The sequence below is a fragment of the Staphylococcus sp. EG-SA-10 genome, from assembly GCF_017151945.1.
GTDB classification, from domain to species: domain Bacteria; phylum Bacillota; class Bacilli; order Staphylococcales; family Staphylococcaceae; genus Staphylococcus; species Staphylococcus aureus.
In genome coordinates this window covers 1-40,416 of record NZ_JACVZJ010000020.1, presented here as the reverse complement: position 1 = coordinate 40,416, position 40,416 = coordinate 1, and the positions used below count along the sequence as shown (strand labels likewise).

Sequence of the window (40,416 nt, the reverse complement as noted above, 5' to 3'; positions counted from 1 at the left end):
CGCCTTTTTCATATTCTTGAAACATATATAGCAGTACATCTATGTCTACTTTAGGTTTTATTGACATAAATAAAGCTCCCTTCAAAGTTTTCATTTTTTCAATGTCTACTTTGAAGGGAGCATTTCATGGGGCTCCTCTAATTTATATTTAATTATTTATTTTGTATTGCATTTAACATTTCATTAACTGCTAATTTTCCTAACTCATTTGAAGCTAAAGGACTGTCACCTGTTAATAATTTGCGATCTTTTAACGTTCTTCCTGTCATATCGTCGTTGACTACTTTTAATCCTTGTTTAGTTAATAAATCAGCAACTAACCATTTCAAGCGTCCAGGTAAATAACCTATTTCAATATTTGCACCTTCATCTAATGAGTCAGGGAAGACACAAACAGAGTATCCTTCTAATGGAGATTTTTCTCTGTTAAGCCCTGCTGAAAGTAGTGCTGCTGGTCCATGACATAATGTAACTATAAATCGGTCATTTTCTAATGCCCAATCTAATGTTTGTTGAACGTCTTCGCTTTCAGAAATACCAACAACTGCAGCATGTCCACCTGGGATAAAGACAGATAAATAGTCTGAATCAGGTCCTAATTCATTTTTAATCACATCTGCTAATTTTTTTGGCTGTTTTAATTTTTCTTTCAATTTATTATAAGTGCTTATAACTGCCTCGTCTTCAGTTGGCATAGCCCATAATTCTAATTTAGCTGGATAACCAGATAATGTCGCAACATCAACGTCAAAACCTGCTTCCATTAAATGATGTAAAGGTAATAACATTTCAACAGGATGATTACCCGTAGAGAACATTTTTCCATTTTCCAATAATACATATCTCTCTTCAGCAGCAATCATCAATACTTTCCATTTACCATCTTTATAGGCACCTTTGTGTTCAACACCATCAAAATCTGTTTTAGGTGCTGTATATTGACTAAGGGAATATGGTGATGGGAAAAATGCGTTATCTTCTGCTTTATCTGGCGTTGGTTGCTTACTTAATTCATTTACATCTTGTGACATAGTTTATTCCTACTTTCTCTATATAGTTACTACTAGTATAGACATATACTACACACTATAAACATGTATTACTATTAAAATGCTCATTATCAAAAATAATCAAAATGAATTTCTTTGTAAAAATACAACTAAATTCTACAAGATGCTTTTAAAATTCAAACTTTAATGGTTGATAACACTAAACATTGTTATAAGAACTTACTGTTAATAAACTAAACATTGTTATAAGAACTTACTGTTAATAAACTAAACATTTAAAAAAAGCCCACGACAATATTTGCCGTGGGAATAAATATTAAATCAACTTCATTTCTTTTCCTACTTTTTCATAAGCCGCAATTGCTTCATCTAACATGTCTTTTGTATGTGCAGCTGTAGGCATATTTCTTACACGTCCTGTACCTCTTGGTACTGTTGGGAAAACGATAGATTTCACATAGACACCTTCGTCTTTTAAACGCTTACTAAATTCTTGAGTTGTTTTTTCATCACCAATAATTACTGGTGTAATTGGAGTTTCTGACTCACCTGTATCATATCCTAATTTTGACAATCCGTTTTTTAAATATTGTGCATTGTCCCATAATTTATCATGTAATTCAGTTGAAGCCATTAACTTTTTAACTGCTTCAGTTATTGCTTTAGTATCCCCAGGTGCTAATGATGTAGAGAATAAGAATGGTCGTGATTGTGCTTTTAACCAATCTATTAACTCTTTTGTACCTGCTACATAACCGCCAACGACACCAATTGCTTTAGAAAGCGTACCTATTTGGAAATCGATTTTATCTTGTAAACCAAAATGTTTAACCGTACCAGCGCCTTTACCCATAACACCTGAACCATGAGCGTCGTCAACATAAGTTAATAAACCAAATTCTTCTGCAATTTCTACAATTTCAGGTAATTTAGCCACATCACCATCCATACTAAAAACGCCATCAGTGATATACATCACTTTATTGTATTGACCTGATTCAACTGCTTCTTTTGCTTTCGCACGTAAATCATCCATGTCTGAATGGTTAACTCGAATAATTTTAGCTTTAGATAAGCGACATCCATCAATAATTGATGCATGATTAAGCTCATCTGATAAAATAGCATCATTTTTATTCATAACAGCCGAAATAGCAGCCATATTACAATTAAATCCTGATTGATAAGCTATTGCAGCTTCTGTTCCTTTAAATTTTGCTAGTGTTTGTTCTAATTCGTCGTGTAAATCTAATGTACCATTGATTGTACGAACAGCGCCTGCACCTACACCATGTGTATCAATAGCTGCTTTTGCAGCTGATTTCAAATCTTCATTTGTTGCTAGTCCTAAATAATTATTTGAAGATAAGTTAATGTATGATTTCCCATTGATTTTGATTTCTGGTCCGTTTGCACCTTCAATTGTATCTATTTCATTATACAAACCATTTTCTTTTAGATAATTTATATTTTCCTCTAAAAACTCATGTAATGATTGAACCACAGTATATAATCCCCCTTAAGTATTGTTTGGTAATACCTTTATCATACAGTAATTCTACATAACTTGAAAGCCTTATCATTCATAGATAAAATATCTCAAAGCAATCATTTAGTACGATAATTTCATAAAATGTTATACTATAAACATTATTTTAGAAAGTAGTGATAAGGGTGTTAGATTGGTTCCAACTAGCAAATAATAAAGAAAATAAAACAATTCAACTCAGACGTTATTTACACCAATATCCTGAGTTATCTTTTGAAGAATTTCAAACACATGATTATATTGTTAACCAATTAAGCCAGTTATCTTGTGATATTGAAACACCTATCGGCCGCAATGGTATCAAAGCCACATTTAAAGGCTTGGGCACAGGACCTACCATTGCATTAAGAGCTGACTTTGATGCGTTACCTGTCGAGGAATTAAACGATGTGCCTTATAAGTCTAAAAATCCAGGATGTATGCATGCGTGTGGGCATGATGGTCATACAGCAATTTTACTTACTGTAGCAGAGATTTTAGATGAACATAAACATTTATTAGAAGGTAATGTTGTATTAATATTCCAGTACGGTGAAGAAATCATGCCAGGTGGTTCTCAAGAAATGATAGATGCTGGATGTCTGGAAAATGTAGATAGAATTTACGGTACACATTTATGGAGTGGTTATCCTACTGGAACTATTCATTCACGTGCTGGGGCAATCATGGCCTCTCCAGATGAATTCAGTGTCACAATTAAAGGTCGTGGCGGTCATGGTGCCAAACCTCATGAAACCATTGACCCAATAGTGATCATGGCAGAGTTCATTTTAAGCGCACAAAAAATAATTTCACGTACAATCGATCCAGTTAAACAAGCTGTACTTTCATTTGGAATGATTCAAGCAGGCACCACAGATAGCGTTATTCCTGATCAAGCATTTTGTAAAGGTACAGTTAGAACTTTCGATTCAGATATACAGAATCATGTAATGGACAAAATGGATAAGCTACTACAAGGTTTAGCAATAGCAAATGATATTAACTACGATTTGAATTATATTAAAGGGTATTTGCCTGTCCATAACAACGAGAAAGCATATCAAGTTATTAAAGAAGCAACAAATGACATACATGTACGCTTTAATGAATCAGATTTAATGATGATTGGAGAAGATTTTTCACATTATTTGAAAGTACGACCAGGTGCATTCTTTCTGACTGGTTGTGGTAATGAAAGTAAAGGTATTACAGCGCCACACCATAATCCCAAATTTGATATTGATGAAAAATCATTAAAATACGCTGTAGCTGTATTTTTAAAAATCATTGAATTAGAGCAAGTATTTAAAACAAATTAAGCATTTAAATTAATTGAAAGACATGAATCTGAGACATAAACTAATGAAATGCTCCCTTCAAAGTAGACATTGAAAAATGAAAACTTTGAAGGGAGCATTTTACAATGTTCAAGACTCTACAATTTTATTTAAACAGTATTATCAGCTATAAGTTTTATTAGTCAGTCTTTCATCAATTATTGTTCTTCTAAATCGAATAGCCATTACAAAATTTACACATTAAAAAAAGACCCCTCGATTGAGGGATCTTCTTTTTATATAAAATCTAAGAAATTAGAAATTATTTAATGATTTCAGTAACAACGCCTGATCCTACAGTACGTCCACCTTCACGGATTGAGAAACGAGTACCGTCTTCAATCGCGATTGGAGCGATTAATTCTACTGTCATTTCAACGTTATCACCAGGCATTACCATTTCAGTACCTTCTGGTAAGTGAACAACACCAGTTACGTCAGTAGTACGGAAATAGAATTGTGGACGATAGTTTGAGAAGAATGGAGTGTGACGTCCACCTTCGTCTTTTGATAATACGTATACTTCTGCTTTGAATTCAGTATGTGGTGTAATTGAACCAGGAGCAGCTAATACTTGACCACGTTGTACGTCTTCACGAGCAACACCACGTAATAATGCACCAATGTTGTCACCAGCTTCAGCGTAGTCTAATAATTTACGGAACATTTCAACACCTGTAACAGTTGTTTTAGATGTGTCATGTAAACCGATGATTTCAACTTCTTCACCAACTTTGATTTGACCACGTTCAACACGGCCTGTAGCAACAGTACCACGACCAGTGATTGAGAATACGTCCTCAACTGGCATCATGAATGGTTTGTCAGAATCACGTTCTGGAGTTGGAATGTAAGTATCTACAGCTTCCATTAATTCTAAGATTTTTTCTTCGTATTGAGCATCGCCTTCTAAAGCTTTTAATGCTGAACCAGCGATTACAGGTACATCGTCACCTGGGAAGTCATATTCGCTTAATAAGTCACGAACTTCCATTTCTACTAATTCTAATAATTCTTCATCGTCAACCATGTCAACTTTGTTTAAGAATACTACTAATGCTGGTACACCAACGTTACGTGATAAAAGAATGTGTTCACGAGTTTGTGGCATTGGACCGTCAGCAGCAGATACTACTAAGATACCGCCGTCCATTTGAGCAGCACCAGTGATCATGTTTTTAACGTAGTCAGCGTGTCCTGGGCAGTCAACGTGAGCGTAGTGACGTTTGTCAGTTTGGTACTCAATGTGAGAAGTATTGATTGTGATACCACGTTCTTTTTCTTCTGGAGCGTTGTCAATCATGTCATATGATTGTGCAACTGAGTCACCATTTTTTGCTAATACAGTAGCGATTGCTGCTGTTAATGTTGTTTTACCATGGTCAACGTGACCGATAGTACCGATATTGGCATGTTCTTTAGAACGATCAAATTTTTCTTTTGCCATTATAAAATCTCTCCTATTCTAATTAAAAATAATATTTAAATTTATCTCTCATGATAGTTTCTCACCATCATGAGAAATTATTTATAGCGATGCAAAAAGAATTTTACAATTCTTTTATAATGCATTCACCCCAAAAAATCAAACTATAAAGATGATAGCTTACATTTAAGCTCACCTTGTATTTTAACCTAGGCTAGCTAGTCAAAACAAGTTATATTATTCACCTTTATTTTTCTTGATAATATCTTCAGCGATTGATTTTGGAACTTCAGCATAGTGATCGAAGTACATAGTGTAAGTACCGCGACCTTGAGTGTTTGAACGTAATGATGTTGCATAACCGAACATTTCTGAAAGTGGTACATAAGCATTAACAACTTGTGCATTACCACGAGGTTCCATACCATCAACACGTCCACGACGAGATGTTACGTCACCCATGATATCACCCATGTACTCTTCAGGCATTTCAATAGTTACTTTCATCATTGGTTCTAAGATTACAGGATCACATTTTTTAGCAGCTTCTTTAAGTGCTAATGATGCAGCGATTTTGAAGGCCATTTCAGATGAATCGACATCATGGTATGAACCATCATATAATTTAGCTTTAACATCAATTAATGGATAACCTGCTAAGACACCATTTTCCATAGCATCTTTAAGACCAGCTTCTACTGATGGAATGTATTCACGAGGAACTACACCACCAACGATAGCGTTTTCGAATTCGAAACCTGCGCCTGTTTCGTTTGGTGTGAATTCAATGTGAACATCACCGTATTGACCACGACCACCAGATTGACGAGAGAATTTACCTTGAACTTGTGCAGATGATTTAAATGTTTCACGATATGAAACCATTGGAGCACCTACGTTACATTCAACGTTGAATTCTTTCTTCATACGGTCTACTAAGATGTCTAAGTGAAGCTCACCCATACCACCGATGATAACTTGTCCAGTTTCTTCGTCAGTGTGTGCATGGAATGTTGGGTCTTCTTCTTGTAATTTAACTAAAGCTTGAGTCATTTTATCTTGGTCAGCTTTAGATTTTGGCTCTACTGATAAGTGAATAACTGGCTCTGGGAATTCCATTGATTCCAAGATAATGTCATTTTTCTCACCACATAAAGTATCACCAGTACCTGTATCTTTAAGACCTACCGCAGCAGCGATATCTCCAGAGTATACAGTATCGATTTCTTGACGTGAGTTAGCGTGCATTTGTAATAAACGACCTACACGTTCACGTTTACCTTTAGTAGAGTTCTTAACGTATGAACCAGATGTCATTGTACCTGAGTACACACGGAAGAATGTTAATTTACCAACATAAGGGTCAGTCATAACTTTGAACGCTAATGCAGCGAATTCAGCTGAATCGTCTGCTTTCGCGATTACTTCTTCTTCAGGGTTGCTAGCACGGTGACCAATAATTGGTTTAACGTCTAGTGGTGAAGGTAAGTAATCAATTACAGCGTCAAGCATTAATTGAACACCTTTGTTTTTGAAAGCTGTACCACAAAGTACTGGGTAGAATTCTACGTTAGTAGTAGCTTGGCGGATAGCTTCTTTTAATTCAGAAACTGAAATTTCTTCGTCACCAAGATATTTTTCCATTAATTCGTCGCTAGTTTCTGCAACTGCTTCGATTAAGCTAGCACGAGCTTCCTCAGCTCTATCTAAGTGGTCTTCAGGAATTTCAATTTCTTCAATTTCAGTACCTAAATCATTTGTATATTTGAAACATTTCATTTCAACTAAGTCAATGATTGCTTCGAATTCGTCTTCCGCACCAATTGGTAATTGGATTGGAGCAGCGTTAGCTTGTAAACGATCATGTAATGTACTTACAGAGTATTCGAAGTTAGCACCTAATTTGTCCATTTTGTTTACAAATACGATACGTGGAACACCATAAGTTGTAGCCTGACGCCAAACTGTTTCAGTTTGAGGTTCAACACCTGATTGTGCATCAAGTACTGTAACTGCTCCGTCAAGTACACGTAATGAACGTTCAACTTCTACAGTGAAGTCTACGTGTCCAGGTGTATCGATAATGTTTACACGATGACCTTCCCAAGCTGCTGTTGTTGCAGCAGATGTGATAGTAATACCACGGTCTTGTTCTTGCTCCATCCAGTCCATTTGTGAAGCACCTTCGTGTGTTTCACCAATTTTGTGGATACGGCCAGTGTAATAAAGAATACGTTCAGTCGTAGTCGTTTTACCAGCATCAATGTGAGCCATGATACCGATATTACGAGTTTTTTCTAATGAAAATTCTCTAGCCATGTATTTTTTCTCCTTCCAGTTTATATTACTGAATAAATACGATAGATATGGCGATGCCCTAAGCATGAACGCTTAATGAAAATTCATTAATATAGAACACACTCAGGGTAAAAGCTTTTATCTTACCAACGGTAGTGAGCAAATGCTTTGTTTGCTTCAGCCATTTTGTGAGTGTCCTCACGTTTCTTAACGGCACCACCTGTATTATTTGCTGCATCTAAAATTTCGTTAGCTAAACGATCTTCCATCGTTTTTTCACCACGAAGACGTGCATAGTTAACTAACCAACGTAAACCTAAAGTAGTACGACGCTCTGGACGAACTTCTACAGGTACTTGATAGTTAGAACCACCTACACGACGAGCTTTAACTTCTAATACTGGCATAATGTTGTTGATTGCTTCTTCGAATACTTCTAATGCATCACGACCACTGCGTTGTTCAACTAGGTCGAATGCTGAATAAAGAATTCTTTGTGCTGTTCCACGTTTACCATCTAACATAATTTTGTTAATTAATTTAGTTACTAACTTAGAGTTATGAATTGGATCTGGTAATACGTCTCTTTTAGGTACTGATCCTTTACGAGGCATAATGTAAATCCTCCCTTCCTTATATTAAATATTTTAAGTTTAAGATTTAATTATAAACTAAATTCTTAGTTTTTAGGTTTCTTAGTTCCGTATAATGAACGACCTTGTCTACGTCCGTCAACACCTGAAGTATCAAGTGCTCCACGTACAATATGGTAACGCACACCTGGTAAGTCTTTTACACGTCCACCACGTACAAGTACAACACTGTGTTCTTGTAAGTTATGTCCGATACCAGGGATGTATGCGTTAATTTCGATGTTGTTTGATAAACGCACACGTGCATATTTACGTAACGCTGAGTTAGGTTTTTTAGGTGTCATTGTACCTACACGAGTACATACACCACGTTTTTGTGGTGAGTTTAAGTCAGTAAATTTTTTCTTTTTACTGTTGAAACCTTTATTTAAAGCTGGAGAATCTGATTTTTTGATTTTGCTTTGTCTTGGTTTACGTACTAATTGGTTAATAGTTGGCATGTGATATGTCCTCCTCTCTTCACTTTTTAATCCCACACATCCAGGTGGTTCATTTTTAGGTTAAATAAAATTTAGTAAGTAAAACACTTACTAATTCTCATTTAATCAATGCTACTATTGTCGCATTGACGTTAATACCTACATGTTTACCCAAAGCATGTTTGCTTTTGAAAAAAGATACAGGTATATTTTTCTGATTGATTTGGCTTAACACGCGAGTCATTAAATATACTTCAACGTCTTCAGCAATAATCAAAGATGTAACTTGATCTTTCTTTAACGCTTTAAGCGTTTCTTTAAGACCAACTACAAAATGTTGTTTGTTAAAGCGTGCAACTTTTTCCTTAGACAATAATTTATCCTCCAAAGTTCTGCTTGCATCAACCTTTAATATATTAACATTGAACAAGAGAATTCGTCAACATTAAATCAAATAATTTACATAAAAATAACAAGAGGCTAAAGCCTTAGCCTCTGTTATATATTTGTTATTCCGTTACTTCAGTTTGAGATTCAACTTCTGCAACTGGTTTAGCTGTTTTTTCGTATTTTACGTCGCTATAACGTCTCATACCAGTACCAGCTGGAATTAACTTACCAATAATTACGTTTTCTTTAAGACCTAATAAGTCATCACGCTTACCTTTAATTGCTGCATCTGTAAGAACTCTTGTTGTTTCTTGGAATGATGCTGCAGATAAGAAACTTTCTGTTTCAAGTGATGCTTTAGTAATACCAAGTAATACTGGTTTAGCTGTTGCAGGGCGCTTACGGTGTTTAAATGCTTCTCTATTTGCATCTGTAAAGTTATGAATATCAACTAATGAACCTGGTAATAACTTCGTATCACCTGCTTCGATAATTCTAACTTTACGTAACATTTGTCGAACCATAACCTCAACGTGTTTATCGTCGATTTCTACCCCTTGCATACGGTAAACTTTTTGTACTTCTTTCAATAAGTAGCTTTCAGTCGCGTTTAATCCAGCAACAGATAAGTAATTCTTAGGTTCAATAGAACCTTCAGTTAATACTTCACCACGTTGAACTGGTTGACCGATTTCTACAATAATTCTTGAAGTACCTGAAGCAAGGTATGATCTTGTTTCATTAGCACCTTTAACAACAATTTCTTGTTGTCTATCTTTTGCTAATTTAATATCTTCTACGACACCTTCGATTTCCGTAATTACCGCTTGACCTTTAGGGTTACGTGCTTCGAAAATCTCTTGAATACGAGGAAGACCTTGTGTGATATCGCTACCTGCTACCCCACCTGTATGGAATGTACGCATTGTAAGCTGTGTACCTGGTTCACCGATAGATTGGGCTGCAATTGTACCAACTGCTTCACCAACTTCAACTTTTTCACCAGTAGCAAGGTTTTTACCGTAACATTTTTCACAAACACCATGTCGTGCGTTACAAGTAAATGCTGAGCGAATATACATTTGTTCAATACCAGCATCTGTAATTTTCTTAGCAATTTCAGGTGTAATTAATTCATCAGGACGAATGATTATTTCATCAGTTTCAGGATGACGAATTGTTTCTTTAGAATAACGACCTTCAATACGTTCGATAAATGGTTCAATCATTTCTGTACCTTCTTTAATATCAGAAACTAATAAACCTCTATCAGTACCACAGTCTTCTTCACGAACAATAACATCTTGTGCCACGTCAACAAGACGACGAGTAAGATATCCTGAGTCAGCTGTTTTAAGTGCTGTATCGGCAAGACCTTTACGTGCACCGTGAGTTGAGATGAAGTATTCAAGTACTGTTAAACCTTCACGGAATGAAGATGTGATTGGTAATTCGATAATCTTACCAGATGGTGCGGCCATCAATCCACGCATACCTGCTAACTGTGTAAAGTTAGATGCGTTACCACGGGCACCTGAATCACTCATCATGAAGATTGGGTTAGTTTTATCAAGTGATTGCATCAATTCACCTTGAATTTGATCTTTTGCATCTGTCCAAATTTCAACAACTGCATTGTATCTTTCTTCTTCAGTGATTAAACCACGATTGAATTGTTTTGTAATTCTGTCGACTAATTTTTCATGCTCATCAAGTATTTGTTGCTTATCAGGTAATACTACGATATCAGCAACACCTACTGTAATACCAGCTTTAGATGAGAATTTGAATCCTAAGTCTTTCATACGGTCTAACATCATTGATGTATCAGTGATGCTAAATCTGTTGAATACTTCTGCAATAATATTACCTAAGAATTTTTTGTTGAAAGGTTCAATTAATTCTTCATTTTCAAAGTATTCTTTTAATCCGCCTTCACCTAAAGTTGTAGGATCGATGAAATATCTGTTTGGTGTCTTTCTTTCTAAGTTTTCTTGCGTAGGTTCATTAATATAAGCAAATGAATCTGGAATGATTTCATTAAATATAATTTTACCTACTGACGTAGCAAGAATCTTTTTGTTTTGTTCTTCAGTAAATGTTGGATTGTTGAATGAACTTGCATGTACACCAATTCTTGTGTGTAAATGTACAAAGCCATTTGCATATGCTTTTAATACTTCATTTGTATTATTAAAGATTGCGCCTGTATTTACTGCATCTTTTCTTTCTAAAGTAAGGTAATAGTTACCAAGTACCATATCTTGTGATGGTGTAACTACTGGTTTACCATCTTTAGGGTTCAAGATGTTTTGTGCTGCTAACATCAACATTCTTGCTTCAGCTTGTGCCTCTTTTGATAAAGGAACGTGAACCGCCATTTGGTCACCATCAAAGTCAGCGTTATAAGCTGTTGTTACAAGTGGATGTAGACGAATCGCACGACCTTCAACTAAAGTTGGTTCAAATGCTTGAATACCAAGTCTATGAAGTGTTGGTGCACGGTTAAGTAATACAGGATGTTCTCTAATTACTTCTTCCAATACATCCCAAACTTCATCATCCATGCGTTCGATTTTACTCTTCGCATTTTTAATGTTAGTTGCAATTTCACGTTGAACTAATTCTTTCATTACGAATGGTTTAAATAGTTCAAGTGCCATTTCTTTTGGTAAACCACATTGATACATTTTCAAGCTTGGACCTACCGCGATAACTGAACGTCCTGAATAGTCAACACGTTTACCAAGTAAGTTTTGACGGAAACGACCTTGTTTACCTTTTAACATATGAGATAAAGATTTTAATGGACGGTTACCTGGGCCAGTAACTGGACGACCACGACGACCATTATCAATTAAAGCGTCAACGGCTTCTTGTAACATACGTTTTTCGTTTTGAACGATAATACCAGGTGCACCTAAATCTAATAAACGTTTCAAACGATTATTTCGATTAATTACACGACGGTATAAGTCGTTTAAGTCACTTGTTGCAAATCGTCCACCATCTAATTGAACCATTGGACGAATTTCTGGTGGGATGATTGGAAGTACATCTAAAATCATCCATGAAGGTTTGTTACCTGAATTACGGAATGATTCAACAACTTCTAAACGTTTAATTGCACGAGTAAGTCTTTGACCAGTAGCTGATTCCAACTCATCGCGTAACAATTTAAGTTCTTCGTCAAGATCAATCTCTTCAAGTAAATCTTTAATACCTTCTGCACCCATTTTTGCAACGAATTGACCTGGGTATTTATCATAATAATCTCTGAATTCAGCTTCAGATAATAAAGTTTTCTTTTCTAAACCAGTTGGACCTGGATCTACAACAACATAAGAAGCAAAGTAAATAACTTCTTCTAATGCTCTTGGTGACATGTCAAGTAATAATCCCATACGACTTGGTATACCTTTGAAATACCAAATGTGAGAAACTGGAGCAGCAAGTTCAATGTGACCCATTCTTTCACGACGTACTTTAGATTTAGTTACTTCAACTCCACATCTGTCACAGACCATGCCTTTGTAGCGAACACGTTTGTATTTACCACAACTACATTCCCAGTCTTTTGTAGGTCCGAAAATTCTTTCACAGAATAGACCATCTTTTTCAGGTTTTAATGTACGGTAGTTGATTGTTTCAGGTTTTTTAACTTCACCAAAAGACCAAGAACGGATTTTTTCAGGTGAAGCCAATCCTATTTTCATATAATGGAAATTATTTACATCAATCAAGGAGCCTACCTCCTTCAATTTAGATTAGCTGTGCTATTTGATTGATTTGCATTTATTTAAAATGGCTTAAAGTACTAAACTGAATCATCAATAAAATTCAGCTTAGTATCTTTTTGCCTGTTTTGTAAATTGCGTATTAATCAGTAACTTCTTTTTGTGTTTCAGGAGCATCATTTTGTTGTAAATCTACTTTGCGTTCTACAACATCATCGTCATCAACGTCTGTCATTTCGATTTCATTATCTTGCTCATCCATAACTTTTACATCTAAACCTAAACTTTGTAATTCTTTCATCAATACTCGGAATGATTCTGGAACACTTGGTCTAGAGATGTTTTCACCTTTAACAATAGCCTCGTATGTTTTCACACGTCCTACTGTATCATCGGATTTGTAAGTTAAGATTTCTTGTAATGTGTATGCAGCACCATATGCTTCAAGTGCCCATACCTCCATCTCACCGAAACGTTGTCCACCGAATTGCGCTTTACCGCCAAGTGGTTGTTGTGTAACAAGTGAATATGGTCCTGTTGAACGCGCATGTAATTTATCATCAACCATGTGCGCAAGTTTCAACATGTACATTACACCTACTGAAATACGGTTATCGAATGGTTCACCTGTACGTCCATCATAAAGTACAGTTTTACCATCACGAGCCATACCAGCTTCTTCAATTGTTGACCATACATCGTCATCGTTTGCACCGTCAAATACTGGTGATGCAACGTGAATACCAAGATTTTTAGCAGCCATACCTAAGTGTAGCTCTAATACTTGTCCGATGTTCATACGAGATGGTACACCAAGAGGATTTAACATGATATCGATCGGACGTCCATCTGGTAAGTAAGGCATATCTTCTTCAGGAACAATCTTAGAAATGACACCTTTGTTACCATGTCGACCACACATCTTATCACCAACATGAATTTTACGTTTTTGAACGATATATACACGTACTAATTGGTTTACACCAGGTGATAATGTATCGTCGCCTTCTTCACGATTGAATACTTTTACATCAAGAACGATACCGCCAGCGCCGTGAGGTACACGTAATGAAGTATCTCTAACTTCACGTGCTTTTTCACCAAAGATTGCATGTAACAATCTTTCTTCGGCAGTTAACTCAGTTACACCTTTAGGCGTTACTTTACCAACTAAAATATCTCCATCTTTTACTTCTGCACCAATATAAACGATACCACGATCGTCTAAGTTCTTAAGTGCACTTTCAGAAACATTAGGAATATCTCTTGTGATTTCTTCAGGTCCTAACTTAGTATCACGTGCTTCTGATTCATACTCTTCAATATGAATAGAAGTATACACGTCATCTTTCACAAGTCTTTCACTCATGATAACGGCATCCTCATAGTTGTAACCGTCCCAAGTCATGAAACCAACTACTACGTTTCTACCTAATGCCATTTCTCCTAATTCCATAGATGGTCCATCTGCTAAAATCTCGTTATACTCAACAACATCTCCAACTGCAACGATTGGACGTTGGTTGTAACATGTACCTGAGTTTGAACGTTTAAATTTAGCTAATGGATAGCGATCTAATTCACCTTCATGCTCAACGCCGTTCTCTTCAACTAGACGACGTACAAGAATTTCATTAGATTCAACATGTTCAACACGACCTCTGTGCTTAGCTGTAATAGCTGCACCAGAATCACGTGCTGCAACGTGTTCCATACCTGTACCAACAAATGGTGCTTCTGGATTCATCAAAGGCACTGCTTGACGTTGCATGTTCGCACCCATCAATGCACGGTTTGAGTCATCATTTTCTAAGAATGGAATACATGCTGTCGCTGCTGAAACAACTTGCTTCGGCGATACATCCATATAATCCATTTTTTCTTTAGCCATAACTGTATTGTTACCACGGAAACGACATACAACTTCATCATCCATGAAACGACCATTTTCATCTAATTTAGAGTTTGCTTGTGCTACAACATAGCTATCTTCTTCGTCAGCTGTTAAATAGTCAATTTGATCAGTGATAGCATGTGTATCTAAATCAACTTTACGATATGGTGTTTCAATAAAGCCGAATTCATTTACACGTGCATAACTTGATAATGAGTTAATCAATCCAATGTTTGGTCCCTCAGGTGTTTCAATTGGACACATACGGCCATAGTGAGAGTAGTGAACGTCACGTACTTCCATTTGAGCACGTTCACGTGTTAAACCACCAGGTCCTAATGCTGATAGACGACGTTTATGCGTTAACTCAGCTAATGGATTTGCTTGGTCCATGAATTGTGATAATTGAGAGCTACCAAAGAATTCTTTAATAGATGCAATAACAGGTCGAATATTAATTAATTGTTGAGGTGTGATAGACTCAGTATCTTGAATTGACATTCTTTCACGTACAACTCTTTCCATTCTTGATAAACCGATACGGAATTGGTTTTGTAGTAATTCACCTACAGAACGTAAACGACGGTTACCTAAATGGTCAATATCATCTGTATATCCAATACCACTTAATAAGTTAAAGAAGTAACTCATTGAAGCGATGATATCTGCTGGTGTAATACATTTAACTTCTGAGTCAGGGAAAGCATTACCAATTACAGTTGTCGTACGACCTTCATCATCGTTAGGAACATATACTTTAATTGATTGAATTTCTACTGGCTCGTCTATAACGCTACCATGCAATTCAAACACTTCGCTGTTTGCGTTTGATTCAAGTACATCCATGATTTCGTCGATTTTACGACGATCAAGCACTGTACCTTCTTCAACTACAATTTCACCAGTTTCAGTATTCACAATTGGCTCAGCTAATTTTTGATTGAATAAACGATGTTTTAAATGTAATTTTTTGTTTGTTTTATAACGACCCACGCTTGCTAAGTCATAGCGTTTTGGATCAAAGAAACGTGAATACAATAGACTTTTAGCATTTTCAACAGTTGGTGGTTCACCTGGACGTAAACGTTCATAGATTTCTAATAACGCTTGTTCAGTGTTTTCAGTGCCGTCTTTCTCTAAAGTATTACGTAAGTATTCATTGTCACCTAAAAGGTCAACAATTTCTTGGTCACTTGAGAAACCTAATGCACGTAACAATACTGTTAATGGTAGTTTACGTGTTCTATCAATACGCACGTATACAACATCTTTAGCATCTGTTTCATATTCTAACCATGCACCACGGTTTGGAATAATTGTTGCATCATAGTTTTCACGACCATTTTTGTCGATTTTTTCATTGAAATAAACGGATGGTGAACGAACTAATTGAGATACGATTACACGTTCTGCACCATTGATAACGAACGTACCTGTATCAGTCATTAATGGGAAATCACCCATAAAGACTTCTTGTTCTTTAACTTCTCCTGTTTCTTTAATGATTAGACGCACTTTTACACGAAGAGGTGCAGCATAAGTAGCGTCACGGTTTTTAGATTCTTCTAAATCATATTTTGGTTCTCCTAAACGGTAATCCACAAACTCTAATGACAAATTACCAGTAAAATCTTCAATTGGAGAAATGTCTCTAAACATTTCGATTAAACCTTCTCTTAGGAACCACTCGTAAGATTTAGTTTGAATTTCTATTAAGTTTGGTAATTCTAATACTTCTGAAATTCTCGCGTAGTTTCTACGTTTACGATGTCTTCCATATTGGACAACTTGACCTGCCAAACAGATTCACCCCTCAAAAATTATGTGATCCGCTTTTAGCTAAATACCATAAGCATATTAATAAAAAGACAAAAAGAAAACGGCAACACTAATGATGACACCATTTTCGATTCTATATTTATTCTTAATTAACTTATCTATTTAACGTAAAAGTACACACTTATTGAACATAAATTTTTACATTATATAACTATAACAGAATATCCATTTCATTTCAAGCTTTTATACTTCTCAGAATGTAATATCCTTTATCTTTATTTACCACTTCTACATTTCCAAAAAGTTCATTCATTCTTTTCTTTGCAGATGGCATACCTTGCTTCTTCTGAATTACAACGAATAGTTCACCGTTCGAGTCTAATCTATGTAATGCTTGCTCGAATATACGATGCACGGTTTCTTTCCCTGCTCTTATTGGTGGATTGGTTAAAATAAAATCAAAACTTTTGTCTTCCACAGCAGACAAAGCATCACTTTCCTTTACGATCACATTATCAATACCGTTTAATTTTTGGTTTTTTTCAACTAAGGCTATCGCTCTGTTATTAACATCTAGCATTGTAATTGAATGATGTGGTGATACTTTAGCAATCATCAAACCAATTGGTCCGTAACCACAACCAACATCGGCAATTCGCTTACTTGGACCAGGTGGATGCGTTTTTAAAAAAGTTTGAACAAGAACATCTGAACCATAATCTACTTTATCTTTCGAAAACACTCCGTTATCAGTTATTAAATCAATTTTATGATGCTTTAATTGATATTGAATACGTTGTTCATTGCTAATTACACTTGGATCTTCATCATAATAATGACTCATTATTCCACCTCATCTTCACTTTGTAACTCGTCATTATAATTATAACATTTCACTCAGTCTTTAAATGAATAAAACCCCGTTATCAAAATAACGGGGTTTTAACTTCTCAAAGAATCATTATATTATAGCAATGCTTGCTATAAAACTTTGATTATTAAGTTTAAGATACTTGAATTATTTTAATTCTACAGTAGCTCCAACTTCTTCTAATTGTTCTTTAAGTTTTTCAGCTTCTTCTTTAGGTAAAGCTTCTTTGATTACTTTAGGAGCTCCGTCTACTAATTCTTTAGCGTCTTTTAATCCTAAACCAGTTGCTTCTTTAACAGCTTTAACAACTTTGATTTTAGATGAACCAGCTGAAGTTAACTCAACGTCAAATTCAGTTTTTTCTGCTGCAGCATCAGCGCCACCAGCTGCACCTGCTACTGCTACTGGAGCAGCTGCAGTTACACCAAATTCTTCTTCAATTGCTTTTACTAAGTCGTTTAATTCTAATACTGACATTTCTTTAATCGCTTCAATGATTTGTTCATGATTAGCCATTTTATAATTCCTCCATTATTTTTAATTTTTTTACGCTAAAAATTATTCAGCGTTTTCTTCTTTTTGTTCTCCAATAGCTTTAACCGCATAAGCGAAGTTGCGTACAGGAGCTTGTAATACTGATAAAAGCATAGATACAAGACCATCGTGTGAAGGTAATGAACCAACAGTTTTAACTTCTTCTGCTGTAATAACATTGCCTTCCATAACGCCTGATTTAATTTCTAATGCTTCATGATCTTTAGCAAATCCAGAAATTACTTTCGCTGCAGCTACAGCATCTTCACTTGAAGTTGCAATAGCAGTAGGACCTGTTAAGAATTCATCTAAGCCTTCGATACCAGCTTTTTCAGCTGCACGACGTACCATAGTGTTTTTGTATACTTTATACTCAACACCAGCTTCACGTAATTGTGAACGTAAGTCAGTAACTTCAGCTACTGTTAATCCACGGTAGTCAACGATTACTGTTGAAACTGAATTTGATAGTACCTCAGCAATTTCATCAACTAGTTGTTTTTTAGCTTCAATGATAGCAGACATTCAGACACCTCCATTTAAATTTTTGGTGCTTTTTTTAAAATTAATAAAAAAAGCACTTTCTACCCACGGCAAAAAGTGCTTGAAAGATCATAGATCATCACGTTCAAGTCAATTTTAGCCTCGGCAGGATAAATTTTAAGTTATAAATAACTCCTACTGTCTTAGGTAAAATAATCACAATAAGTAATATAACTTGGAAATTACTTATTGTCAATATATTTTTACAGACTGAAAGATATTTCTTTCAGCCTGTAATTGTTTATATCATTTATTATTTGAAACTTGCAGTATCAATTTTAACTCCAGGACCCATTGTTGTAGTTACAGCAACAGATTTGAAGTATGTACCTTTAGCAGATGATGGTTTAGCTTTAGCTAATACATCTTGTAAAGTATTGAAGTTTTCAATTAATTGTTCATCAGTAAATGAAACTTTACCAATTGATGCATGTACGATACCAGCTTTTTCAGCGCGGTATTCTACTTTACCAGCTTTGATTTCTTCAACAGCTTTTTTAACATCCATTGTTACAGTTCCAGTTTTAGGGTTTGGCATTAAACCTTTTGGTCCTAATACACGACCTAATTTACCAACTTCACCCATCATGTCTGGTGTAGCAACTACTACATCGAAGTCGAACCAACCTTGTTGGATTTTTTGAACGTATTCTGCTTCACCTACATAGTCAGCACCTGCTGCTTCAGCTTCAGCAATTTTGTCACCTTTAGCGAATACTAATACACTTTGTGATTTACCAGTTCCGTTTGGTAATACAACTGCACCACGGATTTGTTGGTCATTTTTACGTGTATCAATTCCTAAACGGAATGCAACTTCAACAGAAGCGTCAAAGTTAGCAATGCTTGTTTCTTTAGCTAATTTAATTGCTTCTTCAACACTGTAGTGCTGAGTACGGTCAACTTTACTAGCTGCTTCTTGATACTTTTTACCTTTTTTAGCCATTTATAGTTCCTCCTTTAGTGGTTTTAGCGGAATTTCCTCCCACATTACTTGCTAGATGCAAGTTAAGAGCAGACAACAGAAGAATTAATCTTATGAATAAATCAATCATTAATCTAGTCATTCAGATTATATTTATAATTCATCATTATTATCTCTGTTATCTGCTTCATCGTTTAAATCATGTAATCAAATTTAATATTCGTAAAATTATTCTACAACGATACCCATACTACGTGCAGTACCTTCGATAATACGCATAGCTGCTTCTTCGTCAGCAGCGTTTAAGTCTTGCATTTTGCTGTTAGCAATTTCGCGTACTTGATCTTTAGTTACTGTAGCAACTTTAGTTTTGTTTGGTTCACCTGAACCTTTTTCAATACCAGCTGCTTTTTTAAGTAATACTGGAGCCGGTGGAGTTTTTGTAATAAATGTAAATGAACGATCTTCATAAACACTGATTTCTACCGGAATAATTAAACCTGCTTGATCTTGAGTACGTGCATTGAACTCTTTACAGAATCCCATGATGTTCACACCTGCTTGACCTAATGCTGGACCAACTGGTGGTGCTGGATTCGCTTTACCTGCAGGAATTTGTAATTTAACAACTTTATCTACTTTTTTAGCCACGATGTGCACCTCCTTGATATCGTGATGTGGTCACAGGGCTCAGTTTTGCCCTCCCACTCTTAACATTTCGTGACGAAATGGGCGCTCTAAAAGCGCGACCACATAATTTTAACACTTTTCTAATTAAAAAATCAATACTCTTTTTTATCTTTTGGTTAGTTTAATAACTTTAATTGTTAATTAAAGCTTTTCTATTTGATCGAATTCAACTTCTACTGGTGTTTCTCGGCCAAACATATCTACTAATACTGTTAGCTTAAACTTATCTGTTTCAATTTCTTGAACTTCACCAACTTGATTCGCAAATGGACCTGATTTAATACGAACTTGCTCGCCAACTTCGAGTTCAACATCGATAGTCTTTTCTTTAAGACCCATTTGTTTTAAGATGAAGCGAACTTCTTCTGGTAACAACGGATTTGGCTTAGACCCTGCACCTGCAGAACCTACAAAACCAGTAACGCCTGGTGTATTTCTTACCACATACCATGATTCATCTGTCATGATTAATTCCACTAAAACATATCCAGGGAATGTTTTTTTAACGGTTGTTTTAGCTTTACCATCTTTAACTTGAGTTTCTTCTTCTTCCGGTATGACTACTCTAAAGATTTGTTCAGTCATATTCATAGATTCTACTCTTTTTTCTAAATTCTTTTTAACTTTATTTTCATATCCAGAATATGTATGCACTGCATACCAACGCTTTGCGCCAACTTCTTCAGACATGTCTTCACTCCTCTAACCAAATAATAAATTTTTCAATGCTGTAATTCCTAAATCTAAGGCATAGAAAAAGACTAAGAAGAATATAACAGTAGAAACTACAATTACAGTATATTTAAATAGCTCTTCTTTCGTCGGCCAACTTGTTTTTTCCATTTCAGACTTAACGCCTTTAAAGAAACTTTCTTTTTTAGCCATTTGCTCAACCTCCAAATCCTTTGAACATATTATCAAAGTATTATTTCGAATGTATTTATTTCGATTCTTTATGAATTGTGTGCGCGTTACATTTTGGACAATATTTCTTTAAGGTTAATCTTGTTGCCGAGCCTTCTTGCTTAGGAACATTATAATTTCTATTGCCACAAGCTTCACAATTTAAAGGTATTTTCCTCACAATAATTCACCTTTATTCATTATAATACCAGTATACTATACATAAAATTTATAACAAATGTCAAACCATCAAGAAGTAACACGTTCTAATTCAATTCACGTCCTAAGGCGCTTTTCAAATCATTTTGAAATAACGTTTTATTTTATTTTTACATCGTTGTATGGCATTATAAATCACTTTCTCTTTTACATGCATCAGTTGAGCAATTTCTCTCGGCTTATATTGTTCGCACATTAAATACATGACATCTTTTTCAAATGCACTCAAATACTTAAACTGACGAATCAACTCTTTAATTGCTAATTTATTCAAATAATTGTTTTCAACATCATAACGCTTTATTGCACATGGATACGTAACTCTATATTCATTAATCAAATTATCCATTCTTTTATTTGTAGCTAAATATTTTCTCAAATAATCATACTTTACAGACGTAATTAAACATTGAACATAATTTGTGAAAGGCTAGTCTCCACTAAAATCAAATGTTTGGACCGACCTATACATCCGTATAAGTATTTCTTGATATAAGTCTTCTAAATCATAATGATTAAATCCAAATGTTTTGATGCGTCGAATAATTAATGGTTGTAGATCCATTACTAACTTTTCGAAGTCTTTATCATTTATTGCATTGTTACGTTTGATTGTACTGTCTTGAGTTGTCAAATCATATTTCAAGTATTAAACTAACCCCTTCTATCTAAAATTTAAGGTTAGTTTAATATTGTTACATTCAAAATTTCAAGATGAAGGAAATGTCATTTCTTATGATGTCCTCTTCGTATTTTTTCAAATTCTGCAAGGATTTCAGAAGATAACGGAATTCGAGTTCTTGGCTTGTTTTCACTTATATCATCTAATGATTTACTCACATCAATTTCATTTTCTTTTAAATCTCTCCACATTTCGCGAGATGATATTCTATATGCACCTGATCCAAAGATAGCATGTTGCTCACTCATATCACTTGTTACAACTGTAATATGCTTAGTGTGCTTGTCATAAAGTTCATAGACATAACGTTCTATGAAACTATCAGCTGTTTCTTTTTCCTTGGTAAAAATCGTTTTAACACCATGATACATGTATTCTCTTTCAACACCCGATTGGTCATAAGCATCGAAAACACAAATAATTTCATCTGAAATAACAGCATTATAATTTGCAATTGCATCTATTAATTGCATTCTAGCTTCTTCTAAATTCTCTTTTGCAATGGCGCTTAGCGTTGGTGATTGTCCTATCATATTGTATCCATCAATGATTAAGTAACGTTCTTTCATTATATTTCTCCAACATCATGTCTTTTTCGAAATACTTCGTACATCATTAAACTTGCTGCAACCGAAGCATTCAAACTGTTTACATGTCCAACCATTGGAATCTTAATATAAAAATCGCATTTATCACTTACTAGGCGACTCATACCCTGTCCTTCGCTGCCAATTACAATAGCCAATGACATGTCCGCTTCAAGATTTCTATAATCCGTTGCATTATTAGCTTCAGTGCCAGCTACCCAAAAGCCATTATCTTTTAGTTCATCGATAGTTTTAGCTAAATTTGTCACTCGAATAACTGGTACATGTTCAATTGCACCTGTTGAGGCTTTTGCAACTGTTTGCGTTAGTGTAACTGAACGACGTTTAGGAATAATAACACCATCAACTCCCGTCGCATCTGCTGTTCTTAAAATTGATCCCAAGTTATTCGGGTCTTCTAAGCCGTCTAATATAAGTACTGTCGATAAACCTTCTTTTTCTTTTTGCTGTTTTAAAAATTGATCGAAGTCAGCATATTCATATGGTGCAATAAGCGCTGCAACACCCTGATGTGGTGCATTTGCTAAAAAATCTAATTTAGATTTTGGTACAGTTTGAACAATGATTTTTTGATCTTTTGCATTTTTTAAAATTTCATTAATTTGTTGCTTTTTAATACCTTCTTGAATCAATATCTTATTTATCGGATGCCCAGTAATAATCGCTTCTCTAACAGCATGCCTACCAACAATAACCGTATCTTCCACATTGTCACTACCTTTCGTTTACTATTGTTATTATTTTATTTAATAATGCCTCTAATCGTTCTTCTCTTTTTTCTAAATAAAGAAAACCTATCACTGCTTCTATCGCTGAACTTTTACGATATGTTTGAACATCAGTGTTTTTAGCTTTAGTATGACTTTTCGCGTTACGCCCTCGCTTCAAAATATCCATTTCTTCATCTGTAAACCATTCTTGCTCCATTAAATATTCTAACGTTTGCGCCTGACTTTTGGCAGATACATATTTTTTAGACATTTGATGTAGTTTATTAGGCTTACTTTTAAGCTTTAAAACGATATACGTACGTACATATTGATCTAAGACTGCGTCTCCCATATATGCTAAGGTCAATGGATTCAATAATTTAATGTGATTATCTTGTTGATTATCCACGTTTAAATCTAACCCCTTGAGGTGTGTCTTCTAATATAATGTTTTGTGATTTCAGCATGTCTCGAATCTCATCTGCTCGTGCAAAATCTTTGTTTTTCCTTGCTTCATTACGCTCTTCGATTAATTTTTCAACATCTTCATCCAATAATTCATCTGCATTTTTAGATTTTAACGGTACACCTAAAACATCGCTGAAAATTTGATAAACTGCTTTAAATTTATCAATTACTTCTGTTGATGTTGTATTCTCTAGTACATATTTATTCGCAAGTTTTGCTAAATCATACCAAGCTGTAATTGCATTAGCTGTATTAAAATCATCATTCATAACTGTTTCAAAACGATTTAAAATCGCATCAATTTGATCAATATATGTCTGTTGATTTTCAATATTAGTAGCAATTTGTGCGCGCTCTTCAATTAATTGATAACTATTGCGAATACGCTCTAGTCCACTACGTGCTGATTCAACCAATTCTAGATTATAGTTAATTGGACTTCTATAATGTACGCTAATCATAAAGAATCTTAGTACATCTGGATCAACTTCTTTAATAATATCGTGAACTAAAATAAAGTTGCCTAGTGATTTACTCATTTTTTCATTATCAATATTAATGAAACCATTATGCATCCAATAATTAGCAAATGGCGCATGATTATGTGCTTCCGATTGTGCTATTTCATTTTCATGATGTGGAAATTGTAAATCTGAACCACCCGCATGTATATCAATTGTAGGTCCTAGCTCATGAAATGCCATTACAGAACATTCAATATGCCATCCTGGTCTCCCTTCACCAAATGGACTATCCCAACTAATCTCGCCAGACTTCGCTTTTTTCCACAATGTAAAATCAAGTGCATCTTCCTTATGCTCTCCTGCATCTATACGAGCACCCACTTTTAAGTCATCTATGGATTGATGACTTAATTTACCATAACCTTCAAATTTACGTGTTCTAAAGTAAACATCGCCACCACTTTCATATGCATAACCTTGATCAACCAAATCTTTAATAAATTGAATAATGTCATCCATATGGTCCATTACCCTTGGATTTGAAGTCGCTTTTCTAACATTTAAAGCACCGACATCTTCATGAAAAGCAGCGATATATTTTTCTGCAATTTCGGGAACAGACTGATTTAATTCTTGAGAACGTTTAATTAATTTATCATCTACATCTGTAAAATTTGATACATATTCTACATTATATCCTTGGTATTCAAAGTAACGTCTCACTACGTCATAATTAATTGCTGGTCTTGCGTTACCAATATGAATGTAGTTATATACCGTAGGACCACATACATACATTTTTACCTTTCCTGGTTCTATTGGCTTGAACACTTCTTTTTGACGTGTAAGTGTATTATATAATGTAATCATCTTGAATCTCTCCATTCCTAGTCTTTTCAAGTTGTCGTTCTAAATGCTTAATTTGTTCATAAATTGGATCAGGTAGATGGCGATGATCAAATGTTTTTCCAACTCGAACACCATCTTGCTTAACAATATGTCCTGGTATACCAACAACCGTTGAATAACTTGGAACTGATTGTAAAACAACTGAATTTGCACCAATATTTACATTTGAATTTATTTTAATATTTCCTAAAACTTTCGCACCCGCTGCTATTAAAACATTGTCTCCTATATCTGGGTGTCTTTTCCCTCTTTCTTTCCCTGTCCCACCAAGTGTCACGCCTTGATAGATTGTCACATTATCACCAATTGTACATGTTTCTCCTATTACAACGCCCATACCATGATCTATAAATAGACGCTTCCCAATTTTAGCACCTGGATGGATTTCTATACCTGTGAAAAATCTTGAAATTTGAGATATCGCGCGTGCTGCAACATATTTTTTTTGCTTGTATAACTTATGTGCAATCAAATGACTCCAAACTGCATGTAAACCTGCATACGTTGTAATGACTTCTAATGTTGAACGTGCCGCTGGATCCTGCTCAAATACCATTTTTATATCGTCTCTCATTCTTTTTAACAAGATCATTTCCTCCTCAATGATTGAACTACGTAAATACATAATTGAAGTACCTGCGAAATTAAATATCAAAAAAAGCACCACTAACATACAAATTGTATTGTTAGAGGCGCTTCCGCACGGTTCCACTCTGAATTTAGCGAATAACATTAATAATATTGCGGGCGCTTCCAAATTATCAAGGAAACTATGCCAACTTAATGCTCATCACTCTCATTATATATTTAATTCATTTTACGAAGGTGCATTCATTAATTTCTACGTTGTACTCACAGCAACCGTACACTCTCTGCATCGTATAAATTTAATTACTAATCCTTCGTTTTATATAAAATACTCTATTCATATTGTTGTAATTTGTTAATACAACTTTATCATATGTGGTTACGTTATAAAATTCAAGTATATACTACCTTGATCTTGTCTATTTCATTACTTATATTGTTTTAAACGGTTTAGCACTTTTTCTTTACCAAGTACTTCAATTGTATTTGGTAATTCAGGTCCATGCATTTGGCCTGTTACAGCAACACGAATAGGCATAAATAATTGCTTGCCTTTTATTCCTGTTTCTTTTTGAACTTCTTTAATTGTCTTTTTAATTTCAGCCGCTTCAAATGGTTCAAGTGCTTCTAATTTACTGAATAAGTGCGTCATTAACTCTGGTACTTGCTCTCCATTGATCACTTGTTGTTCTTCTTCACCAAGAGCTGGCATTTCTTTAAAGAACATTTCTGATAAAGGAACAATTTCACCGGCATAACTCATTTCTTTTTGATAAAGCGCAATTAATTTGCGTCCCCAAGATAAATCCTCTTCTGACGGCACCTCAGGAATCAAATTCGCTTTAATTAAATGAGGTAATGCTAATTGGAATACTGTTTCAGTATCTTTTTGTTTCATATATTGGTTATTAACCCATGCTAATTTTTGCTTATCGAAAAATGCTGGTGATTTTGACAAACGCTTTTCATCAAAGATTTTGATAAATTCTTCTTTAGAAAAGATTTCTTCTTCACCTTCAGGAGACCAACCTAATAACGCAATAAAATTAAATAACGCTTCAGGTAAATAACCTAAGTCACGATATTGCTCAATAAATTGTAAAATTTGCCCATCACGTTTACTTAACTTTTTACGTTCTTCATTAACAATTAATGACATATGACCAAAACGAGGTGGCTCCCAGCCAAATGCTTCATAAATCATAATTTGTTTAGGCGTGTTTGAAATATGATCATCACCACGAATAACATCTGAAATTTCCATGTAATGATCATCTATAGCTACTGCAAAATTGTACGTTGGAATGCCATCTTTTTTAACGATAACCCAGTCACCAATACCATTTGAATCAAATGAAATATTCCCTTTTACCATATCATCAAAAGAATACGTTTGGTTTTGAGGTACTCGGAAACGAATTGATGGTTGGCGTCCTTCTGCTTCAAATTGTTGACGTTGTTCTTCAGTCAAATGCGCATGTTGACCACCATAGCGAGGCATTTCACCACGAGCGATTTGCGCTTCACGTTCAGCTTCTAATTCTTCTTCTGTCATATAGCATTTATATGCTTTATCTTCTGCTAGTAACTGATCTATTAATGGTTGGTAGATATGTTGACGTTCAGATTGACGATATGGTCCGTAGCCATTGTCTTTATCTACAGATTCATCCCAATCTAATCCTAACCATTTAAGATTATCAAATTGTGATGTTTCTCCATCTTCTAAATTACGTTTTTTATCAGTATCTTCAATTCGAATCACAAAATCTCCGTTATAATGTTTAGCATACAAGTAATTGAATAATGCTGTTCTTGCATTACCAATATGAAGATAACCAGTTGGACTTGGTGCATATCTTACTCTTATACGATCGCTCATTTTTTTCACTCCTAAATTAAATATCAAATTTTCAAGTTAGTTCATATAAATTGTTCATTTGCTATCTTCGACCGTCATAACAAATGTGTAACTCGTCTTATTGTTAAAACGAAACAATGCTTTTTAACATGACCTTAAAATAATTTCATTGTTTAATCATAACATAATTCCCTGGGTAATATGCTTAAATTTTAAATAGAAAGTAGTTGTTTTTTCAACACTTTAAAAAAGCTATCCCTAAGAATCAAGACTGCACTACATACACATTTCAACGACTTAAAAATGAATATTATGTGCTGTAAAATTAAACTTCAAATTAACTATTCAAATACGTTAAAATTGATTCTAATTTTGTATGTCTTGATTGCTATAAGAATAACTTTATTAATATCTAAAATTTAACACTTAATGAACTTGTTTCAATGATATATTAGCACTATTTGCATTTTTTGATAACTGATATGTTTTGCATTTATTTATAGTTATACTTCAAATTACAAACTTCGCCATTTCATATACCTTTTAATATCTATTTTATTTTCGTCAACTACAGTTTTTATAATGATACTGTATCTTCGATTTTTTTAGCAAAAACAATTCTTCCTGAAGATGTTTGCAATAAGCTGACTACTTCTAAATTGACATGACTGCCAATAAGATTTTTAGCATTATCAACAACTACCATCGTACCATCATCTAGATATCCTACTGCCTGACCAGGCTCTTTACCCATTTTTGTCAGTAAAATATGCAGTTGATCACCTTGATGTACATTAGGTTTGATTGCTTCTGATAAATCATTAACATTTAATGCTTTGATACCATGTACATGACAAACTTTATTCAAATTAAAGTCTGTCGTTATAATATTTGCGTGATATTGTTTAGCTAGCTTTAATAACATCGTATCAATATCACTATGTGATTTAGTCGGATGTATGACTTTTGTAGGATAATCTAAATCATACAATTCATTTAAAATATCTAAGCCTCTTTTACCCTTTTCACGTTTAACACTGTCATTTGAATCTGCAACAATTTGTAATTCATTAATAACACCTTGTGGAATTAAAATATTGCCATCGATAAAACCGCAACGAATGACTTCTAAAATACGACCATCAATAATTGCGCTTGTGTCGATAATTTTTGGCGTAGCACTTTTAGTATGTTGTGACATGGAACGCGCTATATTCTCAGGTAAAAACATTAACATTTCATCTCGTTTTTTAAGGCCAAATTGGAAACCGAAATAACATAGTAATATCGTAATTATGACAGGAATGAAATGATTAAAAATAGAGTTGCCAATTGATTCTAAAATAAACGACACCATAACAGAAATAAGTAATCCGATTATTAAACCTATTGTTGCGAATAGTATTTCAACAGCACTTCTACGCATAATAAAATGTTCTAAACCTTTTATAGCGTTAGTAACTCGTCTAATAAATACACCAAAAATTAAGAACATAAAAATACTACCGATAATGCCATCTACATAGTGATTTTTTAAAAAGCTGGAGTTTTGTAATCCAAGATCATTTGCAATTTCAGGAATAATAATTATTCCTAATGCGCTCCCAATAATTAAGTAAATAATAATAACCATTAGTTTAACGATATTCACACAATGTCCTCCTTTCTTGATGTTTTATGAATGAAGAGCAAATGACAATGCTTCATGTACAGTAGTTACACCTATTACTTGTATACCTTCAGGATATGTCCATCCGCCTATATTATTTTTAGGAATAATTACACGTTTGAAACCTAGTTTTGCAGCCTCTTGCACGCGTTGTTCTATCCGAGATACACGACGTACCTCACCCGTTAAACCAACTTCTCCAATATAGCAATCTAATCCGTCGACAGCTTTATCTTTAAAACTAGACGCAGTTGCTACAATTACACTTAAATCAACTGCTGGCTCCGTTAACTTTACACCGCCAGCTACTTTGATATAAGCATCTTGTTGTTGTAATAGATAATTTTCTTTCTTTTCCAAAACAGCCATCAACAAACTTAATCGATTATGATCAATCCCTGTTGCCATTCGTCTCGGATTGTTAAAAGTCGTTGGAGTTACCAGCGCTTGAACTTCTATTAAAAGTGGTCTGGTTCCCTCCATGGTTGCAACAATTGTTGAACCTGGAACATTTGTTGAACGTTCTTCTAAAAACATTTCAGATGGATTATTTACACCTTTTAATCCACTTTGCTTCATTTCGAAGATTCCCATTTCATTCGTTGAACCAAAACGGTTTTTAACAGCTCGCAAAATTCGATATGCGTGGTGTTCATCACCTTCAAAATAAAGCACAGTATCAACCATGTGTTCTAGCAATCTTGGGCCAGCAATTTGACCTTCTTTCGTTACATGACCCACTATAAAAGTTGCAATGTTCATTTGTTTAGCAATATTCATTAAACTTTGTGTGCTTTCACGAACTTGTGAAACAGAACCTGGCGCAGAGCTGATTTCAGGATGATATATTGTTTGAATCGAATCCACTACTAATAAATCAGGTTGTTCTTCTTTTACTGTTTGATAAATAACTTCAAGATCTGTTTCAGCTAATACTTGCAATTCACTTGAATCTTCATCTAATCGCTCTGCACGTAATTTAGTCTGACTAAGCGATTCTTCTCCAGTAATATATAGTACTTTTTTCTTTTGAGATAACGATGCACAAATTTGTAAAAGTAACGTAGACTTACCAATACCTGGATCCCCACCAATAAGTACTAACGATCCGCTCACAATACCTCCACCTAATACACGGTTGAATTCTGCTGAATCTGTTAACACTCTCGGCGTTGTTTCATGTTTAATACTATTTAATTTTTGTACTTTACCTGCTAATTCCTTGGTTTTCACTCCATGTTTAGGATTGGCTGCTTTTTCAACAATTTCCTCCATTTGATTCCAAGCGCCACAATTAGGACATTTCCCCATCCATTTAGGAGATTGATAACCACAAGCCATACATTCAAAAATCACTTTTTTCTTGGCCAAAATTGCACCTCCACTTTCCTTTGAACAAATCTATTTTAAACGCACATTCCCATTATGACAAATTAAATGTGAGTTACATTTGTTTGTATTTTAACATGACTACTAACGCAAACTGTTTTATCAGATTTATTTTTTATGAATATTATAAAATAAACTTACATCATGTTGATAGTCGATATCTTTCAAAGATAAAATCTTAATAATTTCTTAGTAAACTCTTTTCTCTAGATTTATCACAATATTATATAGACCTATTTTATTTTGACGTAAGTTGCTAGTATCTTCAAACAAAAAACCTTTATAAAAATTCATACCTTTATGCTATCGCTGTAGGCTCATTAACTTGTTTCATATAATTCTTAACAATACTTTGATGATTATTTTATTAGATTGTTTCGTTGATGGATACTTTCACGAATTTCTATAGTTCAATGCTACTAAAAAAAACAGCCCAAAACTTTAATTTGTTTTGGACTGTTTTATAATTATGCTTGCGATGGTGTTTTAGTTTCTGAAGTTTGTTCAGCAATGTCATATTTAAACTCTTTACCATTATGATCTACTGTAACTTTCTTACCTTCAATTTGATTACCATTTAATATTAATTCACTTAAATTATCTTCGATAGTTTTTTGTATCGCTCTAATTAATGGTCTTGCACCATATTCTGGATCATATCCTTCTTCTGCGATTTTGTCTTTCGCTTTATCAGTAACAATAATATTTATGTTTTGTTCAGATAATCGATTTGTTAATTTATTAACCATCATTGTTACAATTTCTTTTAATTCTTCTTTTGTTAGTTTATGGAATACAATGATATCATCTACACGGTTTAAAAATTCTGGACGGAATGAATTTTTTAATTCTTTTAACATCGTTTTTCGAATTGTTTCATAATCTTGTCCATCACTTGAACCACCGAATCCAGCAAATCGTTGATCTTGTAATTCTTGTGCTCCAACGTTTGATGTCATTATGATAATTGTATTTCTGAAATCAACTGTACGTCCTTTTGTATCTGTCAAATGTCCGTCATCTAAAACTTGTAATAGAATATTAAATACATCTGGATGTGCTTTTTCAATTTCATCAAATAAAATTACAGAATATGGTTTACGTCTAACTTTTTCAGTTAATTGTCCACCATCATCATGACCAACATATCCTGGAGGAGCACCAACTAATCGGCTCACTGCGTGTTTTTCCATAAATTCACTCATGTCTACACGGATCATCGCATCATCATCGCCGAACATTGATTCAGCTAAAGCTCTAGCTAATTCAGTTTTACCAACACCAGTTGGTCCAAGGAAGATAAAGCTACCAATTGGTCGTTTAGGATCTTTTAACCCTGCACGGGCACGTCTAACCGCTTTACTGATTGAATTAACAGCATCTTTTTGCCCAATAACTCTCTCATGTAATGTATCTTCTAGACTAAGAAGTTTTTCAGATTCTGTTTCATTGATTTTAGTTAATGGGATACCTGTCCATCCTGCAATGACTTCAGCAATATCTTCTTCTGACAATGAAGTTGACATGCCATTTTGTGCGTTCTTCCATTCATTTTTAGCTTCTTCATATTGCTTTTCAAGTTTTGTTTGTTTATCACGCAGATTAGCAGCATTTTCAAACTCTTGAGCATGTACTGCGGCATCTTTTTCATTTTTAACTTTTTCAATTTCTTGTTCAATTTCTTTTAAATTATTAGGTGTCGTATGACTCTTAAGTCTTACTTTAGAACTTGCTTCATCAATTAAATCAATTGCTTTATCTGGTAAGAAACGATCTGAAACGTATCTGTTACTTAATTTAACAGCTGCTTCAATAGCTTCGTCTGAAATATTAATACGATGGTGTGCTTCGTAACGATCTCTTAATCCTTTTAAAATAGCGACTGTATCTACTACTGAAGGTTCATCAACTTGTACAGGTTGGAAACGACGTTCTAAAGCCGCGTCTTTTTCAATATTTTTGCGATATTCATCTAATGTAGTAGCACCAATACATTGTAATTCACCACGTGCTAATGCCGGTTTCAAAATATTCGAAGCATCGATAGCACCTTCAGCACCACCAGCACCAACTAAAGTATGCAACTCATCAATAAATAGGATGACATTACCTGCTTGTTGGATTTCTTCCATAACCTTTTTCAGACGCTCTTCAAATTCACCACGATATTTAGTACCTGCAACTACTGTTCCCATATCTAAAGACATAACACGCTTATCTTTTAATGTCTCTGGCACCTCATTATTCACTATGGCTTGCGCTAAACCTTCAGCAATAGCAGTTTTACCAACACCTGGTTCTCCAATAAGTACAGGATTGTTTTTCGTACGTCTACTTAACACTTCAATTACACGTGTAATTTCTTTATCACGTCCTATAATAGGATCTAATGTACCGTCTTTGGCAATGACTGTTAAGTCACGAGCTAAACTATCTAAAGTTGGAGTATTATTTGACTTACTAGCTTGTGCATTTTTATTACTCATTTCAGGGTTTCCTAAAGCTTTCACAACTTGTGCACGTGCTTTAGTAATATTTAAATCTAGATTTGCAAAAACTCTTGCTGCAACACCTTCATTTTCACGAATCAAGCCTAATAAAATATGTTCCGTTCCAACAAAATTGTGATGTAATTTTCTAGCTTCATCCATCGATAATTCAATAACTTTTTTAGCTCTAGGTGTATAATGCAATGTACCAACATGATCTTGACCATGTCCAATTAATTTTTCAACTTCTTCAATTACTTTATCTTCAGTGATATTAAAACTTTCTAATACTTTTGCAGCAATTCCTTCAGGTTCTTTCATTAACCCCAATAATAGGTGTTCTGTTCCTATATTTGAATGATTTAAACGAATTGCTTCTTCTTGTGCATGTGCTAATACGCGCTGTGCACGTTCAGTTAATCTACCAAATAACATAAATAATGACCTCCTACTTTATATGTTCTCTTAGTATATCTGCTCGTTTTTCTTTTACAGATTTGTCATCTTCTTCATCTAATAAAAATGGTGACTGTATAGCTACCATCAATTCATTAAATTTAAAGTTTTGTAATTCAATGTAATTTAAATCTATACCAAGTTTAACTTCGCTTAATCTATAAGAAGCCTCTTCCATAGTTATCATTCTACAGTTTTGTAAAATACCTAGCGAGCGAAAAACACGGTCTTGTGTTTCTAATTGATTATAAGTGTCTAACTTTTGTCGTATTTGTTTTTCTTCATGAATGATTTGATTAACAACTTCTGTTAATGTTTCTATGATTTCTAACTCAGATTTACCAAGTGTAAGTTGGTTGGATACTTGATAAGTATGTCCATAAACTTGCGAACCTTCACCGTAAATACCTCTGATTGTATATCCAAAACGATTAATGGTTTGAGCAATCCGTGTCATTCTTTTCATAATAGATAGACCTGGTAAATGTAGCATCACGCTTGCTCTCATACCAGTACCTATATTGGTAGGACATGTAGTTAAATAACCAAGTTGTTCATCATAACTTATATCAAGGCTTCGATCTAATTCATCATCAATTGATGAAGCTTGATTATATAAAGCCTGTAATGTCGTGTCAGTTCCCATAGCTTGAATACGAATATGGTCCTCTTCATTTATCATGACACTTAAAGATTCATCATCATTCACTAATACTGCGGCTGCTGGTTGTTTTATTAGTTCAGGACTAATCAAATGCTTTGCAACCATTTTCATTTTACTTTGTTGATCCATTTGATCAAGACGCATTAATTCAAAATTTGGCAAGGCATCTTGTACCTCATTTATAACTCTAAATCCATCATTTTCAGTAGCATACATTAGTGGATGCACATGATTTTCTAAATTACGCGCTAACCGAATTCTAGAAGACATAACAATTGGTGTTTCTTCATTACTTTTCATCCATTGGCTGATATTATCATGAATATTATGCGTCATCATGTTGCACCTCACTCTCAGCTTTTAGTGCTTTAATTTCATCTCTAACAATGGCTGCTTCCTCAAAATCTTGGATTTCAATAAGTTTTTTCAAATATTCATTCTTTTCTTCGATTTTTCTCTTTAAAGCTATCTTTTTATGTGAAGAATGTGGTGTCTTTCCAACGTGCTCAAATTGTCCACCTTGAACTCTGCGGACGATATCAATGATGTCATCTTTAAATGTTGCATAACAATTAGCACACCCAAATTTACCAACATGTGCAATATCTTTCAAAGTCATATGACATGATGGGCAACGTTTTTCTTCTTTAAACGCTACTTCTTGAAAATTAATGCCATGTTTCGTAGCTAAATGTTGTAGAATTTGCTTAACAACAAATGCTTCTTCGAAATTATCTTGATGTTCTTGATATTCAGGTTGTTCATTAGCTTGATTCCACGGATGGTGCCCCTCAGCACAAGTTTGACACACCATTTTTTCTTCTGTTTTATTTTTACTTGTAACTTTAACTTTTAATTCCGCTTCATTAAGTTGACAATTTTCACAAAGCACTTCAACACCTCATTTCATTTAGTAATAATTTATAACTGGTAACAAACGTTTTAAAATATTTGCTCTAATAATATCTCTAGAAACCATATCCATTGATAGCGTTTCTCTATCAATAACTGCTTGAATCATTTTAGCTTCACGTTCATTTATTAACATTTTATCTAAAAGCCCATCAATAATATAGTAAGCTTGTTGTTGAGAAATAGAAGGTCCAATCAACTGAAGCAAATGATTAATATAACCTGTTGCATCTTTATTTTCAATTTTAGTGATTCGGATGTAACCACCACCACCACGTTTACTTTCGATTTCATAACCATGTTCATTAGTGAATCGTGTTTTGATTACATAGTTTAATTGTGATGGTACGCAATCAAAACGCTGCGCGATATTCGCTCTCTGAATTTCAACGACATCCTCATTCGACTCTTCAAATAAACGTTTGATGTATTGTTCTATGATGTCAGACATATTGTGCATGTATATCACCCCTTTTTGACCTTCTTTGACTATATTATATGACCTATTTTGACCTTTTTCAATTAATTTGTTTTTATATTTTCAAAAATTTATGATGTTAGCCCTTCCATTTTATTGTATGATAGATTGTAGAAAAAACTAAAGGAATGAGAAATATATGCATATTCTAATTGGGATTATCGGAATTATCTTCTTTTTAGCACTTGCGTTTCTATTTAGCTCAGACAGGAAAAATATTCGCTGGAAATATGTAGGAATTTTACTTGCAATTCAGCTTATCTTTGCATTTATCTTGCTTAAAACTACAATGGGAATCAAGGTTATTGGTGGTATTTCAAACGGTTTTAACTACTTATTATTAAAAGCTGCAGATGGTGTTAACTTTGTATTCGGTGGTATTCAATATATCGATCCTAAGCAACCACCATTCTTCTTCAGTGTATTATTACCTATCGTATTTATTTCAGCGATTATCGGTATCCTTCAATACACAAAGATTTTACCTTTAATCATTAATGTTTTAGGATTCTTAATTTCTAAAATTAATGGTATGGGACGTTTAGAATCATACAATGCAGTTGCTGCAGCAATTTTGGGACAATCTGAAGTATTTATTTCAATTAAAAAACAATTACCATACATACCTAAGCAACGTTTATACACATTAACAGCTTCAGCAATGTCGACTGTATCTGCTTCAATTATCGGTGCATACTTTACCTTAATTGAACCTAAATATGTTGTAACGGCTGTTGTCTTAAACTTATTTGGTGGTTTCATCATCGCTTCAATTATTAACCCTTATAAAGTTAATGAAGAAGATGACAAATTATTAGTTGAAGAAACTGAAGAAAGACAACAATCATTCTTCGAAATGCTAGGAGAATATATTTTAGATGGATTTAAAGTAGCTGTCATTGTAGGCGCAATGTTAATCGGATACATTGCCATTATCGCTCTATTAAATGGAATTGTAAGCAATATCTTTAGTACAGTTTCAGGTGGCGCTATTTCTTGGGACTTCCAAACATTAATTGGTTTTGTCTTTGCACCATTTGCATTCTTAGTCGGTGTGCCATGGCAAGATGCAGTTCAAGCCGGTTCAGTTATGGCGACAAAACTATTATCTAACGAATTTGTAGCAATGCAAGCACTTGGTAAACTTAGTGATTTATCTGAACACGCAAAAGGTGTTACATCTGTATTCTTAGTATCATTTGCTAACTTTAGCTCTATTGGTATTATTTCAGGTGCGATTAAATCACTTAATGACAAAAAAGGAGATACAGTTGCCCGCTTTGGTTTGAAATTATTATTCGGTGCAACACTAGTATCTTTCATTTCAGCTGCAATCGCTGGATTCTTTATTTAACAAATACATCAACATCGAATTAACCCCTTCAAAATTTTGACTATTCTCAGTCTCTTTGAAGGGTTTTTTTCTTATGTATATCTTTATTTTTTATCATTTTTAATTTTGACATAAAAAACAACTCCTCCAAAGCTAAGTTTGAAGGAGATATTTTCTTCTCAACAAATCTATAAATATCAATAATTCGTTGATTTAGCATACATTAAGCTATGCTTTTTTTACAATATGATTAATAAAGTAATCAGTTACTCTATAGTCATCTGTTAATTCAGGATGGAATGATACGCCTAAATATTTACCTTGCTGGACAGCTACAATTTTCTCATTAACCTTACATAGGATATCTACGCCTTGACCTACTTTTTCAATATGTGGCGCTCTTATAAAGACACCTTCAATATCTGTAGCGATACCTTTAATATCTAATTCTGTTTCAAAGCTGTCAACTTGTCTACCGAATGAGTTTCGTTGTACAGTAATATTCAGCTTGTTAAGGTATCCTTCTTCACCAACTATATCTTGCGCTAGAACTATTAATCCTGCGCATGTACCAAACATAGGTAAAGTTGAATTTTGTAAAGCCTCTTTAAATCCATATAAATTCATTAATCGACGTAACGTTGTAGACTCGCCACCAGGTAATATTAAGCCCTCGATTTCTTCTAATTGTTCAACTTTTTTAACTGCAATACCTTCATGACCACTTAATTCAATATGTCTAATATGTTCACGTACTGCACCTTGTAATGCTAATACACCTATTTTCATATCTTACCAACCACGCTCTTGCATACGTTCTTCTAATGATAATTGATTGATATCTAAACCTTTCATAGCAGTGCCAAGTTCACTTGCTAATCTTCCAATTAGTTCATAGTCTTGGTAATGTGTTGTTGCTTGAACAATTGCTTTAGCAAATTTTTCTGGATCTTCTGATTTAAAAATACCTGATCCAACGAATACACCGTCGGCACCTAATTCCATCATTAAAGCAGCATCTTGAGGAGTCGCAACGCCACCAGCTGCAAAGTTAACTACCGGTAAACGACCATTGTCTTTAATTTGTTTTAAAATTTCATAAGGCGCACCGATATCTTTCGCAAAAGTCATAATCTCATCATCATTCATTACAGTCAATCGACTAACTTCAGAATTAACTTGTCTCATATGTCTTACAGCTTCAACAATATTACCTGTACCTGGTTCACCTTTAGTACGTAACATAGCAGCACCTTCACCGATTCTTCGTGCAGCTTCACCTAAATTACGACAACCACATACAAATGGCACTGTAAATTGATCTTTTCTTAAGTGATATTCCTCATCTGCTGGTGTTAATACTTCTGATTCATCAATATAGTCAACACCCATCGCCTCTAATACTCTTGCTTCAGTGATATGACCAATACGTGCTTTAGCCATGACTGGAATAGAAACAGCATTCATTACTTCTTCTACAATTTTAGGGTTTGCCATACGTGCAACGCCACCAGCAGCTCTAATATCAGAAGGTACTCGTTCTAATGCCATAACTGCTACCGCGCCAGCTTCTTCTGCAATTCTTGCTTGCTCAGCATTAACGACATCCATAATAACGCCGCCTTTTTGCATTTCAGCCATACCTCTTTTGACTCTGTCTGATCCAATAATTTTACTCATTATACATAAAACCCCTTTTCAAGTTGATTAAATACATTGTAATGTATAAACTGATATTTAAAAAGGTACAAAATAAGATAAATTTAGGAGGTCAGTTATAAAATTGAAAAACACTTTATACCATCAACTTTATGAAAAATTAAAAAAACAAATAATTGAAGGTCAATTTAAAGAAGGCGATAAATTTTATTCTAAAAGACAATTAAGCAAACATTTATCTATTAGCCAAACAACCGTAGAGCATGCATATCAACTTCTATTAGACGAAGGTTACATTTATTCAAGACCTCGCTCTGGATATTTTGTGTCCGAAATTGAATCTTTAACAATTTTAAACAATCAACCTATCCCCTCTCTTTTTGATGATGATTCATATAAACCAAAAGCGAGTGATGAAGCTTATGATTATGCTTTTAATTTGGATGAAATAGATACGAAACATTTCCCTATAGAACTTTTCAGAAAGTATTCCAAAGATCTTTATGATACAAATCATTTAAATCAATTACGTAGAGGACATTTTCAAGGAGAATTACATTTGCGGTTTCAACTGGCATTTTATTTATTTACTAATCGTGGCGTAATTTGTGATCCTAATCAAATTATAATTGGCTCATCTACCGAACAATTAGTAAATCAATTAGTCGATTTACTTTATACTTCAACGTTTATTATCGAAAAACCTAGTTATCCACCAATCAAAAATATTTTAGATAAAAAACAAGTTGAATATGAACAAATTGAAGTTGAAGATAATGGAATAAACGTAGATGAAGTTATTAAATCACAAAAAAATATAGTATATATAACGCCTTCCCATCAATTTCCAACTGGATATGTAATGGACTTAAAAAAGCGAACTCAATTAATACAATGGGCTCAAGAAAAAGAAGAACGATTTATTATAGAAGATGATTATGATTCCGAGTTTAGATATTTCGGTAAACCCATTCCAGCAATTCAAGGTCTATATTCAAGAGGAGAAAAAGTGATTTATATCAGTACATTTTCAAAGTCTATTTTTCCTAGCTGTCGTGTTGCATATATGGTGTTACCCTATTCTATAATGAAAAAATATCATTCTCAAAATCACATTGAAGGCAACACTGTACCTGTTCATATGCAAAACCTTATTGCAACGTTTATATCTTCCGGTGGTTTTGAAAGGCATTTAAATAAAATGAGACGAATTTATCGTAGAAAACTAACCTATATTTTAAATAGATTGAAGCCTTACAAAGAGCAGCTTGATATTCAAGGTGCTGAAACAGGTATGCATTTTACAATTACAGTAAAAAACGGATTAACATTACAAGAGTGTCTTGATAGAGCAAATAAAGTAAAGTTAAAATTACAAGTTTATAATTTTGATGATGACCAAGACTATAAGAAAACCCCTAAATTTATATTAGGCTTTGGCGGTATAGACGATGATGCTTTAAAACCGCATGTAGACGCTCTAATAAAATCATTAATTATAAAGTAACACTTCTTTGATAAAAGTTAGTGTTACTTATGCAATAGCTTGTCTATTGTATAATAATTAATTTCCTTTTTGTATTTCAATAAAGTATATAAAAGAGCAGTAAGATCATTTTCAATTAGATACTGTCTTACTGCTCTTCTCTATTTATACAATATTTTGTTTTGGATGATATCATTTTAGATTTATATAAACACAAAATTAAAAATGTACATACTTAGACAATCGAAAGTTCACATTATTAAATTATCATTTCCAAAACTCAATGCGGCTCATCGCATCCATTTTTGCCTGGCAACGTTCTACTCTAGCGGAACGTAAGTTGGCTACCATCGTCGCTAAAGACCTTTCTTGACTTGTGACAATCGCTTGCTTCTTTCCTCTCCTTCGGCTCTCGCTTACTCATTTAGCTCT

General features: G+C 34.2%; 34 protein-coding genes, 1 pseudogene and 1 other annotated feature. Of the genes and pseudogenes, 3 read left to right on the top strand and 32 right to left on the bottom strand.

Annotated features, from left to right (window positions below; all coding sequences use genetic code 11):
• Nucleotides 1–152: 152 nt before the first annotated feature.
• Both hchA and kbl read right to left on the bottom strand, forming a co-directional pair.
• Complete coding sequence (gene hchA / locus IDG45_RS11230; RefSeq protein WP_000076398.1) at nucleotides 153–1,031, bottom strand: glyoxalase III HchA; 879 nt, start codon at nucleotides 1,029–1,031, stop codon at nucleotides 153–155.
• Nucleotides 1,032–1,326: 295 nt separating this feature from the next.
• A complete protein-coding gene (gene kbl / locus IDG45_RS11225; RefSeq protein ID WP_000250828.1) occupies nucleotides 1,327–2,514 on the bottom strand; it encodes a glycine C-acetyltransferase in 1,188 nt (395 codons plus the stop codon).
• 170 nt (nucleotides 2,515–2,684) lie between these two features.
• Here kbl and IDG45_RS11220 point away from each other — a divergent pair, with 170 nt between their 5' ends.
• Nucleotides 2,685–3,860, top strand: coding sequence for a M20 family metallopeptidase (locus tag IDG45_RS11220; protein ID WP_000887919.1), 1,176 nt, complete (start codon nucleotides 2,685–2,687; stop codon nucleotides 3,858–3,860).
• 280 nt (nucleotides 3,861–4,140) lie between these two features.
• Here IDG45_RS11220 and tuf read toward each other — a convergent pair whose 3' ends face one another.
• The 28 genes and pseudogenes from tuf to IDG45_RS11080 all read right to left on the bottom strand — a co-directional run bounded on the left by tuf (nucleotide 4,141) and on the right by IDG45_RS11080 (nucleotide 35,488).
• Entirely contained in the window at nucleotides 4,141–5,325 is a 1,185-nt protein-coding gene (tuf, locus tag IDG45_RS11215; protein ID WP_001040568.1) for an elongation factor Tu, read from the bottom strand.
• A gap of 216 nt (nucleotides 5,326–5,541) precedes the next feature.
• On the bottom strand, nucleotides 5,542–7,623 hold the full coding sequence (fusA, locus tag IDG45_RS11210) for an elongation factor G (RefSeq protein WP_000090315.1): 2,082 nt from the start codon (nucleotides 7,621–7,623) through the stop codon (nucleotides 5,542–5,544).
• Nucleotides 7,624–7,745: 122 nt separating this feature from the next.
• Nucleotides 7,746–8,216 carry a 30S ribosomal protein S7 gene (gene rpsG / locus IDG45_RS11205; protein WP_001137495.1) on the bottom strand — a complete coding sequence of 157 codons (471 nt, stop codon included), beginning with the start codon at nucleotides 8,214–8,216 and terminating at the stop codon, nucleotides 7,746–7,748.
• Nucleotides 8,217–8,281: 65 nt separating this feature from the next.
• Nucleotides 8,282–8,695 carry a 30S ribosomal protein S12 gene (gene rpsL, locus IDG45_RS11200; protein WP_001142337.1) on the bottom strand — a complete coding sequence of 138 codons (414 nt, stop codon included), beginning with the start codon at nucleotides 8,693–8,695 and terminating at the stop codon, nucleotides 8,282–8,284.
• 97 nt (nucleotides 8,696–8,792) lie between these two features.
• A complete protein-coding gene (locus IDG45_RS11195; RefSeq protein WP_000031892.1) occupies nucleotides 8,793–9,047 on the bottom strand; it encodes a ribosomal L7Ae/L30e/S12e/Gadd45 family protein in 255 nt (84 codons plus the stop codon).
• Between the two features lie 136 nt (nucleotides 9,048–9,183).
• Complete coding sequence (rpoC, locus tag IDG45_RS11190) at nucleotides 9,184–12,780, bottom strand: DNA-directed RNA polymerase subunit beta' (RefSeq protein WP_001788197.1); 3,597 nt, start codon at nucleotides 12,778–12,780, stop codon at nucleotides 9,184–9,186.
• A 163-nt stretch (nucleotides 12,781–12,943) separates the two neighbouring features.
• The gene (gene rpoB, locus IDG45_RS11185; protein ID WP_000918667.1) at nucleotides 12,944–16,495 is read right to left on the bottom strand and encodes a DNA-directed RNA polymerase subunit beta; all 3,552 of its coding nucleotides are present in this window, start codon (nucleotides 16,493–16,495) and stop codon (nucleotides 12,944–12,946) included.
• A 214-nt stretch (nucleotides 16,496–16,709) separates the two neighbouring features.
• Nucleotides 16,710–17,318, bottom strand: a complete 609-nt coding sequence (locus IDG45_RS11180) for a class I SAM-dependent methyltransferase (RefSeq protein ID WP_000020298.1) — start codon at nucleotides 17,316–17,318, stop codon at nucleotides 16,710–16,712.
• A gap of 174 nt (nucleotides 17,319–17,492) precedes the next feature.
• The gene (gene rplL / locus IDG45_RS11175) at nucleotides 17,493–17,861 is read right to left on the bottom strand and encodes a 50S ribosomal protein L7/L12 (protein ID WP_001273586.1); all 369 of its coding nucleotides are present in this window, start codon (nucleotides 17,859–17,861) and stop codon (nucleotides 17,493–17,495) included.
• Between the two features lie 42 nt (nucleotides 17,862–17,903).
• Nucleotides 17,904–18,404 (bottom strand): 50S ribosomal protein L10, encoded by a 501-nt coding sequence (gene rplJ, locus IDG45_RS11170; protein ID WP_001273085.1) that lies wholly within the window; start codon nucleotides 18,402–18,404, stop codon nucleotides 17,904–17,906.
• Nucleotides 18,405–18,441: 37 nt separating this feature from the next.
• Nucleotides 18,442–18,588, bottom strand: a sequence feature (ribosomal protein L10 leader region).
• An 87-nt stretch (nucleotides 18,589–18,675) separates the two neighbouring features.
• Nucleotides 18,676–19,368: a 50S ribosomal protein L1 gene (gene rplA / locus IDG45_RS11165; RefSeq protein ID WP_001074619.1), complete on the bottom strand. Its 693-nt coding sequence runs from the start codon at nucleotides 19,366–19,368 to the stop codon at nucleotides 18,676–18,678.
• A gap of 207 nt (nucleotides 19,369–19,575) precedes the next feature.
• A complete protein-coding gene (rplK, locus tag IDG45_RS11160; protein ID WP_001085792.1) occupies nucleotides 19,576–19,998 on the bottom strand; it encodes a 50S ribosomal protein L11 in 423 nt (140 codons plus the stop codon).
• A gap of 180 nt (nucleotides 19,999–20,178) precedes the next feature.
• A complete protein-coding gene (gene nusG, locus IDG45_RS11155) occupies nucleotides 20,179–20,727 on the bottom strand; it encodes a transcription termination/antitermination protein NusG (RefSeq protein WP_001288302.1) in 549 nt (182 codons plus the stop codon).
• Nucleotides 20,728–20,739: 12 nt separating this feature from the next.
• Nucleotides 20,740–20,922 (bottom strand): preprotein translocase subunit SecE, encoded by a 183-nt coding sequence (secE, locus tag IDG45_RS11150; protein WP_001074473.1) that lies wholly within the window; start codon nucleotides 20,920–20,922, stop codon nucleotides 20,740–20,742.
• Nucleotides 20,923–20,977: 55 nt separating this feature from the next.
• The gene (rpmG, locus tag IDG45_RS11145) at nucleotides 20,978–21,121 is read right to left on the bottom strand and encodes a 50S ribosomal protein L33 (RefSeq protein WP_001788193.1); all 144 of its coding nucleotides are present in this window, start codon (nucleotides 21,119–21,121) and stop codon (nucleotides 20,978–20,980) included.
• A gap of 114 nt (nucleotides 21,122–21,235) precedes the next feature.
• A pseudogene (locus IDG45_RS11140) lies at nucleotides 21,236–21,805 on the bottom strand (sigma-70 family RNA polymerase sigma factor).
• Nucleotides 21,806–21,885: 80 nt separating this feature from the next.
• A complete protein-coding gene (locus IDG45_RS11135; protein WP_000664738.1) occupies nucleotides 21,886–22,410 on the bottom strand; it encodes an NYN domain-containing protein in 525 nt (174 codons plus the stop codon).
• Nucleotides 22,410–23,156, bottom strand: a complete 747-nt coding sequence (rlmB, locus tag IDG45_RS11130; protein ID WP_206171628.1) for a 23S rRNA (guanosine(2251)-2'-O)-methyltransferase RlmB — start codon at nucleotides 23,154–23,156, stop codon at nucleotides 22,410–22,412. Before rlmB ends, IDG45_RS11135 begins: the two co-directional genes overlap by 1 nt.
• A gap of 7 nt (nucleotides 23,157–23,163) precedes the next feature.
• Nucleotides 23,164–23,568: a Mini-ribonuclease 3 gene (locus tag IDG45_RS11125; RefSeq protein WP_000370182.1), complete on the bottom strand. Its 405-nt coding sequence runs from the start codon at nucleotides 23,566–23,568 to the stop codon at nucleotides 23,164–23,166.
• Complete coding sequence (cysS, locus tag IDG45_RS11120) at nucleotides 23,561–24,961, bottom strand: cysteine--tRNA ligase (RefSeq protein WP_000631972.1); 1,401 nt, start codon at nucleotides 24,959–24,961, stop codon at nucleotides 23,561–23,563. Before cysS ends, IDG45_RS11125 begins: the two co-directional genes overlap by 8 nt.
• Nucleotides 24,945–25,592, bottom strand: a complete 648-nt coding sequence (gene cysE / locus IDG45_RS11115) for a serine O-acetyltransferase (protein ID WP_072358111.1) — start codon at nucleotides 25,590–25,592, stop codon at nucleotides 24,945–24,947. Before cysE ends, cysS begins: the two co-directional genes overlap by 17 nt.
• Before the next feature lie 423 nt (nucleotides 25,593–26,015).
• The gene (gltX, locus tag IDG45_RS11110; protein ID WP_001283787.1) at nucleotides 26,016–27,470 is read right to left on the bottom strand and encodes a glutamate--tRNA ligase; all 1,455 of its coding nucleotides are present in this window, start codon (nucleotides 27,468–27,470) and stop codon (nucleotides 26,016–26,018) included.
• A 556-nt stretch (nucleotides 27,471–28,026) separates the two neighbouring features.
• Entirely contained in the window at nucleotides 28,027–29,100 is a 1,074-nt protein-coding gene (locus IDG45_RS11105) for a PIN/TRAM domain-containing protein (RefSeq protein ID WP_001028373.1), read from the bottom strand.
• 24 nt (nucleotides 29,101–29,124) lie between these two features.
• Nucleotides 29,125–30,489 (bottom strand): DNA repair protein RadA, encoded by a 1,365-nt coding sequence (radA, locus tag IDG45_RS11100; RefSeq protein WP_001085219.1) that lies wholly within the window; start codon nucleotides 30,487–30,489, stop codon nucleotides 29,125–29,127.
• Nucleotides 30,490–30,974: 485 nt separating this feature from the next.
• Nucleotides 30,975–33,431, bottom strand: coding sequence for an ATP-dependent Clp protease ATP-binding subunit (locus IDG45_RS11095; RefSeq protein WP_031927689.1), 2,457 nt, complete (start codon nucleotides 33,429–33,431; stop codon nucleotides 30,975–30,977).
• Nucleotides 33,432–33,444: 13 nt separating this feature from the next.
• Nucleotides 33,445–34,452, bottom strand: coding sequence for a protein arginine kinase (locus tag IDG45_RS11090; RefSeq protein WP_000149503.1), 1,008 nt, complete (start codon nucleotides 34,450–34,452; stop codon nucleotides 33,445–33,447).
• The gene (locus IDG45_RS11085; RefSeq protein WP_000882069.1) at nucleotides 34,442–35,008 is read right to left on the bottom strand and encodes a UvrB/UvrC motif-containing protein; all 567 of its coding nucleotides are present in this window, start codon (nucleotides 35,006–35,008) and stop codon (nucleotides 34,442–34,444) included. The genes IDG45_RS11090 and IDG45_RS11085 overlap by 11 nt, the downstream gene beginning before the upstream one ends.
• A gap of 18 nt (nucleotides 35,009–35,026) precedes the next feature.
• Nucleotides 35,027–35,488 (bottom strand): CtsR family transcriptional regulator, encoded by a 462-nt coding sequence (locus IDG45_RS11080; protein ID WP_000551762.1) that lies wholly within the window; start codon nucleotides 35,486–35,488, stop codon nucleotides 35,027–35,029.
• 157 nt (nucleotides 35,489–35,645) lie between these two features.
• Here IDG45_RS11080 and IDG45_RS11075 point away from each other — a divergent pair, with 157 nt between their 5' ends.
• Nucleotides 35,646–36,860 carry a NupC/NupG family nucleoside CNT transporter gene (locus IDG45_RS11075; protein ID WP_000547794.1) on the top strand — a complete coding sequence of 405 codons (1,215 nt, stop codon included), beginning with the start codon at nucleotides 35,646–35,648 and terminating at the stop codon, nucleotides 36,858–36,860.
• A 207-nt stretch (nucleotides 36,861–37,067) separates the two neighbouring features.
• Here IDG45_RS11075 and pdxT read toward each other — a convergent pair whose 3' ends face one another.
• Both pdxT and pdxS read right to left on the bottom strand, forming a co-directional pair.
• On the bottom strand, nucleotides 37,068–37,628 hold the full coding sequence (pdxT, locus tag IDG45_RS11070; protein WP_000690439.1) for a pyridoxal 5'-phosphate synthase glutaminase subunit PdxT: 561 nt from the start codon (nucleotides 37,626–37,628) through the stop codon (nucleotides 37,068–37,070).
• Nucleotides 37,629–37,631: 3 nt separating this feature from the next.
• Nucleotides 37,632–38,519, bottom strand: coding sequence for a pyridoxal 5'-phosphate synthase lyase subunit PdxS (gene pdxS, locus IDG45_RS11065; RefSeq protein WP_000034728.1), 888 nt, complete (start codon nucleotides 38,517–38,519; stop codon nucleotides 37,632–37,634).
• 103 nt (nucleotides 38,520–38,622) lie between these two features.
• Between pdxS and pdxR the strand changes: the two genes are divergently transcribed.
• Nucleotides 38,623–40,005, top strand: coding sequence for a MocR-like pyridoxine biosynthesis transcription factor PdxR (pdxR, locus tag IDG45_RS11060; protein ID WP_000799253.1), 1,383 nt, complete (start codon nucleotides 38,623–38,625; stop codon nucleotides 40,003–40,005).
• Nucleotides 40,006–40,416: the final 411 nt, after the last annotated feature.

Bases quoted from the DNA above. Each gene is read 5' to 3' on its own strand.
- pdxS (WP_000034728.1), bottom strand. From the start codon at position 38,519: ATGAGTAAAATTATTGGATCAGACAGAGTCAAAAGAGGTATGGCTGAA.
- cysE (WP_072358111.1), bottom strand. From the start codon at position 25,592: ATGATCTTGTTAAAAAGAATGAGAGACGATATAAAAATGGTATTTGAG.
- IDG45_RS11090 (WP_000149503.1), bottom strand. From the start codon at position 34,452: ATGACGCATAATATTCATGATAATATCAGCCAATGGATGAAAAGTAAT.
- rplA (WP_001074619.1), bottom strand. From the start codon at position 19,368: ATGGCTAAAAAAGGTAAAAAGTATCAAGAAGCAGCTAGTAAAGTTGAC.
- fusA (WP_000090315.1), bottom strand. From the start codon at position 7,623: ATGGCTAGAGAATTTTCATTAGAAAAAACTCGTAATATCGGTATCATG.
- secE (WP_001074473.1), bottom strand. From the start codon at position 20,922: ATGGCTAAAAAAGAAAGTTTCTTTAAAGGCGTTAAGTCTGAAATGGAA.
- hchA (WP_000076398.1), bottom strand. From the start codon at position 1,031: ATGTCACAAGATGTAAATGAATTAAGTAAGCAACCAACGCCAGATAAA.
- cysS (WP_000631972.1), bottom strand. From the start codon at position 24,961: ATGATTACATTATATAATACACTTACACGTCAAAAAGAAGTGTTCAAG.
- IDG45_RS11180 (WP_000020298.1), bottom strand. From the start codon at position 17,318: ATGAGTCATTATTATGATGAAGATCCAAGTGTAATTAGCAATGAACAA.
- IDG45_RS11095 (WP_031927689.1), bottom strand. From the start codon at position 33,431: ATGTTATTTGGTAGATTAACTGAACGTGCACAGCGCGTATTAGCACAT.
- IDG45_RS11080 (WP_000551762.1), bottom strand. From the start codon at position 35,488: ATGCACAATATGTCTGACATCATAGAACAATACATCAAACGTTTATTT.
- nusG (WP_001288302.1), bottom strand. From the start codon at position 20,727: ATGTCTGAAGAAGTTGGCGCAAAGCGTTGGTATGCAGTGCATACATAT.
- pdxT (WP_000690439.1), bottom strand. From the start codon at position 37,628: ATGAAAATAGGTGTATTAGCATTACAAGGTGCAGTACGTGAACATATT.
- IDG45_RS11135 (WP_000664738.1), bottom strand. From the start codon at position 22,410: ATGAAAGAACGTTACTTAATCATTGATGGATACAATATGATAGGACAA.
- IDG45_RS11075 (WP_000547794.1), top strand. From the start codon at position 35,646: ATGCATATTCTAATTGGGATTATCGGAATTATCTTCTTTTTAGCACTT.
- rplL (WP_001273586.1), bottom strand. From the start codon at position 17,861: ATGGCTAATCATGAACAAATCATTGAAGCGATTAAAGAAATGTCAGTA.
- rpsG (WP_001137495.1), bottom strand. From the start codon at position 8,216: ATGCCTCGTAAAGGATCAGTACCTAAAAGAGACGTATTACCAGATCCA.
- gltX (WP_001283787.1), bottom strand. From the start codon at position 27,470: ATGAGCGATCGTATAAGAGTAAGATATGCACCAAGTCCAACTGGTTAT.
- tuf (WP_001040568.1), bottom strand. From the start codon at position 5,325: ATGGCAAAAGAAAAATTTGATCGTTCTAAAGAACATGCCAATATCGGT.
- rpsL (WP_001142337.1), bottom strand. From the start codon at position 8,695: ATGCCAACTATTAACCAATTAGTACGTAAACCAAGACAAAGCAAAATC.
- rpoC (WP_001788197.1), bottom strand. From the start codon at position 12,780: ATGAAAATAGGATTGGCTTCACCTGAAAAAATCCGTTCTTGGTCTTTT.
- rplJ (WP_001273085.1), bottom strand. From the start codon at position 18,404: ATGTCTGCTATCATTGAAGCTAAAAAACAACTAGTTGATGAAATTGCT.